Origin of the sequence: Micromonospora sp. NPDC047730 (assembly GCF_043204765.1) — a bacterium.
GTDB lineage: Bacteria > Actinomycetota > Actinomycetes > Mycobacteriales > Micromonosporaceae > Micromonospora.
In genome coordinates this window covers 56465-112849 of the sequence record NZ_JBIDCU010000017.1, presented here as the reverse complement: position 1 = coordinate 112849, position 56385 = coordinate 56465, and the positions used below count along the sequence as shown (strand labels likewise).

Sequence of the window (56385 nt, the reverse complement as noted above, 5' to 3'; positions counted from 1 at the left end):
TTCGGAAGCTAAGGGTGGTATGTCCGAATGTGGCGAAAAGCACCCGTAACGTGCGGCTGGGTCAGAGCGTTCCCGCGCTCGGGCTGTCGGACGGCTCCGGCGCCGCCGTGCCGAGCGGCTCGCCGTCCACCACGGGACCGGCGAGCTGCACGGTCGCCGGGGCCGGCCCGGGCGGCCCGGCCAGGGTGAGCGTGCCGAACGCCGTGCGCACCGCGGTGGGCGTGCCGTCGGGGCCGTAGCAGTAGATGCCCACGTCCAGCGGGGCGTTGATCGAGGCCGAGGTGGTCTCCACCGAGTAGCACGTACCCGACGCCCCGGGCAGGGGCTGGGCGGGTGACACGGCGAGCGGGGCCCGCCGGTCGGTCAGCACGTCCAGCCAGTCGGTGAACGGGTGCTGCACCCGGGGGTCCAGCCGGCGGGGCACCGCGTCGTCCCGGTCGCCGAGGCGTACGCAGCTCGCCGGCTCGGGCCGCGCGGCGGACGGCAGGGCGCACTGGAACAGCCCGTCGGCGGTGGCGGCGAGCGAGACGTCCGCGGTGCCGCCGAGCGCCCCGCCCGGGACGTCGACCCGCCAGGTGCCGTCGTTCGCGCTGGTTACCATGATCGTGCGGTCCGGGGCGTCCGGGCTGCGCAGCGTGTAGCCGGCGACCAGGTGCCGGTCCTGCGCCGCCGCGGCCAGCGCGGCCAGCGCGTCGCGCGCCGCGTCCATTCCCGCCGGGACGGGCGCCGACGTGGCGGGCGGTGGCGTGACCGGCTCGTCGGCGGTGCAGGCGACGAGGAGCGCCGGCAGGGCGAGCGCGAGCGGGCCGGCGAGGCGTCGGGCCGGCCGCGCCGGCGTGCGGAGGCCAGCGACGGGGGCGCGGGCCTCCTCGGCGGCGGCCTTCCCGGCCCGGGCGGACTGGCGATCGCGCCCGTGGGGGCCGGCCGGACTCAGGTGGGCGTGCACCGGGTCATTCTGCGGCCCGGGAACGCCGCGCGGGGACCCCTGCCGCCCCGTCCGCCCGGCGTGTCGCGCGCCACGCCCCCGCGTCGGCCGGGCCGGATCGTGGGATCACCTGACCCGACCGAGCCGGTCGACCGATACCCTGAAGGCGTCTGACACGCGCCGCCGGCCCCGACCGGCGGCGTCGGCACGCTCAGGGTCGTCGCTGGGAGGGAGTGCACCGTCGTGGCACTCGTGGTGCAGAAGTACGGCGGGTCCTCCGTCGCCAACGCCGAGCGGATCAAGCGCGTGGCCGAGCGCATCGTCGCCGCGCGCAAGGCCGGCGACGACGTCGTGGTGGTGGTCTCCGCCATGGGGGACACCACCGACGAGCTGCTCGACCTGGCCAACCAGGTCAGCCCGCTGCCGCCGGGCCGCGAGCTGGACATGCTGCTCACGGCCGGGGAGCGGATCTCCATGGCGCTGCTCGCCATGGCCATCCACAACCTGGGATACGAGGCCCGCTCGTTCACCGGTTCGCAGGCCGGCGTGATCACCACGTCGGTGCACGGCCGGGCACGGATCATCGACGTCACGCCGGGCCGGCTCAAGGGCGCGCTCGACGAGGGCGCGGTGGTGATCGTGGCCGGCTTCCAGGGCGTCTCCCAGGACACCAAGGACGTCACGACGCTGGGCCGGGGCGGTTCCGACACCACCGCCGTGGCGCTGGCCGCCGCCCTGCACGCGGACGTCTGCGAGATCTACACCGACGTCGACGGCATCTTCAGCGCCGACCCGCGGATCGTCCCCGACGCGCGGCACATCAAGCAGATCACCTACGAGGAGATGCTGGAGCTGGCCGCCTGCGGCGCCAAGGTCCTGCACCTGCGCAGCGTGGAGTACGCCCGCCGGGCGGGCTTGCCGATCCACGTCCGTTCGTCATACTCGACCAACACCGGCACGATGGTCACCGGATCGATGGAGGACCTTCCTGTGGAGCAAGCACTGATCACCGGGGTCGCCCACGACCGCAGCGAAGCCAAGATCACGATCGTGGGGGTGCCCGACGAGCCGGGCGCCGCCGCGCGGATCTTCGACACCGTGGCCGGCGCCGAGATCAACATCGACATGATCGTGCAGAACGTCTCCACCGAGGGCACCGGGCGCACGGACATCTCCTTCACCCTGCCCAAGACCGACGGCCCGACGGCCATGGCCGCGCTCAGCAAGATCCAGGAGTCGGTCAAGTTCAAGGGCCTGCTCTACGACGACCACGTCGGCAAGGTGTCGCTGATCGGGGCGGGCATGCGCTCGCACCCCGGCGTCGCGGCCGGCTTCTTCGCCGCCCTCGGCGCGGCCGGCGTGAACATCGAGATGATCTCCACCTCGGAGATCCGGGTCTCCGTGGTCTGCCGCGACACCGACCTGGACGCCGCCGTACGCGCCATCCACGAGGCGTTCGACCTCGGCGGCGACACCGAGGCCGTCGTCTACGCGGGGACGGGACGGTAGCCCCCGTGCCGTCGCTGCCCACCCTGGCCGTGGTCGGAGCGACCGGTGCCGTCGGCACCGTGATGTGCGAGCTGCTCACCGGGCGGAAGAACGTCTGGGGAGAGATCCGGCTGCTCGCCTCCGAGCGCTCGGCCGGGCGGCGGGTGCGCTGCCGGGGCGAGGAGCTGACCGTCCGGGCACTGACCCCGGAGGCGTTCGACGGCGTCGACGTGGCGATGTTCGACGTGCCGGACGACGTCTCCGCGCGGTGGGCCCCGGTCGCGGTGAGCCGGGGCGCCGTCGCGGTGGACAACTCCGGCGCCTTCCGGATGGACCGCGACGTCCCGCTGGTGGTGCCGGAGATCAACCCCGAGCAGGTGCGCAACCGGCCGAAGGGGATCATCGCCAACGCCAACTGCACCACCCTCGCGATGATCGTCGCGGTCGCCCCGCTGCACCGCGAGTACGGGCTACGCGAGCTGGTGCTCGCCTCCTACCAGGCGGTCTCCGGCGCCGGTCAGGCCGGCGTGGACACCCTGCACACCCAGCTCACCAAGATCGCCGGTGACCGGGCCCTCGGCTCGCGCCCCGGCGACGTACGCCAGGCGGTCGGCGACGAGTTGGGCCCGTTCCCGGCGCCGCTGGCGCTCAACGTGGTGCCCTGGGCGGGCTCGCTGGCCGAGGCGGGCTGGTCGTCCGAGGAGATGAAGCTGCGCAACGAGTCGCGCAAGATCCTCGGGCTGCCCGACCTCAAGGTCTCGGCCACCTGCGTACGGGTGCCGGTGGTGACCGGCCACTCCGTCGCGGTGCACGCGGTCTTCGCCACCGAGGTGGACGCCGAGGGCGCCCGCGAGGTGCTGCGCAACGCCCCCGGGGTGATCCTGGTCGACGACCCGGGCGACGGCGAGTTTCCGATGCCGATCGACGCGGTCGGCACCGACCCGTCCTGGGTGGGCCGGATCCGCCGCGCCGTCGACGACCCGCGCGCCCTCGACTTCTTCGTCACCGGCGACAACCTGCGCAAGGGCGCGGCCCTCAACACCGCCCAGATCGCCGAACTCCTCGCCAAGGAACTAACCCCCCGCTAACCCCCTGCCCCCCCTGGCCCCCTGACCCTCACCGCCCCCTCCCACCGCCGCTGACCCTCCGCGATCTTGCACTTTTGGCCCCGACAAAAGGGGTTAGAGGTGCATAACGACGGCACAAAGTGCGCGGGTGCGGGTGCGGGTGCGGGTGGGGATGTGGGCGGGTGGGTGGGGGTGGTGGGTTAGGCGGCGGCCAGGCGGACGCCGTCGCGGCCGTGCCGCTTCACCGCGTAGAGCGCCTGGTCGGCGCGGCGCAGGGTGAGTTCGGGGGGCTCGCCGGGGCGGGGCAGGGCCACCCCCACGCTGATCGTGCGGCCGATCTGCCGCGCCGCCTCGGTGAGACGCTCGGCGATCCGGACGGCCTCGTCGGGGCGGTTCACCTCGATCACCGCCACGAACTCGTCGCCGCCGATCCGGTACAGCTCGTCGCCGTGCCGCAGCGCCCCCTCCAGGGCCCGGGCCAGCCGGACCAGCACCCGGTCACCGGCCTGGTGGCCGTACGTGTCGTTGACGCTCTTGAAGCCGTCCACGTCGATGGCCAGCAGGGCCGTACGACCGGGGGTGGCCACGGCGATGCGTCGGCCGAACGGGCCGGTGTGGCGCAGCCCGGTCAGCGGGTCGGAGTTGGCCTGCTCGCGCAGCCGGGCGACGGTACGCAGCCGGTCCAGGCAGCTCCATGCCTGGCCGGCGAGCAGCTCCAGCAGGTTGACGGTGGTCGGGTCGGGGCGCAGCAGCCGCTCGTCGGCGACCAGCAGCACCCCGCCGTCGCCGGGTGGGCCGACCGGCACCGCGACCAGGGTGCGCACCCCGGCCCGGGACAGCGGCCGGTGGTCGGGGACCGGCGGGTGCCCCGCCTCGCCGAGCGTGTACCCCACTCCGTGGTGGTGGGCGCGGCTGATCATCCGGCCCAGCGCGGCGGGGCCCGCCTCGGTCAGCTCCGCCCGGATCCGGGACTCGAACTCGCCGGGGGTGGCCGTGGGCGCGCCCAGCCGGGGCCCCTCCGGCCCGGCGAGGACCAGCACGGCGGCGGAGAGGGTGGAGACGTCCCGGGCCGCGGCGATCGCGGCGGCGAACAGGTCCCACTCCGTCGACGCGGAGGTCAGCGCGGTGGCGTGCCGGAGCAGCTTCTCGCTGCGGCTCTCGGCGGGTGGCCCGCCGAGCGCCACGATCCGGGCGCCGAGCCGGGCGGCCAGCCGCTCGGCGGTCTCCCCCCACCGGGCCAGGTCGGCCGGCCCGCGCCACTGGAGGTCCAGCACGCCGATCGGCCGCCCCGCCGGGTCCAGCACCGGTACGCAGACCTCGGCGGTGACGTCGGGGTGTACCGGGATGTAGTCGGGGTCGTCGGCGACGTCGGGCACCACGGCGGTCTCGCCGGAGGCGTACACCCGTCCGACGATCCCGGTCTTCGGCGGCACGGTCGAGAAGACCTGCCAGGAGCCGGTCGCCGCGACGCAGCGGAGCCGGTCGTGCACCTGGAGCAGGACGGAGATGGTGGCCGGCGCGTACCGGGCGAGCGCGGTGACGGTCCACTGGCACGCCTCCAGGGCGGTCGACGCCATGGGGAGGCGGACCGTCACGTCACGGATGACTCGCTCGTGATCCACTGGGCACGTCGTTCCAGGTTGGGAGGGGTGCCGGCCGGCGGGCGGGCCCGCACCAAGGGTACTCAGCGAGGCGTCGTACCGCCCGGGAGCAAGATCGTCAACGGCCTTCGTACACATGTGCTATCCACAGGCTGTGGACACGGCCTGTGGGTTCGGGCGGGCCGCGCGGCGGGGCTCGCGGCGATAGCGTGAGGGTCCCGGTCGAGTGGAGGCACGGATGCTCATCGCCCAGCTCAGTGATCCGCACGTGACCACCGGAGTGCTCGCCGCCGAACCGGCCGTCGGCCTGCACCGTGCCCTCGGCCGGGTGTTGGCGCTGAACCCCCGGCCGGAGTGCGTGGTCATCACCGGCGACCTCGTCGACCACGGCCGCCCCGACGAGTACGCCGCGCTGCGCGAGATCATCGGCCGGTTCCCGCTGCCGGTGCACCTGGTCGCCGGCAACCACGACGACCGGGAGTCGCTCCTCGACACCTTCGGTGGCACGCCGTGGCTCGGCGGCGGTTTCTCGGCCTACTACCACGTCGACCACCCCGAGGCAACGATCGTGGTGCTGGATTCGCTGATGCCGGCCGGCGACGGCGCCGGCTGCCTCGGCGAGGACCAGCTCGGCTGGCTGGACGGGGTGCTGGCCGGCCGGCCGGAGGTGCCGGCCGTGGTCTGCCTGCACCACCCGCCGGCGCCGGTCGGCATCCCCGCCGCCGACGACATCCGGCTGACCGACGGGGACGCGCTGGCCGAGGTGATCGCCCGGCACCCGCACGTCGCCCGGGTGGTCGCCGGGCACGTCCACCGCCCGGTCACGGTGACCTTCGCCGGCACGGTGCTCACCACCGCGCCCAGCACCTGGCAGCAGAGCACGCTCACCATGAGCGCCGACGAGCAGATCGGCTGGGTCACCGAGCCGACCGGCTTCCTGCTGCACCGGGTCGCCCGGGGCGGCTGCGTCACCCACCTGGTGCAGGTCAGCCACGCCGCCGGCAAGACCTGCGGATTCTGACCCGGGGCGCTGACTGCCGGGCCGGACCGGGTGCCGGGCTGGCCGGCGCACCGTCTCTCCCTCGGGCCGGACAACTCGGCGGACCAGGGCCCTCGGGGCTGGTCAGGCCGCCGTCGGCGTGCGGGTGCCGTCGTCGCCGGACAGGGCCGCTTCGTCGGACGCCCGGCGGGGAGAGGCGCGGCGGAACCGGGCCCAACGGGCGCGGACCATCTCGTGGAGACGGTTGGACCACGCGCCGAGCAGCAGCAGGAGCATGGCCGCCCCGACGGCCCAGGCCAGCTTGTCGGCGGTCGTGCGGATGCCGGGGAGCGTGACCGCCAGGGCGAGGGCGGACACCCCCGGGAAGATCACCCCCATGGCGAGCGCCTGCGCCACGTGCCCGTCGTGCTTGCGTCGCCAGTAGAAGGCCTCCCAGCCGAAGAGGCTGGGCTCGCCGGTGTAGCGCGCGATGGCGGGGCGCAACACCTGCTCAAGGTAGTGACCGGCGATGCGGATGTCCCGGTACTGGGAGACGACGCTCAGCCCCAGGGCGGTGCTGAGCACCGGCAGGAGCAGGAACATCCGGAGGTCTGCCTTCTCCGAGAGGACGAAGCCGGCGACCGCCGCGACCGCGGTCAGGTTCGCCCCGACGAGCGCCTGGTTGTGGTTGGCCTTGCGCTCGATCGTCGTCCGGATCGCCGCCGCGTCCGCCAGGGCCGCCTCGAGGGCCCGGTTCTTCTGCTCCTCCGACACCCTGCCTCCTCCGGCGCTCACGCACTCCGGTGTATCAGCGGCCGTCAATAGCGGCCGGCATCCCGCTGCCGTCGGTGAGGCGGACGGGCGTCAGCGGAGAAGGACATCGCGCAGCACCGGGGCGAGCGCCTCGGCCGGCACCTCGTGGTAGCCGCCGTCGAGGCTGACGTGGCGGGCACCCGGAATCGCCTCGGCCGCCGCGCGGGCACCGTCGCGCAACCACTGCGGGCTGCCCGCGCTGTCCACCACCACGGTGGGGACGGTGATCGTGGCCAGGCGGTCGACCGGCGGCACGCCGCCGGCGCTGATCAGCGTGTCGTACGGGAGGGTGTGCGCCAGCGACTCCAGGTGGGGCCACACCGGCTCGCCGCGCATCCCGGCCACCGCCTCGGCGGGCAGCCCCACCGCGTGGAGCATGAACGCCTCGACCGCACCGGCCCGGTCGCCGGCGGCGATCAGCTCGGCCGTCCGGGCCGAGACGTCCGGCCGGGGGCCGGTCTGCGGGCCGACCTGGAACGGCGGCTCGAACAGGGCGAGCCCGCCGACCGGCAGCCCGTGCGCCGTGGCGAGCGCGGCGAGGATCGCGCCGGACGAGACGCCGTAGAGGTGCGCCGTGCCGCCGACCGCGGCGACCAGCGCCGCGATGTCCTCGATCTCCCGGTCGACCGCGTAGGGCGCGGTGTCGCCGCTGTCGCCCCGGCCGCGCCGGTCGTAGCCGACGACGGTGAAGTCCGGCGCGAGCGCCCCGGCCAGCGCCCGGGTGGTCGACCGGTCGTTGAAGGCACCGCCGACCAGGATGATCGGTGGCCCGTCGCCCGCGCGCTCGTACGCGATCCGGGTGCCGTCGGCCGACCGCACCGTCTCCACCGCCGGGCTCCCGCTCATCCGATCATCCTTCCTGTCGTACGCCGTCCGTCCGGTCCTTTCTAGACCAGCCCACCGACAACCGCGACGACCGGCCATCACCGGCCGGTCATGTCGGAAACGCCCGTCCAGACGTCCCCCGATCGGAGACGTATCCCCAGGTCTGCGGGGCCCGCCCCGGTCGACCGGCGGCGACCGGCGATGAGAGGCTGTCCCCGACGCGGCGGCGGTCCCCCACCGCCGCCACCGCGACCGAACGCCGCCGACGGCGCGGGCCCGACCGGCGTCACCATCGCCCGGGCGTCGCCCGCGCCGGCTTCTCACGAGGAGTTCCATGTCCATCCCCGGGATGCGTCGGGCCGCCATCGGCCTGACCGCGCTCGCCGTGACCGCGTTCGGCGCGGTCACGACCACCCCCGACCAGGCGGACGCCGGCCCGAAGCCGGTCGCCGTCAAGCTGCTCGCCCTCAACGACTTCCACGGCAACCTCGAACCGCCGACCGGCACCACCAACGGCACCATCGCCGGGCAGCCCGCCGGCGGGGCCGAATACCTCGCCACCCAGCTCGCCGAGCTGCGCAAGCGCGCCGTCGAGGAGGAGAACACCATCACCGTGGCGGCCGGCGACCTGATCGGCGCCTCCCCGCTGCTCTCCGCCGCGTTCCACGACGAGCCGACCATCGAGGCGCTGTCGCTGGCCGGGCTCGACTACGCCAGCGTCGGCAACCACGAGTTCGACGAGGGCGCCGACGAGCTGCTGCGCATCCAGAACGGCGGCTGCCACCCCGTCGACGGCTGCGCCGACGGCACCCCGTACGAGGGCGCCGGGTTCCAGTACCTGTCGGCCAACGCGTTCAGGACCGCCACCGGCCAGCCGCTGCTCGCCCCGTACGCCATCCACAAGGTGCAGGGCGTCAAGGTCGGCTTCATCGGCATGACGCTGGAGGGCACCCCGCAGATCGTCAGCCCGCAGGGCGTCGCCGGCCTGACCTTCGCCGACGAGGCGCAGACCGCCAACCGGTACGCCCGCGAGTTGCGTGCCAAGGGCGTCGAGACCATCGTCGTGCTGCTGCACGAGGGCGGCACCCAGGACGCCACCGGCGGCATCAACGACTGCAAGGGCATCTCCGGCCCCATCGTGGACATCGCCAACCGGATGGACCCGTCGATCGACGTCGTCGTCAGCGGCCACACCCACCAGGCGTACAACTGCGACATCAACGGCAAGCTGGTCACCAGCGCCAGCTCGTTCGGCCGCCTGGTCACCGACATCGACCTCGCCATCGACCGGCGCACCGGTGACGTCATCACCGCCAAGGCCGAGAACGTGGTGGTCAACCGGGACGTCGACAGGGACCCGGCGCAGACCGACCTGATCAACCGCTACAAGGCCGTGCTCGGCCCGGTGGCCGGCCGCGAGGTCGGCCAGACCACCACGGCGATCAAGAAGACCCAGGAGACCCTCTTCGGTACGACCCTGGGCGAGTCCCCGATGGGCAACCTGATCGCCGACGCGCAACTCGCCGCCACCGACGACGAGCAGGGCGCGGTCGCCGCCTTCATGAACCCCGGTGGTGTACGCGCCGACCTCGACGCCGGCCCGGTCACCTACGAGGAGGCCTTCACGGTGCAGCCGTTCGGCAACAACCTCGTGACGCTCGACCTCACCGGCGCGCAGCTCTACTGCATGCTGGAGCAGCAGTTCGTCACCGGCCGGACGCTCTACCCGTCGTCGACCGTCCGGTACGTCGTCGACCCGGCCGGCACCACCGGCACCGTGGCGGACCCGTGCGCGGGCACCCGGGTGGTCCGGGGCAGCCTCAGCTTCGGTGGCGTGGCGGTCGACGCCGGTGCCACCTACCGGGTCACGGTGAACAACTTCCTCTCCGGCGGCGGTGACGGCTTCAGCGTCCTCACCGGCGGCAAGAACGCGGCCACCGGGATGATCGACCTGGACGCGTTCGTGGCGTACCTGACCGCCGAGTCCCCGGTCTCGGCGCCGGCGCTGGACCGCATCCGCACCACCGCGGAGGTCCCCGCCGCCTGAGGCGACGTGCGCACCCGACGGGCCCCGGAGCACCTGCTCCGGGGCCCGTCTCCGCTGCGCCCCGTGGCGGTCAGACGTGGGCGGGGGCCGGCTCGGCGGCCGGCACGCGGCCGTCCTGGACCGCCGTGAGCAGCGGGCGCAGGGAGAGCGCGAGCAGCGAGGCCACCAGGCAGCCGCCGACCACCACCGCGACCCAGATCCGGCCGTCGGCCGCCCCGATCAGGGGACCCGCCGTCACCGGGCCGATCACCCCGCTGATGCCGAAGATCATCGAACTCATGGCGTTGTAACGCCCGCGCAGCTCGTCCGTGGCGAGCGCGTTGGTCAGCGCGGGCATCACCGGCGACAACAGCGTCTCGCCGAAGCCGAAGATGGCCGAGCAGGCCACCACGCCGAGGGCGGCGACCAGCGCGTTGCCCGGGCCGACCTGGCCGGCGGCGCCGAGGACCAGCCAGGCGGTCGCGAAGACGGCGCCCACCACGGCCAGCCCGCCCGTCCGGCTGCGCCCCTCCATCCGGCGGATGACCAACAGCTGGGCGAGCACGATCATCACCGTGTTGCCGGCCAACGCCCAGGCCACCACGCGCGGCGTCACCTCCACCACCCGCACGGCGTACGCGGCGAAGCCCACCTCGATCTGCGCGTACCCGCAGGTGGTCAGGACCAGGCCGAAGACGACCAGCCGGCGGAACGGCCGGTCCCGCAGCACGGTGAGGTAGCCGCCGGCCGACGGACGGTCCCCGGTCGGCCCGGCGGCGAGCCGGTGGCCCACCCGGGGCAGGCTCAGCAGGATCAGCGCGGGCATCAGGTAGCTGACCGCGTCGAGCACGTAGATTGCCTGGAAGGTGACCGGGCGGGCGGTGTCGACGATCGCGCCGGAGATCAGGCCGCCGATGCCGATGCCGAGGTTGAGCAGGGCGAAGTTCAGCCCGTAGACCCGCTGCCGCTCGTCGTCGTCCGTGAGCGAGGCGAGGATGGTGTTCTGCCCGGACCAGATGGCCGAGCTGCCGATCGCGATCAGCGTGATCACCACGAAGGCCGAGGCGGTCGAGTCGACCAGCGCCAGCGAGCCGGTGCCGACCGCCTCGACGAGCAGGCACGGTATGACGACTCGACGCGCGCCGAAGCGGTCGATGAGCGTGCCGCCGAGCGGTGACAGGGCCAGGGTGACGGCGCCGTACCAGCCGATCACCAGGCCGGCGCGGGCGTCGGTGAGGCCGCGGACGTCGGTCAGGTAGATGAACAGGAACGGCAGGGTGAGGCCGCGCCCGACCGCCGACAGCAGGGTGCCGACGAGGATCCGCCGGGCTTCCGGACGGCGGGGCAGGGCACGACTGAGCATGCCGCGATTCTGTGCGCCGGGTACGACGACGGGCGAGCCGTTTACGACCCGCCCCGCGCGGCCCGCCGCCGTCCGGTGACCAAGGACACGTCCGCGCCGACCGGCCCGCGCCGTGGTGCCGGGGCCGGCTCGCTGTCGGGCCCGTCTGCGATGCTGGCCGGGATGACCACGACCTGGCGACACCTGCCCGCACCGGCCCGCGAGATCGCCACCGCCGCCGCCGACGCGGTCGCCGCCGCGCGCGAACGCGACCCCGAGGCGTACGACGTCTCGGTGGCCCGGCTCGCCGCGGCCGAACGGTCCGGCCTGGTCCTCGGCGCGGTGGCCCGGCTGCTGCTGGAGGAGGGCCACCCGGACGGCCTGGACGGCGACGACGTGCGGCAGGTGCTCGAACGCTGCGTCCGGGGCGCGGCGCGGTGGCGGCCCGACGTCGACCCGCACGTGGTGCTCGTCCTGCTGGCGGGCGCCCTGGGCGTCTACGACCCGGACGGCGACGAGTCCCCGCCCGACCCGCCGGCCGTGGCGCGGCACGCGCCGCTGCTCGTGGCCGACCTGCTCGCCGCGACCGGCCGGCCGCTCGACGGCTACCTGACCGCCGCGTTCGCCGAGATCGCCCGCACCGAACGCCACGACTGAGCGCGTCCGAGTGCCGCCGAGGCGCCATCGCCCGAGCCGGATCGGGGCACTGTCGCCGAATGCACCAGAGGGCATGTCCGCTGAGCGGACATGCCCTCTGACCTCTGGTCGGGGTGGCCGGATTCGAACCGACGACCTCTTCGTCCCGAACTGCCGGCGGGCCGGTTGGATCTGGTGTCGTCCGAGGTCATCCGGCCTGCTGACGTGCCTCCCGGTCCGGTTCGGCTGGCACGGTTGCTGTACTTCGCTGCTGTACTGCTGGCGTCACACGAGGCGCTGGATACGGACCTTGGGTTGCTCGTTCCTGAGGTGGCCTTGCTTGTGCTGGCGGACCTGTTCGTCCCAGACCTCCTGGTCGTAGTCCGGGTCCGGCGGGATCCACTTGTGGGAGCCGTCGCTGTAGTGGAACTTCTCGTCGCCGGGCCGAAGGATGCTCATCGGGTCCACCCGAGGAATTCGGCGGTGCAGATGGCCGGCGGGGACGTGGGCCAGGTCCTGGGCGGCGTCGACGAGCTGGGCGGCCAGGTAGAGGGTCAGTGACACCGGGGCGCGGTCGTACTCCGCTCGCAGCTCCCGCCGCCGGGTCTGACAGGGCCAGTCGGCACCACACCCGCCGCACGTCCAAGCCGGTGTTACCGGGAGGTGCGTCGTCATCGCGGCGCATCCTGGCTCGGCCAGTGGCCGCGGTTGATCGGGATGGGATGACGGCTTCGGCACGGCAGGTCGCTTCCGCAGCGGCAGATGCGCCGCCAGTGCCGCCAGGACCAGACGGGCCGGTGTCGTCGGGCGACGGTGAGCGCTGCCGCCAAGACGTACTCGTCGTAGGACACGCGCCGCCGGCTGTTGTCCCGCCTCTGGTGGTAGCCGGTACCCCGCACGTCACCTGCGGTCGAACCAGTTGCATCGTTCGCTCTGGTCATCACGCCTCCCGCCGACGCTGGGGTCCCGTGGGCACCCGGTCAGCCGTGTCCGGAGACAGGGCACCCACGGCAGGACGACCCGGCCGCCAAGCTGGGTAGCCCCACGAGCAACTTAGGACGCAATGTGCGCAGGGTCAACAGCTACGACACATAGCGTTGTAAGTCGAGCCTTCGGTGTGGTCTGCTTGCACCAGCCGCCAAGCTGGGAGCACCACCTATGTCTGAAGCTGCCTACCTACAGGTCGCCCGGGATATCCGCGAGCAGGTCAGCTCCGGCCAGTTGAAGCCGGGTGACAAGCTGCCCTCGTTCGCCGCCCTCTGCGAGCACTACAAGGTCAGCAACACCGTCATCCGCGCCGCCATGCTCCTGCTCAAAGCCGAGGGCCTGATCGACGGCCGGCAGGGCAAGGGCGTCTACGTCGCCAACCCGCTTCCCCGGTAAGCCGGGGTCGCTCTCCGAGGCGCGACGCCTCGCTTACAAGCTCTGTGCATCGCGTCCGCAAACGTCCGGAGATAGCTGCACGCTCGGAGCTACGTCCGTGCCAGTGCTCGTCAGTGTGCTGCCGTCCAGCGCGGTTGCTGTCAGCGTTGCTGCCGACAGCCATTCCGCCGGCGACCCGGCCGACCCCCGCTGGCTGACGTCTCCATCGTCGGTTGGCATCGCACGAGCAAGCGGGCAAGATCGGCCCGTGGCTCACGAAGAAGGCTTTCTCCGCTGCGAGGTGGTCGCATGGGTCAGCCAGGATTTCCCGGGCTGGGTGCGCGTCCGCCTGGTCGACGCGGACGGCAATCCGTGGTTTTTCATCGACAAGGTCCCCGTCTTCACCGACGGTCAGTTAAGCGCCGACACTCCTCTGCCAGCACCAGTTCATGTGCGATGCGGCATCGTCGGACATGACGACGACCGCGCCCTAGTCATCTCCACCCAGCCGGATGGGGTCGAGGCAGAGGGCGGGCAGAGGCTGTTCCGGGTGCGCGAGGACCAACTGGACCGACACACGGTTTAGGAAGTGTGTAGCGCCTAACGGCACGTCCCCCCGCCCTACCAGGATGAACGCACGAAGACTCCGCAGCGATGCGCTTGATCATTCCGCACATGTTCCGGATCTTGCCGACCCTAGCCATCGGGGCCTACCCACGCGTACTCTTACCCTGCTGGTAGCTCAATGGACAGAGCGCCCCTTTCGCAAGGGGGAGGTTGCGGGTTCGATTCCTGCTCAGCCCACGAGGACCGGGTCCGGTAACGGGTCCGGTCCTTCTGTTGTTCATGATTCCGCCGCAAGTTCCGCGCTGGATGAACTGTTGAAGTCATGTCGCCGACGGCCGGCGGGGATGTCGTCGAAACACGTCGCCGTCTAGCACGAACCCGGCCGCAAGCAAGCGCGGGATCGCCTCCGGCATGGCATCCGGCGAGTACAGGGCTAGCCCCTGCTCGTCCGCCCAGTCACAAGCCTTTGCTAGGAGGGCAGTGCCGCGGCCCTGCCGCTCATAGCCGCTCCGAGTCACGAAGCGGGACAGCCGGCCGCCCTGAGGCGTCTTGAAGACGTCCAACGCCGCCTTGCCATCGGCGGTGCCAAACGCGGCCTGATCGTCGTCCTCGCGCATGAGAACCTCGTGAGCGGATTCGTTACGCATACCCACGACGCTAGCCCTGCGAGAGCAGAGCAGCCACGTCGGCTAGACTCGCCGCCCCTACGGGCCGGACGGGCAACCAGACTTGGCCGCTTCGTCCCAGAACATCGTGGGCGCGGGAACTACCCAGCCGGCCGCCGGTGCCTGCGGGGACGGTCCAGCAGCGTTCCCGGACGTCCGTGGTCGTGCCTGCCGGTTGGTACTCGTGTCCACACAGGCAGCACAGCCGACCTGCGCATTACGAGTCGGTACCCCGCCGCTGGCCCACCACCTGGTCCCCTCGACTGACGTGGTGTCCGGGTCCGCCGTCGTCCGCTGATGCTCGCCGGTTTGGCTGCTCGGTTGGCTGCTCGACCGGGATCCTGACGCCTCGCTTACAAGCTCTGTGCAGCACGTCCGTCCTTGTCCGGCGTCCCACCGTTGACCAGCTAGAGACGGCCTAGCCAACGCCTCATCCTGATGTAAACCGCCGCTCAGAGTTGACGCCGTGCTCCAGTGGGAAGGAACTGGTGGTCAGCCAACCAAGGTGGCTGCACGGCAACGCCTGCCAGCGTCGCTGTCAAGTCCTCGACCGAGGAGTGGTTCCGGACCTGGCTCGCATGAGGGATGATGGGGCCGTGGGGAAGCGTCTGACGGCAGTAGGAGGCGATGCGTTGGTTGGCTCGGCCTGTCCTCTAGGAAGCAACCACCCCGGAATTGCAGGTTGAGTGACATGTGGTTTCCGAACAACAAGTACACTAATCCGCCGGTCGTCGAAGCCGTCATAGATTTGAGGGTATCCAACTCGGGCGAGGTGCCTCAGGAGGCTTTAGCGACATTCGCCTCGGCGAATGAAGGATATCCGGAATGCGAGCCCTTGACGGAGGGGAATGCCGTCTTCGTGCTCGGCGACGAGCCATCGGTAAACATCGACGACAAGGCCACGGGATTTAACTTCCGGTCCACTTCCCGACATAGGCTCCTTACGGTCCTGCCCCATAGATTCTCCATCCATGAGTTCGCACCCTACGGTGGCTGGGATAACTTCTCCCAAGAAGCGCTGCGGCTTTGGCGTCGCTATGGGAAGCAGTTTCCCGGTAGGCCCCTTACACGGATAGCCGTCAGGTACATCAATAAGATCGAGATCGAGATTGATCGACCGATGCGCATGGAAGACTACTTCCACACGTATCCCGCAGTGTCAGACGACATCACTGAACCGATGAATAGCTTCTTCATGCGGGCCGGCTATACGTTCCCCGAGCAGCGGGTTGCAGGCAGCATAACGCAAGCGACGATCCAGGCCAGCAGGCCCGGAGTGGCTGCAATTCTGTTAGATATCGACGTCTGGCGCGATCATCAGTTTGACATTGGGGCAACCTCCGACGAGGAACTGCCAGAGGCGCTGGAGGAACTGAGGCGAGTAAAGAACTCCTTGTTCGAGGGTTGCATAACTAATAGGCTCAGGGAGATGATCAGCTAATGTCAACGCGGCTTCGTGAAAGTGCACTACCGACCGACGGCATGGTTACACGGTCCTCGTACGCAGAAGGTGGACCCAGCGCCGAGGTTCAAGGACAGTACTTGAGCGCTGTCCAGATGCTTCTGCCGTCGACGACTTGGCAGCGACAATACCTTCGTCCTGCCGCTCGTCCAATGACGGGTACGGTTGATGGCGCGCTTTCCGTCCTGCGAAAGGTTGACATCGTTTACGAGGGCGAGGCTGAGCAGCAACAGATGCGGCGCGGGGTGAGGTATGAGGAAAGCAGTGTCGAGGACTGGGACTAGTGGGCGCCTGCCGTGCAACGACACCATGATTGGCTGTGCCAGGGGGACATCTTCGCTCGTGTCCCAGTAGCGCGTCCGTTCGTCGACAGCAGCCGGTCTTGCGGTATTGGCGTTGACGGCCCGGGGCTTGTCCCTGCCCTCCTGATCACACATGGGTGCGAGATGGATAAGCGCACCCGCGCAGGCGTATCCAAGCTAAAGGTTCTGCATTTCCTCCCCCTGATCTCACTGGACGTGCAGGACCCGGGTCTGCAAGCCGCCCTCAAAAGAGAGGGAATGAACCCTGCGGCGGCGCTGTTCGTCGGCACAGTTCCTGGCATCGGAGAAAGCATGGTAAGCCTGGCGGAGGTGTGGGGTTTGCCCTCGTCATACCTCGGGACGGAACTCCGTGTACCTGACGATTCGACGGCGGGACCGAACGATATGTACCTCTATCCGACGCGGAACGATTCCCGCCTCGGCACCCTGACTAAAGATCGGCAAGACCTGCTCTGCACTAAACTGGCCGCCTTTTGGGCGCGAATCAGCACACCCTGACGCGATACGCACCATTCCGTCTGCCGTCGACCCGCCCTCTTGGGGAACGGGCCGCCGCCCGGCCCGCCACGTCAAGACGGCCTTGACGGCTCGTACGGACGCTGGCGGGTCGGGCGGTGGTCTGCTCGGCTTGATAGACGTACAGAAAGTCCCCTCCCACACCGGCCGGCAGTCGGCCTTCCCGCTTCGATGCTGTGGGGTCACGGTGGGTTGACGTGTCGGTACCCGGTGCTACTCTGGCCCTCGTCGAGCACGCCAGCGCGGCCTCACTGCCGGATCGCTGAACTCGACTTCGGAGTTGCCGAGCGGCCCTTCTGCCGCTGATGCGGGCCACGTCCCGCCGGCTCTCGATCGCACCGGCCACTGTGCCGGCCCCCGAGATCCGCTGAGCGGCCCAGCACGGCCTTCCCCGCCGTCCACGATGGCCCGGATTCGCACACCCCGACGGGTGGGGATCGCCTGCGGCAACCCACCGGAAGCCGACGACCAGGCACCCCACCCGTACCGGCATCACCCAAGGTTCAGCAACCGGAAGGATCTATCCAAGCGGCGGTTGGTCGCAATAGCCACGCTTCCGCCCTCCGGCGTCAGCCGCCCTCACCGACGGTGCCAGGAGACACCACGAACACCACCGACGGACACCGCTCCGACGACCGGTGGCAGTTCGTACCCGTCCCCTGCCACCGCCCCGAGGAGAGATCCGTGGCTGCCCCGCTCACCCTGCACCGCCCCGGCGCCGCCGACGGTCGAAACGCTCAAGCACCGTGCCGCTGCGCCGGACTTCTTCGGCTGGCTGGAGCACACCCGCGCCGCCGGTGGCTGCACCCGACCGATCCGCCTGGCCGGCACCCTCACCGCCGTTGAACCCGGCACCGGCCGGGTCGTGGAACAGCGGCACACCGACGAGTTGCCTGACCGGACGCTGTACAAGGCGTGCGGCAACCGCCGTGCCGCACAGTGCCCCGACTGCGCCTGGGTCTACGCGGGTGACGCTTTCCAGGTGGTCCGCTGCGGCCTGACCGGCGGCAAGTCCGTCCCCACCACCGTCGCCCGGCACCCGGTCGTCTTCGCCACCTTCACCGCACCATCCTTCGGGGCGGTCCACCACCGGCACATTCCCCGGCACACCTGCGCCGACCGTCGGCGCTGCGACTGCCGCCCGGCACCCTGCCACGCCCGCCGTACCGCCGGCTCCTGCCCGCACGGGCAGCCCTCGGCTTGCTTCGCCCGCCACGAAGCCGATGATCCACGGCTCGGTCGGCCGCTGTGTCTGGACTGCTACGACCACGATCACCAGGTCGTGTGGAACGCCTTCTCCGGCGAGTTGTGGCGGCGCACCAAGGCGACCACCTCGCCCGCCTCATCGACGCCTGCTGGCGACTCGGTCGCCCCACCCACACCCCGACCAGTAACACCGCCACTCCGACCGGCGGGCGTCAAGCCAGCCTTGACAGCAAACCGAACCCCTACGTCGGGCTGCGACGCTGGGCGCACGTGCTCGGCTACGGCGGCCACTTCCTCACCAAGGCCCGCCGCTACTCGATCACCTTCGGCCTGCTCCGCGACACCCGTGCCACCTACCGCCGCGCCGAAGACGACACCGCCGACACCATCACCGTCGGCGCCCTGACCTTCATCGGCTCCGGCTGGCTCACCGACGGGGACGCCCTACTCGCCAACACCGCCGCCGCCCAACACCGCGAACGCCAACGCGTCGGCCGGGAAGAACTCGCCCACGAGACGTGGTCGACGGTGGCGGCATGACCAAGAACCTCACCCCGCGCTGGTACTCGCCTGCCGAGGTCGCCGTCCTTCTCGGCTTCGGCCTGTCCAAGGTCAAGATGAAGATCGCCACCGGCGAGCTGCGCTCGATCAAGGACGGCAAGTACCGCCGCATCCTCCCCGAATGGGTCGACGACTACGTCCGCGACCAGGCCGAACGACAGGAGGCAGCCTGATGCCCGCCCGCGCACGCGCCAACGGCGAAGGCTCGATCTTTCCCTACCGCAACGGCTTCGCCGCGTACGTCTGGGTCACCAAGCCCGACGGCAAGCGCACCCGCAAGTACGTCTACGGACAGACCCGCGAGATCGTCCACGACAAGTGGATCAAGCTGCACCAGCAGGCCAAGGCCGGACCGGTCGCCACCCGGGTTCCGACCCTCGGTGACTATCTGACCTACTGGCACCGGGAGGTCGTGCGCCCCAACCTCGCGCCGCTGACCTGCGCCACGTACGAGACGATCCTCCGGCTGTACGTGATCCCCGGCCTCGGCGGGAAGCGGCTCGACCGGCTCCAGGTGCGTGACGTGCAGACGTGGATCAACGAGGTGGCCCGCACCTGCCAGTGCTGCGCGCAGGGCAAGGACGCCCGCCGCCCGGAACTCAGACGGCGCTGTTGCGCGCTCGGCCGGTGCTGCGCTGACACGCCGTCCGCCCGCACCGTCAAGGACATCCGAGGTGTGCGGCGCTCGGCGCTCAACCACGCCGCCACCGAGGAACTGGTCACCCGCAACGCCGCCGCGCTGGTCAAGCTCCCACCGGTCCGCCGCCGTAGGGGCAGGGCGTGGACCAGTGACGAGGCGCGTCGCTTCCTGGAGTCCGCGCGGGCCGACCGCGATCCGCTCTACGCCGCGTACGTGCTGATCCTGGTCCTCGGCCTGCGCAAGGGCGAGGTGCTCGGCCTCACCGAAGACGCCGTCGACCTGGCGGCCGGGGAGCTGTCGATCGGCTGGCAGTTGCAGCGGGTCGGCGGCCAACTGCTGCACCGCGAGACCAAGACGCAGACCTCGGACGCCACGCTCCCGCTGCCGGACATCTGCGCGACGGCACTCGACCTCCGCCACACGGCGAAGAAGAACGACCGCGATCAGGCGGGCATCTCCTGGCAGGGCTCCCGGCTGCTGTTCACCACCCGCTACGGAACGCCGGTCGAGCCGCGCAACTTCAACCGCTCCTGGGACGCCCGCTGTACGAATGCATCAGGGGCCACTCTCATCGATGGAGAGTGGCCCCTGACCTCGGTCGGGGTGGCCGGATTCGAACCGACGACCTCTTCGTCCCGAACGCGGCTGCGGTGCATCGCCTACTGTCATCGGTTGTCGTCCTGTACCTGTCAGCTCGGCTAAGACCCCGCCTGCTACCGCGAAGTGTCGCCCACGGGCGACGCGTTCGCTGCCTCCTTGCTGCTTGGAGAGTGGTCGAGGTGGTTCTCTGCTGTCGACCGCCAACGATCCACTGCGTTGCTTCGCCTCGTCTGAGTGAGGGCGGGGTCGCGGTCGGGGGCCTACCGCGGGCGCCGTTGACCGTCGCGGCCCCGTGCTGTCAGCGTTGCTGTCGTAGGCGCCTTAGGGCACACGCCGCCGTCCATGGCTTCTTCAAATGAAGATCACCCTCCGTGAGGCTACTGCTCCCCATGGCTTCGTCAGTCGGCAGCAATCGCCTGCATTCGCTGGCCTGCCTGCGAAGTGTAGCCGATCACGCACAGTAGGTTATTGCTCGAATTCGCATTGACGGCTAGTATCTTTCATGCCGGTCAACGTGGTTGGAGGTATATTTCAGTGGCTAATCGACGGAAAATCTCGCTGATCGCGGCATTATCGATGCTGTTTGTCGGGCTTGCCCCGCAGGCCGCGTCCGCAGCCGAAGGGGAGCGGAATTCCAAGGCATCGCCGGAACGTTCCGCAGCTATGGCTTGCGCCGTAATGCCTCGGGCGGGACAGGGATCGATAAATGTTCGCAGCGGGCCGTCCCTGGCCTATCCAATCGTGGGGCAGATGGCACAAGGGGACGCCTGGGAGGCGGCATGCAGTCCCGTCACGGGCGGCAGTTATAGCGCATGCGGCGGCAGTAGCTACTGGTGGATGCCGGTAGCTCGCGATTCCTGGAGCCTGACCCAATACGTCGCTGCGCAATGCGTAACCTTTGTCTAGAACTGCTATCTCTGTCGATCTGCAAACCGCAACGGCGCTGACGTGTTGAGTTGACACCCGCGCGACGGTAATCGCAAAGGTATCCCCTAACCGAATGGTAGCATCCAATGCTCCTATGGGTGTCAAGCTCCGTCGGAGTCTCGCTGACGGAGCTTGACCCCTGCGTCCCGAAAAAACCAGCACGGCTCACTGGCCTGCACTGACAGCAAGCGTGGCCTGCGGGAACAGTGCAGGTACGTCCTCGCTCGTCCGCCACCGTCCGCACCCGCCGTCACTCATCTAGTCACCCAGGCGAGGATTCGTCACCACCTGCGGAGATTGCAGATATCCCGAGCTGCCTGCCGGATGAGAGCTCCGACCTTCCGGGTGTCGACGTTGCCTCGCGAAGCGCCGGAATAGCGAGAAGTATCCCGCACCAAGAGAACCGCACCAATCCAGCCGACCATGATCCCCAGCACCATGGCGACAAAGAGGAGCATCACGAGCGGCACAAGAACGCGCTCTGCGACTCCGAGGCGAACTAGCAGCATCAACAAGGCCGTCACCGGGAAGAGCAAAGCAAGCCGCATACCCCTGACAAACGGGCGATACCTGTAGGACTCCACAACCATGGACATATCGGGACTATCCAACTGGCTCTCCGCTCCGGCCTCGGCGCTCGCCACACAATCGCACCCCGAGTCAACAGCTACGCCATCCCGTATGCCGCCGACCCGCCCTCCTGGGGAGCGGGCCACCGCCCGGCCCGCCACGTCAAGCGGACCTTGACGCAGGTTCGGACGCTGGCGGGTCGGGCGGTGGTCTGCTCGGCTTGCCCGGGTCGGTGGCAGGCGGGATGGCTCCCCCGCAACCACCCACGGACCGCGACCGGCCGGCGGAGCCCCGGCCATCCTGGAGCCGTTGTGCCCCCCGCCGGAGGCGCAGTAGCCGCAACCCCGCGACCGCCGCCAGCTCGCCGACGCGGCCAGCGAGCCCTCCCCTACGCCGCGCGGGCTGGTGGCCGCGCGGACGGCCGGCTGCCGGCCCACCACCTCGCCGGTCAACGGCCTGTCATTCGGGGGCGGCCCTCCGGGCTCCCAGCTCTCCGCGCCAGCCGCCGGGCATCCGGCGTGACGGCCGCAGAGCGACAGCGGCAGCGGCCGGCGCGCGCCCAGGCGGCAGCGCGTGCGGCCCGTTCAGGGCCGCCTTGAAGACGTACAGAAACTTTGAACCACATTGCCGGCAGCCGGGCCGGTCTCACCTCGGAGGCTGTGTGGCTGCGTCGCCGGTCTGCTTCCGCCACTGGCCGCTGTCGGCCTGGACGAGACGCCTCACCATCTGTCGGGCCTCGTCCTCGGTGTCGAACTCCCACCGGAGCACCTTGCCCGTCTCCGAGTCGCCGGCCCTGGCGACAACGTGCCACCGGACCTCCCGGGCGAGCCACACGTCACGCCGGGTCAGCCGCCCCCATGTCCCGTTCCACCAGCGTGCGACCAACTCCTTTGCCACGGCTTGATCGTACAGGCGTTCGAACATTGCGGTTCGTGGCGATAGAAGGCAGGCAGGGCTGCTGGGAGGCTTCTAGCGGTCCTCGTGATGCGAGAATGGAGCTGTGGGAACTGGCCCGGACACGACCGCGGAGTGGTGGACAACCTCCGACGTAGCTGCGTACCTCGGCGTCAAGGTTGCGACCGTGACGAACTACCGGAAGCGGGGCCAGATGCCGGAGCCGGACGCGACCGTCGGGCGTACGCACATGTGGCGCCCGAGCCGGGTGGTGTCTTGGCATGAGAGCCGGCCTCGCCCTGGCGTCGGTGGTCGTCCCAGTCGGGCTGTCTGGGGCGAGTGCGCCGGGCTGCGCTGGGACGCCGTCGACCTGGCCGCGAGCGTCCTCCGGGTGGTGCGGGTCGCGGAGGAGGTGTCCGGTCATGTGACGCTCAAGCCGTACCCGAAGTCACGAGCTGGCCGGCGAATCGTGCCGCTGCCCCCGTTCGTCGTCCAGGCGCTGACCGACCATCGGCAGTCCTTCGAGACGGGCACCGACGATCTGATCTTCGTCGCCCGGACCGGCGAACCGCTCAAGCGGGGCACCTTCCGGGCTCGGATCTGGAAGCCGTCCCTGCAACGAGCCGGCCTGCCACTCGGGCTCCGGTTCCACGACCTGCGGCACTCCTACGCGACGTGGCTCGTCTCCGACGGGGTACCGATCAACGACGTGGCCAAGGTGATGGGACACGAGCAGACGTCCACGACTCTGGACCGCTACACGCACTCGACCCGGGACCGGGATCGCAGGGTGCTCGCGTCGTTCGCTGCCTTCTCGCTGCCTCCGACGGAGCAATGATCGGCGGAGACAAATCAAGGCCCCTCCGTGGAGGGGCCTTGACCTGCTGTTACCTCTGGTCGGGGTGGCCGGATTCGAACCGACGACCTCTTCGTCCCGAACGAAGCGCGCTACCAAGCTGCGCCACACCCCGAGGCGTGCCGACAAATAGTAGCCCACCCGGTCCGGTGGTCAAACTCGGTACCCCCCGGTCGTCCGGGCGGCCCGCCCGGTCCCATGGACGGGGCAGCTCGACAGGGCGATCGGCAGCACTGTCCCGGCAGGCCGGGGGAACCGGCCCGGCCTGCCGGGGTACGGGTCAGCGGGGGATCAGGGTGAGCACGCTCACCTCCGGCGGGCAGGCGAACCGGACCGGCGCGGTCGGGTGGGTGCCGAGGCCGGCGGAGACGTGCAGCCAGGAGTCGGACCCGGGCCAGCGGTGCAGGCCGCGCGCCATGGAGCGGGGCAGGCCGCAGTTGGTGACCAGCGCCCCGACGCCCGGCACGCAGACCTGGCCGCCGTGGGTGTGCCCGGCGAGCAGCAGCCCGAAGCCGTCGGCGGCCATCCGGTCGAGCACGGCCGGCTCGGGGGAGTGGGTCAGCGCGATCGACAGGTCGGCCGCGGGCGACACCGGCCCGGCGACGGAGTCGTAGTCGTCCCGCTCGATGTGCGGGTCGTCGACCCCGAGCAGCTCGACCGCCCGGCCGCCGGCCTTGACGACGGTGCGGGCGTTGTTCAGGTCCGCCCAGCCGGCCCCGGTGAGGACGTCGCGCAGTTCCTCGTGCGGCAGCTCCGTGCCCTCGGTGTACTCGCGGTCGGGCAGGAAGTAGGTGAACGGGTTCTTCCAGACCGGCCCGGTGTAGTCGTTGGAGCCGAAGACGAAGGCCCCCGGGTAGTCGAGGAGCGGCTGGAGGGCGCGCAGCACGCCGGGCACGGCGCCGGGGTGCGCCATGTTGTCCCCGGTCACCAGGACCAGGTCGGGGTCGAGCGCGGCCAGCGACGCCACCCAGCGCTGCTTGCGCCCCTGATTGGGCATCATGTGCAGGTCGGACAGGTGCAGGACGCGCAGCGGCTCGGCGTCGGCCGGCAGCACCGGCACGTCGTACCGCCGCAGGGTGAACATGTTGCGCTCGACGAGCGACGCGTACGCCAGGGTCGCCGCGCCCAACGCGGCGGTCCCGGTCGCAAGCCGGAATAGTGTGCGCTTTCGCATGGCATTCAGGGTAGTTTCACCGTCCATGAGCACGCTGAAGGACCGTCTTACCGCCGACATGCGCGCCGCTCTCAAGGCGCGCGACGAGCTGACCACCTCCACCCTGCGGATGGCGCTCGCCGCCGTCGGCACCGCCGAGGTCGCCGGCAAGGCCAAGCGCGAGCTCACCGACGACGAGGTGCTCGCGGTGCTGACCAAGGAGGCGAAGAAGCGCCGGGAGGCCGCGACCGCCTTCGCCGACGCCGGCCGCACCGAGCAGGCCACGAAGGAGACCGCCGAGGGCGAGGTGCTGGAGCGCTACCTGCCGAAGCAGCTCTCCGAGGCCGAGCTGACCGAGCTGGTCGCGGGGGCGCTCGCCGCGGGTGGCTTCACCGGCAAGGCGCAGATGGGCCCGGCCATGAAGGCGGCCCAGGCTGCGGTGGCCGGCCGGGCCGAGGGCGGTCGGGTGGCCGCGGAGGTACGCCGGCAGCTCGGCCTCTGAGCCGCCGCGCGACCCGACCCGCGTACGCGAAACGGGCGGGCACCCCCGCGAGGGGTGCCCGCCCGTTCCCGTCGGTCCGGGCGGCTCAGCCGCCGTTGCGGCCCGGCGGACGGCCCGGGTTGGTCGGCTTGGTGCCGCTGCCCGGGGCGGTGCCCCCGCCGGCGCTGATCTGGATGGTCACCACGCCGCCCTTGATGGTCCGGCCGTCGGGGCTGGTGCCGGCCGCCTTGCCCGGGGCGCAGCTCGACGGGACCTTGATGTCGGAGACGACCGCGTCGAAGCCCTCCGCCTCGATCCGGGACTTCGCCTGCTCCACGTCCAGGCACTTCACGTCCGGGATGCGGCGCTGGTCGCCCTCGGAGATCTTCTGGCCCGGGGGCTCGAAGTTGATCCGCTTCTTGCCCTTCATGGCGTCGCGCAGCGTCTCGTAGACCGGCGGGTTGATGCCGTCGCGCTGGTTGTGCTTCATCTTGACGTTGGTCTGCGGCCAGTCCGGGTCGGCCATGATGCCGGCCACCGCGTACTGCCTGGTCATCGCGACCAGCGAGGCGGTCTTCTCCGAGTCGGTGGTGCCGGACTTGCCGGCCACCGGCGCGTCGACGATGCCCCTGACGTTCGCGGCCGTACGGCTGCCGCCGCACCTGCTGGTGGAGGAGTTGTCGCCGACCGGGCAGCGGGCCGCGTCGACGGCGGCGCGGGCCACCTCGGTGCTGACCCGCTTCTCGCAGCGCGGGTTGGCGATGTCGAGCTTCTTGCCCTCCGGGTCCTTGATCTCCTGCACCGGGATCGGCTCGCAGTACTTGCCGTCCGCGGCGAGGGTGGCGTAGGCGTTGGCCAGCTCCAGCGGGGTGGTCTGCGAGACGCCGAGGGTGAAGGCGCCCCACTGGTGCGCGTAGTCCTTCGTGCTGGCGAACTTCGCGTCCTCGCTCTGCCGGAACTGGATGCCGAGCCGCTTGGCCACGTCGACCACGTTCTCGGCGCCGACCTGCTGCTGCAACGGCACGAAGTACGTGTTGATCGACTGCGCGAAGGCGCTCCACATGTTCTGCACGCCGCCGGCCTTCTTGCCGGAGTTGGTCGGGCAGTAGAAGTGGGTGCCGGGGCACGCCGCCGAGCTGCTGCTGTCGATGATGTATTCCGACTTGAACTGCTGCGGAGCGTTGATCGTGTAGCCGAGCGGGATGCCCTTCTCCAGCGCGGCCACGATGGTGAAGATCTTGAAGGTCGAGCCGGCCTGGTAGCCCGTGATGCCGTCGCCGCCGGTGAGCAGCGGGTTCACCGTGTTCGGGTAGTTGCCGAGCTTGCCCTTCTTGCGCTGCTTCGGGTCGCTGTGCGGCTTGTTCGCCGGCTTCTTCGGGTCGTCGAGCTTGAAGGTGCGGTTGACCGCCAGCGCCCGGACCCGGCCGGTGCCCGGCTCGACCACCGCCACCATGGCGGCTTCCTTGCTCTTCTCCGGCTTGGCCTTGCGGACGGCCTTGTCGGCGCCCCGCTGGGCCTGCGGGTCGAGCGTCGTGACCACGGTGTAGCCGCCGCTCTTGAGCCGCCGCTCCCGGTCGTACGAGGTCGAGCCGAACGTCTCCTGCTGCATCCACCAGCGGTAGAAGTAGTCGCAGAAGAAGCCCCAGCCCTTCTCGTTGGTCGAGACGCAGCCGTTGGGCGCCCGCTTGCCGGTGACCTTGAGCTGGACGGCCTTCGCCGCGTCCGCCTCCTGCTGGGTGATGGCGCCGATCTCGACCATGTTGTCGATGACGTAGTTCCGCCGCTCGACCGCCGCCTTGTAGCCGCTCTTGGTGGTCGGGTCGTTGGTGCTCGGCGCCTTCACCATGCCGGCGAGCATGGCGGCTTCCTCGATCTTGAGCTTGCTCGGCGGCTTGTTGAAGTAGACCTGGCTGGCGGCGTAGACGCCGTACGCGCCGTTGCCGAAGGCGGCGATGTTCAGGTAGCGCTCCAGGATCTCGTCCTTGGAGAGCTCCTTGTCGATCTGGATGGCGTAGCGCATCTCGCGCAGCTTGCGGGCGCTGGTGTCCTCTGTGGCCGCGACCACGTCGGCCGGGTGGGTCGCCGAGTAGGCGATGGCCAGGCGGACGTACTGCATGGTCAGCGTCGAGGCGCCCTGCTGGCTGGACGCGCCGGACTGGTTGTTGACGAACGCCCGGGCGATGCCGTTGAGGTCCACGCCGTTGTGCTTGTAGAAGTCGTGGTCCTCGGCGGCGATGATCGCCTTCTGCATGATGGGCGCGATGTCGGCCAGCTTCACGTCGCGACGGTTCTCGTCGTACATGGTCGCCAGCGGGGTCTTGCCGTCGGAGGCGTACAGGTAGCTGATCTGCGGCGCGCGGGCCACGGTCAGCTCCTTGGGCAACGCGCCGAAGGTCTCGGCGCCGGCCTTGGCGGCCAGGCCGGACATCGCCACCGCGGGGAAGGCCGCCGCCGCGACCACCACGCCGGCCAGTAGGCCACATATGAGTAGCGATGCGGCGTTGGTCAGCACATTGTGGTCACGTTTCCGCATCCAGGTCACCTCGACAGGGTACGCGAGTAGGGAACGAGGGGCGCCGGGGCTTCTTTCCCCATTTCCTGCGCGCGCCGACCTCGTTGTGCTAAACGCACGACCCCCGGTGCGTGGTTGCGTGAATCCGGCGTCGAGTCTCCCTCCTTCCCGAGGGGGCCCGCAGCGTTTTCACGGACTCCGGCGGGGTAACCGGCGGTCGCGAAGCCCGGGAAGCCGGGAGTGTCCGGAATGATGGATTTAGCCGACAACGTTGCGTAATCAGGCGACTACAGAGCATGATGGGGGCGGCGACCGAGCCACATGTCGTCCGTGCGGCCTTGGGGAAGGCGCGCCGGGCGATCGGGGGGAATTGCCGGCTGGTCCGCGACGGGGTCGGTAGGTACTGCAAGGGGGGACGAGTACACATGGGCATGATCACTGACTGGCCGTCGCTGGCGGCGTGTCAGAACGGGGACCCGGACGCGTTGTTCGTACAGGGCGCCGAACAGAACGTGGCCAAGCGGATCTGCCGGAGCTGCCCAGTCCGGTACGAGTGCCTGGCCGACGCGCTGGACAACCGGATCGAGTTCGGCGTGTGGGGTGGCATGACCGAGCGCGAACGCCGCGCGCTGCTGCGCCGTCACCCCCAGGTGACGAGCTGGCGCAAGATGTTCGAGGCCGCGATGAAGAAGAACGCCAAGGACAAGGCCGGCAAGGACAAGATCCTCGTCACCGCCGCCGGCTGATCGCCGTCACGGCCGGCTGATCGCCGCGCCGATCGTCCGCAGCCCGTCGACGTCGTGCACGTCGGCGGGCTGCGCCGTCACGGACACCGCCGGCACCGCCGGGAACGCCTCCGTGAACCGGGCCGCCACCTGCCGCTCGCGTACCGCCTGCTGGGCCAGGGCCGCGTGGGCCCGCAGCACGTCGACGGTGCCCTCGTGCCCGCCCAGGTCGGCCAGGCGCTCCGCGGCGGCCAGGCTCTCCGCGGCGCCCAGGCCGGGCACCGCCGGCCGGTGCACCCGGTTGAGCACCAGACCCGCCAGCGGCATCCGCTCCTCGCGCAGCCGGCCCGCGAAGTAGGCGGCCTCCCGGACCGCGTCCGGCTCTGGCGCCGCGACCAGCAGGAACGCCGTCTCCCGCGCCTGGAGGATGCGGTACGTCTGCTCGGCGCGCTGCCGGAACCCGCCGAACATCGAGTCGAGCGCGGCGACGAAGCCGGAGAGGTCGGTCAGCAACTGGGCGCCGAGCACCTTCTGCACGACCTTGGAGAACATCCCGAACGAGGCGGTCACCAGGCTGAACATGCTCCGCCCGCCGGTGCGCGCCGGGGCGAGCAGCAGCCGCAGCATCCGCCCGTCGAGGAAGCGGGACAGCCGGGCCGGGGCGTCCAGGAAGTCCAGCGCCGAGCGGGACGGCGGGGTGTCCACCACGATCAGGTCCCACTCGCCCCGGGCGTGTAACTGGCCCAGCTTCTCCATCGCCATGTATTCCTGGGTGCCGGCGAAGGTCGAGCTCATCGCCTGGTAGAAGGGGTTGGCGAAGATCTCCGCCGCCTTCGCCTGATCGGTGTGCTGGAGCACCACGTCGTCGAAGGTGCGCTTCATGTCCAGCATCATGGCGTGCAGCTCGCCGCCGCTGGCCTCGACGTCGATCCCCTTGACCTGGCGGGGGGTGTTGTCCAGCTCGGTCAGCCCGAGCGACTGGGCCAGCCGGCGGGCCGGGTCGATGGTGAGCACCACCGTCCGCCGGCCGTGCTGCTCCGCGGCCCGCAGCGCGAGCGCGGCGGCCGTGGTCGTCTTCCCCACCCCGCCCGCCCCGCAGCAGACCACGATCCGCACGCCGGGATCGGCGAGGATCTGGTCGACGTCCAGCTGCGGCGCCGCGTCTTCGGAAGGCACCAATCGAGCGTATCGGGCCGGGTCGGTCGCCGCGCCCGTGCCGGTGGCAGGTGTGAGTCAATCCGCCCGGAGGAGGGCGTCGGCCAGCTGGTCCAGCCCGGCGCGGTCCACCCCGTCGGGCAGCAGCGGCAGCTCGGTCAGCGGCAGCCCCAGCTCCACCAGGTCGGCCCGCAGCGAATCCTCCAGCTCGCGGCGGATCGCCTGGTCGCGTGCCTCCACGGCGAGCCCGGCGACGGTGTCCCGGTCCGCCGGCAGCCCGGCGGCGCGCAGCCCCCGCTCCAGCTCGGCCGGGCCCACCGCGCGACCCGCGGGCAGCGGCGGCCGGACGCCGTTGACGATCACCCGGCCCACCGGGAAGCCGAACGAGGTCAGCTCGGCGATCGCGTCGACCGTCTCCTGGACCGGCATCTCCTCCAGCAGGGTCACCACGTGCACGGCGGTGATCGGGGAACGCAGCAGCGCCGCGACCCCCTCGCTCTGGGTCTTGATCGGGCCGACCTTGGCCAGCCGGGCCGTCTCGGCGGTGACGTTCAGGAAGCGGCCGATCCGCCCGGTCGGCGGGGCGTCCAGCACCACCGCGTCGTACGCGCGCCGCTGGTCGACGGTGCGGGTGGTCGCCTCCTTCACCTTGCCGGTGAGCAGGACGTCCCGCAGGCCCGGGGCGATGGTGGTGGCGAAGTCGATCGCCCCGAGCTTGCGCAGCGCCCGGCCCGCCGCGCCGAGCTTGTAGAACATGTCCAGGTACTCGAGGAGGGCCTCCTCGGCGTCCACCGCCAGGGCCCGCACCTCGCCGCCGCCCGGCGCGTCGGTCAGGTGCCGCTCCTCGTAGGGCAGCGGGTCGGTGCCGAAGAGCTGGGCGATGCCCTGCCGCCCCTCGACCTCCACCAGCAGCGTGCGCCGGCCACCGGCGGCCAGGGCCAGGGCCAGGGCGGCCGCGACGCTGGTCTTGCCGGTGCCGCCCTTGCCGGTCACGACGTGGAGTCGGGCCGGCCACTGGGTGCCGGCCGGATCGGCCGGCCGCTCTGCTGCTCGCACCCGTCGAGCCTATCCAGCGGCCGGGCTCAGGCGACCTCGCAGACCCACCAACCCGTCTTCTTCACCACGGTGAACCGCAGGTCCTGGTCGGCGACCTTCTCGTCGGCGGTGGTCATGGTGACCTTGGTGGTGACCGTGGCGCGGTCGCCGGTCTGGTCGTCCACCTTCGGGCTGCTCCACCGGAACCGCAGGTTCTGGTGGGCCGAGACGTACTTCTCGACCTCGGCGACCTTGGCGGCGATCTTCTCCTCGTCCCGGGACGAGGAGCAGACCAGGGCGGCCGCCCTGCCCGCGTCGCGGTCCTTGTAGACGGCGGTGAGGAACTGCTCCACGGCGACCGCCGGCTCCTTGGCGCCCTCGCCGCTCTCGGCGTTGCGCAGCGTCAGGAAGGTGACGACGCCGCCGCCGGCGCAGAGCAGCAGGATCACGGCCAGGGCGATGGCGGCGATCAGCACGCCGCGCTTCTTCTTCGTCGGTGCGGCGGGCGGCTGGTACGGCGGGTATCCGGCCGGGGGCGGCGGGACCGGCGGGTACCCGGCCGGGGGCGGCGGGACCGACGGGTTCGGGGCTGCTGCCGGCGTGGGCGGCACGGCGGCGCCGGGAGCGGCCGGGACGTCCGGCTGGCCGGCCGGCGATCCGGTGGGGCCGCCGCTGGGTGGTTGGGTCATCTCTTCCCCCGGGGTGCGACGTCGTCGCCTGCCCCGGCGACGAGTGTGATCGAGCTGGCGGCGAGCCGGCGAGCGCCCGTCCGACGGGAAGGGTAGCGGTCGGTCGGCCGGTTTCGTGGGGCGGCAGGTGGGGGCTCGTTCCTGACCAGGGATGTGTCGCATATGTGACTCGGCGTGACCGGGCGTGCGCGTCCTGTTGGCGGGACTCTTCCTCCGGTCCTACGTTCTCACCGGCGCGGGGGAAAGGCCGGGCACCGGGGCCCGGCCCGCAAGGCGATGACGTGACCAGGTACGACGTCCGGAGGCAAGGCATGCGCGACGTGGACAAGATCCCCCGAGCACAGTTCCCGGCGGGTGACCGGGCCTGGCGGACCGGGGCCGGTTCCTCCGGCGAGACCGAGGGCGTGGCCGGCGGCCTGCCGATCAACGAGCGGTCGTACCGGCGGTTCGCCCCGCCCGTCGAGGCGGTACGCACGGCCGGCCGGCCCGGCGGGCGCGGCCGGGACGAGGAGGAGCCCGGGTACGTCATCCACCTGCCGATCCGGGTCGCCGACCTGGCGGCGGCCACCGCGCTGGCCGGCACCGTCGCCACGTCACTGAGCTTCCTGCCGGAACTGGACGCGGGCGAGACGACCGTGTCCACCGCGGACGACCAGAACAACCGGCACCGGGTCTTCTGCGACCTGCTGCTGCCGGACCGGTCCCGCTGCCCGCAGCCGTACGAGCACAGTGGCCCCTGCGGGGAAGTGCCCACCGCCCCGGAGCAGCGTCCCGCGCCCCGACCGTCCGCCGGACCGTAGGCTGTGCGTCGAAGAGTCGTACTCCATCAGAGGGAGCCCTCCACCGATGCAGAAGTGGGAATACGCCACGGTCCCGCTGCTGGTCCACGCGACCAAGCAGATCCTCGACAACTGGGGTGAGGACGGGTGGGAACTCGTCTCCGTGGTTCCCGGCCCGAACCCGGAGCAGCTCGTCGCCTACCTGAAGCGGCCGAAGGCATGAGCGAGCGGAGCGAGCGAATCATCGGGATCAGCGTGTCGGTGCCTCGGGGCGCCGCCGAGCGGAGCGAGGTGGCGGCATGAGCAACGGTCCGCACGGGAAGCTCGCCGAGCTCGGGCACACGCTGCCCGAGGTGGTCCCGCCCGTGGCCAGCTACGTGCCGGCCGTGCAGTCCGGGCAGCACGTCTACGTCTCCGGGCAGCTGCCGATGGCGGAGGGGAAGCTGCTCGCCACCGGCAAGGTCGGCGCCGGCGTCTCCGCCGAGCAGGCGAAGGACCTGGCCGAGCGGTGCGCGCTCAACGCGCTGGCCGCGATCGACTCGCTGGTCGGCCTGGAGAACGTCGTCAAGGTCGTCAAGGTGACCGGCTTCGTCGCCGCCGCCCCCGGCTTCACCGCCGTTCCCGGCGTGATCAATGGTGCCTCCGACCTGTTCGGCGCGGTATTCGGTGAGGCCGGCCGCCACGCCCGCGCCGCCGTCGGCGTCGCCGAACTCCCCCTCGACGCCCCGGTCGAGGTCGAGGTCATCGTCGAGGTCGCCTGACCCGCGCCCGCCCCGCGATCTTGCACTGACCGCCCCGGCAAAAGCCGTGAAGTGGGACGTATCCCGGGCGGAAACTGCAAGATCGCGGGGAGTGGCGGCGGGGGCCGTACGATCGCAGCCATGACCGGGCACTTCACCGCGCCGGCAGCGGCGCTCGCCGACCAGCTGCCGGGTTGGGTGACGCTGCTGCGTGCCCCGAACCCGGGGCCGATGACGCTCGACGGCACCAACACCTGGCTGCTGCGCGCCCCCGGCCAGGAGCACGCCGTCGTCGTCGACCCGGGCCCGGCCGACGAGGAGCACCTGGCCGCGATCGCCGCGCGGGGGCCGATCGGGTTGGTGCTGATCACCCACGGCCACCCGGACCACACCGAGGGCTCGCCCCGCCTGCGCGACCTGCTCGACGGGGTGCCCGTGCGCGCGGCCGACCCGGCGCACACCCTCGGCGGGGAGCCGCTGACCACGCCCGGCGACGGCCTCGGCGGCCCCGGCCTGGACATCCGGCTCGTGCCGACCCCCGGCCACACCGGCGACTCGGTCTGCTTCGTCGTCGCGCACGGCGACGAGCGGGTCGTGCTCACCGGTGACACCATCCTGGGCCGGGGCACCACCGTGGTCGCCCACCCCGACGGGCACCTCGGGGACTACCTGGCCAGCCTGGAGTTGCTCTCGACGTACCGGGGGATCCCGGCGCTGCCGGGGCACGGCCCGGCGCTGGCCGACTGCGCCGCCGCCGCGGAGTTCTACCTCGCCCACCGCCGGGCCCGGCTCGACCAGGTCCGGGCGGCGGTCGCCGAGGGGGCCACCACCGCCGCGGAGGTGGTCGCGAAGGTCTACGCGGACGTCGACCGGTCGCTGTGGTGGGCGGCCGAGTGGTCGGTGCGGGCCCAACTGGAACACCTCGGGCGGGAATCCGGCGCGGGCGCCGCGGGGTTGGAGCAAGCGTGACCTGCCCGGTGTGCGGAACCGTAGCCGTCCCCGGCGCCCGGTTCTGCCACAACTGCGGGGCCGCCCTGCCGGCCGCCGCGACGCTGCCGGCCGCCGAGCGCCGCGTGGTCACCGTGCTCTTCGGCGACCTGTCGGACTTCACCTCCTGGTCCGAGGACCTCGACCCGGAACGGGTCGGCGCGGTCACCGACCGGGTGCTCGCCGCCCTGGCCGGCGCGGTCAAGACCTTCGGCGGGCACGTCGACAAGCTCACCGGCGACGGGATCATGGCGGTCTTCGGCGCGCCGGTGGCGCACGAGGACGACGCCGAGCGGGCGGTCCGCGCCGCGCTGTCCATGCAGCGGGCGGTCCGCCGGGTGCTCGACGACGAGCGGGGCGGCGGCGCGCCGCTCGGCCTGCGGGTCGGGCTGAACACCGGCGACGTGATCGCCGGCATCCAGGCCGCGATCGAGTACACGGTCATCGGCGACACCGTGAACACCGCCGCCCGGCTGGCCGACGCCGCCGCCGTCGGCGCGGTCTACGCCGGGGCCCGCACCTCCGCGGCCACCCGGCACGTCGCCTCCTGGCGCGCGCTGCGACCGCTGCGGCTCAAGGGCAAGCGCGAGCCGGTCGAGGCGTACGAGCTGCTGGGCCTCCTGGACGCGCCGGGCACCCGGTCCGGCCTCGGTGACGAGGCCCCGTTCGTCGGCCGGGAGACCGAGATCGGCCGGGTCGCCGGCCGGCTGGCCGAGGTGATCGACCGCGGCGAGCCCCGGGTGCTCCTGATGACCGCCGAGGCGGGGCTCGGCAAGTCCCGGTTCGCCGCCGAGGTGGAACGCCTCGCCGCCGGCTACGACGTGGGCGCCGGCCGGTACGCCGCGCACACCGGCGCCCGGGTGCTGTCGGTGCGCTGCGCCGCGTTCGGTGAGCGGCGCCGGCTCGCGCCCCTGGCCGACCTGGTCCGGGCGGCGGTCGGCCTGCCCAACGACGCCGCCACCGCGCTGACCCGCCCGGCCGTCGAGGAGCGGCTGCGCCGGCTCAACCAGCGCCTCGGCCGTGCGGGTGGCGACCCGGCCCCGGTCGCCACCGACCAGTTGATGGCCCTGCTCGGCTACGCCGAACTGCCCGGCGGCGGCCCGGCCGACCAGGGCGAGTGGACCAACCCCCAGCAGCCCGCCGACGCCGACGCCGTGCCGAACGCCGTCGCGGACCTGCTCAGCGCCCTCGCCGCGGAGGCGCCCCTGGTGGTCGTCGTCGACGACCTGCACGACGCGACCGCGGAGACCATCCGGGCGCTCGGGCTCGCCCTGTCCCGGCTCGCCGGCCCGGCGCTGGTGCTGCTGCTCGGCCGGCCCGAGCTGGTACGCACCGCCGGCGCGCTGACCCGGGTGTCGGAGGCCGAGGTGCACGCGCTGCCGCCGCTGCGCGGCGCCGACGCGGCCCGGCTGCTCACCAGCTATCTCGGCGGGGGCAGGCTGCCGCAGGCCGACACCGACCGGCTGCTCGCCACCGCCCAGGGCAACCCGTTCTACCTGGCCGAGCTGGTCACCCTGCTGATGGAGCGGGGCGCCCTGACCGCCGTCGCCGACCGGAACGCCCCGAGCCCGGGGGCCTGGCGGCTGGTGCCCGGCTCGCTCGGCAGCCGCCTGCTCTCCCGCGACCTGGCCGCGGTGCTCGCCGCGCGTATCGACGCGCTGCCCGTCGACGCCCGCTCGGTGCTGCGGGACGCGGCCGTGGTCGGCGACACCGTGCCGGCCGGGGCGCTGGAGGCGCTGCGCGAGCAGCGGGCCGGCCGGGACGGCCGCCCGGCGGCGGTGGTCGCCGTCGAGCTGGAGCGGGCCGTCGAGGAGCTGCTGCAACGCCGGATGCTGCACCGCACCCGCACCGGGTACGCCTTCGCCACCCCGCTGATGCGGGAGGCCGCGTACGCCGGGGTGAGCAAGGCCGAGCTGGCCGAGCGGCACGCGGCGCTGGCCCGCTGGGCCGCGACCGACCCGCCGGCAGGGGCGGGCGCGCCGGGCGGCTTCACCGGGGCGGCCCGGGACGTCTTCGTGGCCCAGCACGTGGAGCGGGCCGCCGCGCTGGCCGACGCGGTCGGGCTGCGGCCGGACGCCCCGGCGCGGACCGTCGTCCCGCTGGGCGTCGCCGCGCTCGGCGGGGCCGCCCGCCGGTCGCTGCAGGCGGGCGAGCCCGCGCTCGCCGTGGAGTACGCCGAACGCGCCGCCGAGCTGGCCCGCGACGGGGTGCCGGCGGCCGACCGGGTGGTGCACGCCCGGGCGCTGCTCCAGATCGGCCGGCCCGCCGACGCGCTCGCCTCCGCCGAGAAGATCGCGGCCAACGCCGGCGACGAGTCGGCCGTCCGGGCCAGCGCGCTGCTGCTCGCCGGGCAGGCCCACCAGACCATGGGCGACCAGGCGCGGTCGGCGGCCTGCTGGCAGGAGGCGTTGCAGGTGGCCACCGACGGCGGCCTGCCGACCCTGCGTGCCTCGGCGATGCGCCGCCTCGGCATGGCCGACTTCATCGCCGGGCGGCTGGGGCAGGCGAGCAGCCGGCTCGCCGCCTCGTACCAGGTGAGCCGCCAGGCGCAGGACCGCCGGGGGCAGGCGTGGTCGTTGCAGAACCTGGCCTGGGTCACCACCACCCGGGGCGACTTCGCCGGGACCGACGCGGTGCTCGGCCGGGCCGCCCGCCTCTTCGCCGAGCTGAAGGACCCGTACGGGCGGGCGTGGCTGCGGGGTACCACCGCGTTCGCCCGGCTGCTGGCGGGCCGGCTGCGGGAGGCGTGCCGGATGGCGCGGGTCTTCCTGCCGTTCGGCGAGCGGGTCGGCGAGGCGTGGGCGGTGGGCACGCTGCGGGCGGTGGAGGCGTACGCGACCGCCGAGCTGGGCGAGCTGGGCGAGGCGGACCGGGGGGCCCGCCGCGCGTACCGGGAGTTCGCCGCCGCCTCCGACGACTGGGGGCAGGGCTTCGCGCTGGTCGTCCGGGGGGTGGTGGCGCGCGGGCTGGGCGAGCCGGAACACGCCGCCGACCTGCTCACCGACGCGCTGCGGTACGCCCATCGGACGTCGCACCCGCTGCTCACCGGCATGGCCGGCACGCTGCGGGGGTTCGTGGCGCTGGACATGGGCGACTACGACACGGCCGAACGCGCCGCCCGCTCGGTGCTGACCGCCGTCGAGCCGCACAACCCGCAGGCGCCCGCCCAGGTGGCGCCCCGGGTGCTGCTGGCCACCGCCCGGCTGGCCGCGGGCGACTCCGCCACCGCGGTCGGGCTGCTCGCCCCGGTCGCCACCGTCGCCGCGACCGTGCCCTCGCTGCTCTTCTCCCGCCGCCAGACGATGGCCCGGTACGCCGCCGCGCTGCTCGCCCACGGCCAGCGCGAGCAGGCGCTGGACTGGGCCCGGCGGGCGGTCGCCGCCCCGGCGGAGGACGTGCGCAGCCAGGTGGTCGGCGCGATGGTGCTCGCCGAGGCGCTGGCCGCGTGCGGCCGGCCGGCGGAGGCGCTGGCCGCCGCCGAGGAGGCGGTGCGCCTGGCGTACGGGACCGAGCAGCGCAGCGAGCGCGCCGCCGCCGACGCCCTCCGCGCCCGCCTCGCCACCGGCTGACCCCTGGCCGGCTCGGCGGGGCCCCGGCCCGGGCAGGTCTGGCGGTTCCGGTGATGTGGCATGTCGGGGGTGGCCGCTAGCGTGTCAGGCCGGAGGGGCGGTCCGATGTCGACCGCGCCGGGTCTGGGAGGGGCCGGGATGAGGTTGCCGCGTTCGGCCGCGGGATGGACGATCGCGGTCTTCGGCGTGCTGGCCCTGCTCATGGGCGTGGTCGGGCTGCTCTGGCCCGAGGCGCTGCTGCGCCTGCTCGGCTTCGAGGTGCCGGCGACCCGCGCCGCCGGTGACCACACCGGCACCTTCCTCCTGGCGTCCTCGATGGCCTCGTTCAACATGGGGGTCTACTACCTGCTCGCCACCGCGACCGAGTGGCGCCCGTTCTACCGCTTCACGGTGGTGTTCCGGCTGGTCACGTTCACCGTGTTCGCCATCGCGGTGCTGGCGGACATCGCGCCCGGCCGGTTCTTCGGGGTGGCCGCCTGGGAGGGCCTCGGCGCGGTGGCGACCGCCGCCGGGCTCTGGTGGGACGCACGGCGCGCGGGCCCGGTGGCCGGCGGGGGTGGGAGCCGTCTTTCCGCTGGTGCCGCCCCGGCCCCCGACGCGGTGCACTGAGCAGCCCGTCCGGTTGGGTATTTTCTAGAACTGTGACCGCGACCCCGCCCGGTGCCCTGCCGTTGCCCATTGTGCCCGGTCTGACTGATTTGAGGGTATTCGCCCGGGGAGGCTACGCGACCATCTACAAGGCGACCCAGATCTCGGTGGGGCGCGAGGTCGCGGTCAAGGTGGAGAATCGCACCCTGGACAGCGAACGGGACCAGGCCCGGTTCCTGCGCGAGGCGCGGGCCGCCGGGCGGATGTCGTCCCACCCGCACGTGGTGGACCTCTTCGACGTCGGGGTCACGGTCGACCAGCACCCCTACCTAATCATGGAGCTCTGCGACGGCTCGTACGCGGAGCGGATGCGGACGTCGCCGCTCGGGCCGGCCGAGGCCCGCGACCTCGGCGTCAAGATCGCCGACGCGGTCGCCCACTCGCACGCGGCCGGCGTGCTGCACCGCGACGTCAAGCCGGCGAACATCCTCTACTCGCACTTCAACTCGGCGGTGCTGGCCGACTTCGGGCTGGCCGTGGTGGCCGAGATGCGTGACGCCTCGGTCGCCCTGGAGGTGCTCACCCCGGCGTACGCGCCGCCGGAGATGTTCAACCACGCGCCGCCGTCTCCCGCCGTCGACGTCTACGCCCTCTGCGCGACCCTCTACGCGGTCATGCACGGGCGCCCACCGCGCTGGCAGTCCGAGCGCAATCCCAGCCTGGTGACGGTGCTGGAGATGTTCCACCAGCCGGTTCCCGGCCTGCCCGGCGTGCCGGACGAGCTGATCGACGTGCTCCGGGTCGGCATGTCCAACGACCCGGGGGAGCGCCCGTCGGCCGTCGAGCTGCGCGACCTGCTGGTCGGCCTGCCGCTCGACCCGGCCGGCCCGCCGGTCGGCGGCGCGCCGGCGCCGGGCTCCCCGGTCAGCGGCGGTCCCGCCGCCTCCGGCCCGTACACCGCCGGCCGCACGACCCGGCCCGCGCCCCGGCCGCCGGTGGAGGACATGCACCCGACGGTGCCCACCTCCGACCGGCGGCGTCGGCGGCGCTGGTTCCTCGGCGGCGCCGGGATGGTCGCGCTGGCCGCCTCGGCCAGCGCCGGCGCCTGGCTCGCCGGCCCGGCGGCCACCCCGGCCCCGTCCCCGACGGCTGACGTGGCCGCGACGAGCGGGGTGCTGCCCGCCTGCGCCGCGGCCACCGGGTTGCCCGACGGGGCGGGCTGCGCCGACGAGCTGGAGTGCTTCGGGCCGATGGAGGTGCGCGGCGCGCGGGCCAGGGCGGCCCGGGTGTCCTGCGACGGCGACCACACCTGGGAGAGCTACGCCGAGGGCAGGCTCCCCGACACCCTGGTCGGCGCGGACCACACCCGGGTCAGCGAGGCCCCGGCGGTGCGCCGGGTCTGCAACGAGACCACCTTCCGGCTCACCAGCGGGATGGGCCACGCCGACGGCTGGAACCTGGAGGTGCTGCCCCCGACGGTCGACGCCGACCGGACGTACCGCTGCCTGGCCGGGCGCGGGCTGGACGCGCTCGCGTCACCCACCCTCACCGGTCGCTGAGCCGCGCCCTCGGTGGCGCTCCCGCATCGCGCGGACCGCCTCCCGGCCGTCCAGCGTCTCCAGCGTGTCGGCGTCGATGCCGTACAGGCCGCCCGCCGGCTGCCCGGGGACGGTCGGCGTGACCGCCGGTCGCCGCCCGCCCTCCTGGCGGGCCGCCGCCACCGACACCGCCGCGATCATCACCATCAGGACGCAGAGCAGCGCCAGGGCCACTCCGAGGAGATCCTGACGACCACGCACGACCAGCGCCGCCAGCAGCGAGACCGCAGCCAGCGCCGCGACGACCGCCTTCGTCCGCGCGTCGGGTCTGGGAAACCTCACCCGTCCAGCATGTCCACCCGGGGGCCGCTGTCAACCGGAGACGCCACCGCCGGTGCGATGATCTCCGGTGCAGGTCGTTTCCCGGAGAGAGGAGCGCCGGTGTCCCGGTTCTGCCGAATCGTCGCCGCCGTGCTGGTGTCGGGCGCGCTGGCCGCCTGCGGGCCCGACCGTCCACCCGAGACGGTGACCGGGCCGACGCCGACCGCCGGGGGCACCACCACGCCCGAGGCGTCGTCCCCGGGCGGCGGTGGGTTCGCCAGCGTGGACCAGGCGGTGGCCCGCCACCTCTCGGCCGCCTCCGGGGCCCGCTACGTGGGGCAGTGCGCGCAGGCGAAACCCGACCCGGATGCGGTCTGTGCGATCAAGGTGGCCACTGTGGACGGTGGCGACGTCTACGGCGTGGGAGCCCCGTCCAGCGAGGTCGTCGGCTTCCTGCTGCTCCGTGAGGGGCCCGACGGCTGGCGGGTGGTGGACGACCACGTGCCGGGCGAGCCGGACGCGTCCACGCCCGCCTGGATGGCCGGCATCGACTAGCCGGACCTGCCGGGCGGCTGGGCCCGGTGCGGTCGGGCCCGCCGGTGCGGTCGAGCCCGCCGGTGCGGTTGGGCCCGGTCCGTGGGAGTTGTGGCCGTCCGCCGGGTCGGGCGAGAACAGCGTCGGTCGTCGGGAACTCGTTACACCGGTTCGACGGATTGTCGGATATGCGGCCCCTCTTCGGGCGGTATTCATCGCCCGCGATCCCTAGAGTGCGAAGGGTCGGGCCTCGCCCCGACCCGTCCTGTCGTCCACCGGAAGGGTCCACATGCCACGACGAACCCGGTCCCTCGCCGCCGCCGGTATCGCCGGCGTCATCCTCGCCGGATCGGCGGTCGCGCCCGCCGCCGCCGCACCGTCCCCGACCGGCTGGGGTCGCCCGGCCACCACCGACCGGACCAGCCCCGAGGAGGCACGCCGGGTCGACCGGGTGCCCACGCCCGACCTGGACTGGTACGCCTGCTACGACTACGCCGAGTGCGCCACCGTCCGGCTCCCGTTGGACTACGACAGGCCGAACGGCCCGACGACCGAGATCGCCGTGCTGCGGGTGAAGGCCCGCGACCAGCAGCGCAGGATCGGCAGCCTCTTCCTGAACCCGGGCGGGCCCGGCGGCTCCGGCACCGACGTCGCGCTCGCCGCGCCGTACTTCCTCGGTGACGAGGTGCTCGACCGGTTCGACATCGTCGGCGTGGATCCGCGCGGCGTCGGCGCGAGCGAGCAGGTCAGGTGCTTCCCGTCGGTCAAGGAGCAGACCCGGGCCTACGCCGGGCTCAACGTGGCGTTCCCGTTGACGCGGGCCGAGGAGAAGGCGTACGTCGCGTCGTCGAAGGCCGTCGGGAAGGGCTGCTCCAGCACGGGCCGGCCGCTCACCGGCGCGATGTCGACCGCCGAGGTCGCCCGGGACATGGACGTGCTGCGCCGCGCCGTCGGTGACCCGAAGCTGACCTACCTCGGCTTCAGCTACGGCAGCGCGCTCGGCCAGTACTACGCCAACATGTTCCCGGACCGGGTCCGTGCCCTGGCCATCGACGGGGTGCTCGACGCGGACGCCTGGGTCGGCCGGGGCAGGGCGCGCACGCTGTCGCAGGAGGACCGGCTGCGCAGCGCGCAGGGCGCGTACAAGGCGCTGCGGGAGATCCTCGTGCGCTGCGACAGGGCCGGCGCGGAGGTCTGCCCGCTGGCCCAGGGCGACCCCCTCGCGTCGTTCGAGCTGGTGGCGCAGCGGCTGCGGGCCAAGCCGCTGGTGATCGAGGATCCCGACCTGGGCCTCGTCCGCGTCAGCTACGCCGACTTCGTCTCCGCCACCCTGGGCGCGCTCTACAGCCCCGCCGGCTACGACCAGGTCGTCGGCCTCACCGCCGAGCTGCTGGTGCTCACCGACCCGGCGTCGGGCGCGACCGCCCGCCAGCAGGCGCGCGCCGACGTGGTCCGGCGCGCCGCCACGGCCCGCGAGCAGGCCCGCCGGTACGACTTCCCGTACGACAACGGGCTGGAGACGTTCCTCGGGGTGGACTGCACCGACGCCTACCACCCGGCGGACGCCGCCTCGTTCCCGGCGCTGGCGGCGAAGGCCGACAGGCGGGACCCGTACTTCGGGCGGCTGTGGACCTGGGGCAGCTCGCCCTGCGCCCGGCAGACGTGGACGGTGCGGGACGAGGACGCCTACCTGGGCCCGTTCAACCGGCGCACCGCCGCGCCGGTGCTGGTGGTCGGCAACTACTGGGATCCGTCGACCAACTACCGGGGCGCGGTCGGCGCGGCCAGGCTGTTGCCGAACAGCCGCCTGCTGAGCAGCGACAGCTGGGGGCACACCGCGTACGGGACCTCGGCCTGCGTGACCGGCGCGGTGGACGCCTACCTGGTCCGGGGCACGCTGCCGGCGAAGGGCACGGTCTGCACGGGCGACGTCCAGCCGTTCGCCGAGCCGCCCCAGAACCCGGGGGCGACGCGGCGGGCGGAGTCGTCGAAGAGTGCCCTCGCGGCCGCGGGCGTGCCGGGCCGGGGCGAGCCGAAGCGGCTCCCGCCGGTGGTCGCGCCGCTGCCGGCGGTCGGTTCGCTGACCATCCGCTGAGGACCCGGGGTACGGCGGGCGATCGGGCGCCCGCCGTACCCCGGCCCCACCGTCAGTACGACTTGTCCTGGCCGAGGACGTGCTGGGCGACGAAGTTGAGGATCATCTCCCGGCTGACCGGGGCGATTCGGCCGGCCCGCACCGCGCCGAGCAGCGTCGCCACCCCGTACTCGGTGGTCATGCCGGCCCCGCCGTGCACCTGGACGGCGGTGTCGACGGCCAGCGCCGCCGCCTCCCCGGCCGCGTACTTGGCCATGTTGCCGGCCACCCCGGCCTCCAGGTCCCGGCCGGCGTCGTAGAGGGTGGCCGCCTTGTAGATCATCAGCCGGGCCAGCTCGACCTGCACGGCCGCGTGCGCCAACGGGTGCGCGACGCCCTGGTGCGAGCCGATGCTCCGGCCGCCCCAGACCTTGCGGGCGGCGGTGTACTCCGAGGCCCGCTCGATGGCGTACCGGCCGGTGCCGGCGCCCATCGCGGCGACCGTGATCCGCTCCGGGTTGAGCCCGGCGAACAACGCCGGCAGGCCGGCGTCCAGGGACTCGCCGACCAGCGCGTCGGCGGGCACCCGCACGTCGTCGAGGTAGAGCAGGAACTGGTTCTCCGGGGACACGATCTCCATGTCCAGCTTGGACCGGGTCAGCCCCGGCGCGTCGGTGGGCACCATGAACAGCGCCGGTTTCAGTTTCTGCGGAGCCGCGTCCCCTGCGCCGGCTTGGCCGTCTTCGACAGCGACCCGCGCCACCACCAGCACGTACGACGCCTCGTCGACGCCGGAGACGTAGCACTTGCGGCCGGAGACCAACCAGTCGTCGCCGTCGCGGCGGGCCACCGTGCCCAGCCGGTGGAAGTTCGACCCGGCCTCCGGCTCGGTGATCGCGAAGACCACCTTCAGCGAGCCGTCGGCGAAGCCGGGCAGGTAGCGCCTGCGCTGCTCCTCGGTGCCGTGCCTGGCGATCACCGTGGCGGCGATGGCGGGGGAGACCACGAGCAGCAGCAGCGGGCAGCCGGCCGCCGCCAGCTCCTCGCAGACGATGGCCAGCTCGGTGATCCCGCCCCCGCCGCCGCCGTACCCGGTGGGCACGTTGACCCCCAGGTAGCCCAGCCGGCCGGCCTCGTCCCACAGCTCGGTGGTGTGCTGGCCGGCCTTGGCCCGGGTGACGAAGTAGTCGTGGCCGTACCGCCGGCCCAGCGCGCGGACCGCGTCGCGGAGCTGCTCCTGCTCGGGGGTGAGGTCGAAGTTCATCGCAGGGCCCTCCAGGATCACTCGGGGTCGACCACGGCCAGCACGGTGCCCGTGTCGACCTGCCCGCCGGCGGGCACCGGCAGCTCGGCGACCACACCGTCGGTCGGGGCGAGCACGGGATGTTCGAGCTTCATCGCCTCCAGAGTCAGCAGCAGGTCGCCGGCCGCCACCCGCTGGCCGACCTCGGCGTGCACCCGGGTCACCGCGCCGGGCAGCGGCGCGACCAGCGACCCGGCCGCCAGCTCCGTGGTGGGCTCCGGGAAGCGCGGCAGCTCGGCCAGGCCCGCCGCCCCGTCCGGGCCGTCCACGAAGACCGCCGACCCGGCCCGGCGTACGCGGTAGGCCCGCCGCACGCCGTCGGCGCCGAGCACCACCCGGTCGGGGGCGGCCTCGACCAGGCTCACCACCGGCGTCGGCCCGTCTGCCGGGGCCGACCCGTTCGACGCCGGCCCGCCTGACGGGGCCGCTCCGTCCGGGGTCGGCCCACCGGCGCGGGCGGTGGAGCCGGTGCCCGGCGACACCGACCACTCGGCGAGGCCGCCCGAGCGGTCCAGGCGGTAGCGGACCTCGATCTCGCCGTCGGGGCCGGTGAAGCGGGTGAACTGCGGGAACGCCGGCACGTTGCGCCAGCCCGAGGGGAGCCCGGCCAGCACCGGAGCCGAGGCGCAGCGGGCGGCGGCCGAGGCGAGGGCCGCCGCCAGCGCGACCAGGGGGAGCTGATCGGCGGGCAGCAGCGGGGCGAAGACCTCGGGGTGCCGGTCCAGGAAACCGGTGTCGACGTCGACGGCGGCGAACTCCCGGCTGCGCAGGACACGGACCAGCAGGTCCCGGTTGGTGACCACCCCGTGCAACTCGGCGCGGGCCAGCGCGCCGGCCAGCGCCCGGGCCGCCTCGGCGCGGGTGGGCGCCCAGGCGATCACCTTGGCGAGCATCGAGTCGTAGTGGACGCCCACCACGGAGCCGTCGACCACGCCCGAGTCCAGCCGCAGGCCCGGCCCGGCCAGCGGCCCGAACTCGGCCGCCACGCCGGGCAGGGCGAGCCGGTGCAGGGTGCCGGTCGCCGGCCGGTACCCCTGTGCGGGGTCCTCGGCGCAGAGGCGTACCTCGATCGCGTGGCCCTGTGCCGGCGGGGTCGCCGCCACCGGCAGCGGCTCGCCCTCGGCGACGAGCAGTTGCAGCCGGACCAGGTCCAGGCCGGTGGTCAGCTCGGTGACCGGGTGCTCGACCTGGAGGCGGGTGTTCATCTCCAGGAAGTAGATCTCCCCGTCGGGCGCGAGCAGGAACTCGACCGTGCCGGCGCCGACGTAGTCGACCGCCCGGCCGGCGGCCGTCGCCGCCTCGTGCAGCCGCTGCCGCACCTCGGCGGGAACGACTCCGGGGGCCTCCTCGACGATCTTCTGGTGGCGGCGTTGGATCGAGCAGTCCCGCACGCCGAGGGCGACCACCGTTCCGTGCGTGTCGCCGAAGATCTGCACCTCGACGTGCCGGCCCCGCTCGACGTACCGCTCGACGAAGACCGTGCCGTCGCCGAACGCCGCCGCCGCCTCGCGGCGCGCGGAGGCGACGGCCTCGGCCAGCGCGGCGGGGTCGCGGACGACGCGCATGCCGCGCCCGCCGCCGCCGGCCGACGCCTTGACCAGCACCGGGAAGTCCGCGATCTCGTCGGCGTCGGTCCAGGTCGGCAGCATCGGCACGCCCGCCTCGGCGAGCAGGGCCTTGGCCGCCACCTTGTCGCCCATGGCGGCGATTGCCTTGGCCGGCGGGCCGACCCAGGTCAGCCCCGCGTCGGTCACCGCCGTGGCGAACCCGGCACTCTCGGCGAGAAAGCCGTAGCCGGGGTGGACCGTGTCCGCACCGGCCTTCCGGGCCGCGTCGAGGATCAGGTCCGTCCGCAGGTACGTCTCGGCGGGCGTGTTCCCGGGCAGCCGGACGGCGTGGTCGGCCTCGGCGACGAACGGCGCGTCGGCGTCGGCGTCGGAGTGCACGGCCACCGTCCCGATGCCGAGCGCCCGGCAGGTGGCGAAGACCCGGCGGGCGATCTCGCCCCGGTTGGCCACGAGGAGTCGGGTGATCATGAGCGCGCTCCCTACATCCGGAAGACGCCGAAGCCGTCGGCGCCCCGCACCGGTGCGTTGTGGATCGCCGACAGGCAGAGCCCGAGGACGGTACGGGTGTCCCGGGGGTCGATAACCCCGTCGTCGTAGAGCCGGCCGGAGAGGAAGAGCGCGCCGGACTGGGACTCGATCTGCTGCTCGACCATCATCCGCATCGCGGCGTCGGACTCCTCGTCGTAGTCCCGGCCCCGGGCGGCGGCGGCCTGCCGGGCCACGATGGACAGCACGCCGGCGAGCTGCGCCGGCCCCATCACGGCCGACCTGGCGTTCGGCCAGGTGAACAGGAACCGTGGCTCGTACGCCCGGCCGCACATGCCGTAGTTGCCGGCGCCGTAGGAGGCGCCGAGGTTCACCGTCAGGTGCGGCACGGTCGAGTTCGACACCGCGTTGATCATGAGGGCGCCGTGCTTGATGATGCCGCGCTGCTCGTACTCGGTGCCCACCATGTAGCCGGTGGTGTTCTGGAGGAAGACCAGCGGGGTGTCGGCGGCGTTGGCGAGCTGGATGAACTGCGCCGCCTTCTGCGCCTCCTCGCTGAACAGCACGCCCCGCGCGTTGGCCAGCACCCCGACCGGCCACCCGTGCAGCTCGCCCCAGCCCGTGACCAGGGCGGTGCCGTAGTTGGGTTTGAACTCGTCGAAGGCGCTGTCGTCGAGCACCCGGGCCAGCACCTCGCGCGGGTCGAACGGCACCTTCAGGTCGGCGCTGGCGATGCCGAGCAGCTCCTCCGGGTCGTACCTCGGGGGCGGCGGGAACGGGTTTCGCGGCGGTGGCCCCTGCTTGCGCCAGTTGAGCCGGCGTACGCACTGCCGGGCCAGCCGGATGCCGTCCCGCTCGTCGGCGGCGAGGAAGTCGGCCAGGCCGGACGTGGTGGCGTGCATGGCCGCCCCGCCGAGGGACTCGTCGTCGGTGACCTCGCCGGTGGCCATCTTCACCAGCGGCGGCCCGGCCAGGTAGACCTGCGACCGGTCCCGGATCATGATCACGTGGTCGGACATCCCCGGCACGTACGCGCCCCCGGCGGTGGCGTTGCCGAAGACCACGCTGACCGTGGGGATCTTCGCCGCCGAGAGCCGGGTCAGGTCGCGGAACACCCGGCCGCCCGGGATGAAGATCTCCGCCTGGGTGGGCAGGTCGGCGCCGGCCGACTCGACCAGGTTCACCATCGGCAGCCGGTTGGCCAGGGCGATCTCGCCGGCCCGGCGGGTCTTCGCGAGGGACCACGGGTTCACCGCGCCGCCGCGTACCGTCGGGTCGTTCGCGACGACGAGGCACTCGACGCCCTCGACCACCCCGATGCCGGTCACCACGCTCGCCCCGACGGGGAAGTCGGTGCCGTACGCCGCCACCGGGGACAGCTCCAGGAACGGGCTGTCCCGGTCGAGCAGCAGCTCGATCCGTTCCCGGGGCAGCAGCTTGCCCCGCCGGTGGTGGCGGGTCACGTACTTCTCCCCGCCGCCGGCCCGGGCCTGGTCGAGGGCGGCCTCCAGCTCGGCGAGGCGCTCCAGCAGGGCCTCCCGGTTGGCCCGGTAGTCGCGTGAGGACGGGTCGACCGCGCTCCGCAGCGTCGTCACAGAGCCTCCCTCACAGGCCCATGCCCTTCGCGATGATCTCGTTCATGATCTCGGTGGTGCCGCCGCCGATGCCGAGGATCCGCGAGTCCCGGTAGTGCCGCTCCACCTCGGCGTCGCGCAGGTAGCCGTAGCCGCCGTGCAGTTGGAGCGCCTGGTCGACCACCTCGGCGCAGGCCGCCACGGCGATGTTCTTCGCCATCGCCACCTCGGTCACCACCGGCTCGCCGGCCGCCACCCGCGCCGCCACCTGGTGCACGTACGCCCGCGCCGCCTCGCTGCGGGTGTGCATCTCGGCCAGCCGGTGCCGGACGAGCTGCCGGCTCGCCAGGGGACGGCCGAACGTGGACCGGTCCCGGCACCAGCGGGCGGCCAGCTCGACGCAGCGCTGCGCGGTCGCGTACGCCTGGGTCGCCAGCGACAGCCGCTCGCTGGCGAAGTTCTGCATGATCGCCAGGAAGGCGGTGTCCTCGGGGCCGATCCGGTTGGCGACCGGCACCCGCACGTCCACGAAGGACAACTCGGCCGTGTCCGAGCAGTGCCAGCCCAGCTTCTCCAGCCGCCGGCCCACGGTGAAGCCCGGGGTGCCCTTCTCGATCACCAGCAGGCTGAGCGACCCGGATCCGGGGAAGTCGGTGCAGACGGCGGTGGTCACGAAGTCGGAGCGGACCCCGCTGGTGATGTAGGTCTTCGACCCGTTGACCACGTAGTGGTCGCCGTCCCGCCGTGCGCAGGTGCGGACGGCCGCCACGTCCGAGCCGCCGTCCGGCTCGGTGATCGCCAGCGCGCCGATCATCGTCCCGGCCAGCGTCGGCCGGACGTACCGGTCGATCAGCTCGCCGTCACCGGAGGCCACCATGTGCGGCAGCGCGATGCCGTGGGTGAACAGCGCGGCGATCAGCCCGGACGAGCCGCCGGAGCGGATCACCTCCTCGGTGACGATGATCGAGTCGAGCAGGTCGCCGCCGCTGCCGCCGACCGCCTCCGGGAAACCGACGCCGAGCAGGCCGATCTTCGCGGCCGTCTCGTGCAGCGAGCGGGGCACCTCGCCGGCCCGCTCCCAGTCGTCGAGGTGCGGCAGCACCTCCCGCGTGACGAAGGCCCTGGTCAGCTCCCGGAGCTGCCGCCGTTCCGGGGTGTCGACGATGGTCACGGCTCCTCCTGGGTGGTGGTCGTGCCGGCCGCCCCGGGCGCGAGGTCCGCCGGCAGGTCGACGACCCGGGAGCGGATCAGCTCGCCGAGCGCCTTGGCCTGCGGGTCGAACCGGGTGGAGGCGGTCACCCCCTGCCCGAGCAGCCCCCGGACGACGAAGTTGACCGCCCGCAGGTTCGGCAGCTCGTACCGCTCCACGGCCAGCGGGGCGGTCTCCGGCAGCAGCTCGCGCAGGCGGGCCTCGGTGAGCCAGCCGCGCAGCCACGACCACGTCGCGTCGGTGCGGGCCCAGACGCCGAGGTTGGCGTTGCCGCCCTTGTCGCCGGAGCGGGCCCCGACCAACTCGCCGAGCGGCGCGCGCCGGGCCGGTCGGTCGGCGGGCGCGACGGGCCGCCCCGGGCCGGCCCCGCGTCGGTCACCGGCCGCTGCCGGGTCGGCCGACAGGGGCGGGGGTGAGGTGCGGCTGGGTCGTTCCGGGTCGACGGCGGGCAGGCCGGCGTTCATGTGGTCGGCGACGGGCGCCGGCCCGTCGGGCGCGCCGACGGTGCGGGGCGGCGGCGGGACGGGCAGCCGCTCCCCGGAGGGCAGCACCGCGACGTGCGGCACCGCGTCCTGCGGCACGGTGTCGGCGGTGAACACCCCGTAGGGCGTCGCGTCGCCGGGCAGCGTCGTCAGCGTGCAGCCCGGGTAGGAGGCCAGGGCCAGTTCCACCGCGGCCGCCGAGAAGGCCCGCCCGGCCCGCGCCCTGTCGCCGTCCCGCAGGTGTACGTGCAGCAGCGCGCTGGCCGCCTCGGTGTCGGTGGCGTCGGGGTGGTCGGTGCGGGCCAGGGTGAACTGCAGCCCCTCCGTGCCGACCGCCTCCTCGATCTGGCCCCGGACCAGGGCCGCCTTGGCGGGGATGTCGAGCCCGCAGAGGACGAAGGTCATCGAGTTGCGGAAGCCGCCGAGGTTGTTGACGCCCACCTTCAGGGTGTCCGGCGGCGGGGCGCCCCGGACGCCGCTCACCCGCACCCGGTCCGGCCCGGCGGCGCTCAGCTCGACCGTGTCGAGCCGGGCCACGACGTCCGGCCCGAGGTAGGCCGGCCCGCCGACCTCGTACAGCAGTTGGGCGGTGACGGTCTCCACGGTGACGGCGCCGCCGGTGCCGGGGTGCTTGGTGATCACGCAGGAGCCGTCCGGGTGCAGCTCCGCGATCGGGAAGCCGGGGCGGTGCCCGCCGTCGGGCAGCTCGGTGAAGAAGCTGAAGTTCCCCCCGGTCACCTGCGCCCCGCACTCGACGAGGTGGCCGGCGACGGTCGCCCCGGCCAGCGCGTCCAGGTCGTCGCGCCCCCAGCCGAACCGGGCGATGGCCGGCCCGACCACCAGGGACGCGTCGGTGACCCGGCCCGTGACCACCACGTCGGCCCCGCCGTCCAGGCAGGTGGCGATGCCGTACGCCCCGAGGTAGGCGTTGGCCGTCAGCGCGTCCGGGCGCGGGAGGGCGTCGCCCTCGACGTGGCCGACGCGCACGGTCAGGCCGAGCCGGTCGGCGAGCGATCCGATCGCGGCGGCCAGGCCGGCCGGGTTCAGCCCGCCGGCGTTGGTGACGATCCGCACGCCCCGGTCCAGGGCGGTGCCGAGGCACCCCTCGAGTTGGCGGAGGAAGGTCTTCGCGTAGCCGAGGGACGGGTCGCGCAGCCGGTCGCGGCCGAGGATCAGCATGGTCAGTTCGGCCAGGTAGTCGCCGGTCAGCACGTCGAGTTCGCCGCCGTCGAGCATCTCCCGCCACGCGCTGAACCGGTCCCCGTAGAAGCCGGAGGCGTTGCCGACGCGTAGCACTCCGCTCATGCCGGCACCACCGCCGTGCCCGTGCCGGCCGCCGCGCCCGCGTCGGTGCCCGTCGCGCCGGCTCCCTCGGCCTGTGGCGGGCGGCCGGGGCCGGGCGGGCCGGCGAAGGCCTGCGCGACGTCCAGCCACTCGTCGGCGACCGGGCCGGTCGCCGCCAGGGCCAGGTCGGCGCGGTGCCGGCGCTGGGTGACCAGCAGGCAGAAGTCGAGCGCCGGGCCGGTTACCCGGTCGGCGGCCCCGGCCGGCCCGTACGTCCAGGTGCCGCCGTCGGGCGCGGTCAGCTCGATCCGCACCGGCGCTGCCGGCACCGGCCGGCCGTGGGCGGCGAAGCTGTGGCCGAGGGTGCGGAAGCCGAGGTGCGCGACGTGCCGCAGCCGGGCCGTGGCGGGGCGGACGACGCCGAGCGCGTCCGCCACGTCAGCACCGTGCGCCCACGTCTCCATGATCCGGGCGGTGGCCATCGAGGCGGGCGACATCCGGGTGCCGAACCAGGGCAGCCTCCCGCCCGCCGGCATCCCGGCCAGTGCGGCGGCGAGCGCGGCCCGGCCGGCACGCCAGCGGGGCAGCAGCTCGGTCGGCGGGGCGAGGAACTCCTCCGCGCCGGCATCGACGAGCCGCGCCGGGTCGGGAGCGGCGGCCACGGACGCGAAGAACACCTCGGGGTCGGTGGCGGCGAGCAGCGCCACCTGGTCGGTCCAGGCGAGGTGGGCGATCTGATGGCCGATGCTCCAGCCGGGTGCCGGGGTGGGCCGCGCCCAGTCGCCTGGTGACAGGCCGTCCACCAGGCCGTCCAGCTGCTCGGCCTCGTCGGCCAGCTCCGCGAGCAGGTCCTTCAGGTCGACCATGGTGCCTCCGGTGCGGGACGGGCCGGTCAGGGCGGCGGTCAGGGCGTGAGCAGGGCGGCGAGCTGGCGCTTCCAGGTGTGCAACAGGGCGGTGCGGCGGGACGAGTCGTCGCTGAGCAGGTTGGCCACGCCCAGCCCGCGGAGCAGGTCCAGGGTCGCCTGCACCGCCTCCCGTACGCCCGGGCGGCGCTCGTCCACGTCGAGCAGCGCGACGGTGAGTCGGTGCATCTCGCGGCCGACCCGGGCCTCCAGCGGCAGCAGGGCCTCGCGCAGCTCCCGGTCGGTGCGCGCGGCGACCCACAGTTCGAGGGCGGCGACGAAGAGCGGGCCGGTGAAGGCCGCCCCGAGCAGGTCGATCACCCGGTCGAGGCGCTGTGGGCCGGGCGGCAGCGCCTCGGCTTCGCTGCGTAGCTCCTCGGCCCGGCGTTCGGTGAGGTGCGCGACGGCGGCGGTGACCAGCGCGGCCTTGGTGGGGTAGTGGTGGAGCTGGGCGCCGCGCGAGACGCCGGCGCGGGCCGCCACGACGGTGGTGGTGGTGCCGGCCCAGCCGTGCTCAACCAGGCACTCGACGGTCGCCTCCAGCAGCCGGGCCTGGGTGGCGCGGCTGCGCTCCTGTTGAGGGACGCGGGTCGATGCGGCGGGCACGGGGACAGCGTGCCGCCACCGAAACAAACAGTCAAGACTGACTTTTTCTGTGCGGCTGGCGGCTGGCGGCCGGTGGCCGGTGGCTGGCGGCCGGTGGCGGGCCGGTACTCGCCGGCCCGCCGGCTGGGACCGCCGCCAGGGTCTGGCCTGTCCGGCAGCTCTCGGAGCCGGGCCGACCCTGACGAGGACCAGTCCTCCGGACGCTGTCGAGCTGCCCCCACGGATGGGGCACGGTTCGCTGCCGCTGCTGTCAGCCCGCCGGCCCGCTGCCGCTGCTGTCGGCCTGTTGGACCGCTGGCCGTAGGCCCGCTGCCCTGCTGCCCGCTGGCCCGCTGGCCCGCTGGCCCGCTGTGCCGTTGGTCGCATGGATGGGGCAACTCGACAGGGAGCGACGAGGAATCCCGCAGGTCTGCGCCCGAACGTCGCGGCGCCGGGTAACTGGTTCAAGGGCAACCTGGCCGACGGCGTGCCCCTGCCGGCCCGTCGGCCATGCGGCGGGTCGACGGGCCGGACTGCTCAGCGGCCGTCGCGGGGGGCGAACACCGCGAGCGCGTCGGCGTCGCTGTGTCGGGAGCGCAGGTACTCGTCCGCCCACTCGGCGGCGTCGGGGAAGCCCGACTCGGCGGCCACCCGGGCACAGGCGGCGTCCACGTCGAAACGGGTGCGGCGCAGGTGCACCCCGGGCCCGAGCAGTGCCCAGAAGGCGCCGGGGCCGCCGTAGGGCATCCCGATGCTGCCCGGGTTGACGATCAGCCGCCGGTCGGCCAGCCGGGTGAACGGCATGTGGGTGTGTCCGCAGACCACCGTCCCCACCTCGGTCGGCACCCCGGCGAGCACCTCCGCCCAGCGCTCCATCCGGGAGTCGACGAGCACGACCTCCTCGTCGTCGCGGGGCGTGGCGTGGCAGAAGAGCACCGGACCCAGGCCGGCGACCTCCAGGGTCACCGTCAGCGGCAACGCCGCCAGCCGGGCGAGGTGGTCGGCGCGGAGCTGCTCGGCGGCCCAGTTCGAGACGTCGATCGGCGACTTGCGGCCCGCGCGCGCCTCGACCAGCTCGCGGTCGGCGTTGCCGCGCACCCAGCAGACCCGGTCGCCGAGGCCGGCGAGCAGGTCGAGCACCTCGACCGGCTGTGGTCCGGCGGCGATGTCGCCGGTGAGCACGATCAGGTCGGCGGCGGCGACGTCCGGCTCGGCCAGCACGGCCTCCAGCGCGGGCAGCACCCCGTGGATGTCGGAGAGGACGGCGACGCGGTCCAGCATCGCTCCACCATGCCCACCGACCCGGCCGGAGTCCAGCGATTCTGCCCGCGGCAGACCGGCAGACCGGCAGACCGGCAGTCGGGGGCTCCGGTGGCCGCGGACCCCCGAACGCGAACCGGCCCGGCCGCGGGCCGGACCGGTGGTGCCGAGACGGCCGGGGTGGACCCCGGCCGCGGCGGCGTCAGACGCGGGCGCGGCGGGCCAGGCGCTCCGGGTCGAGGATGATGATGCTCTTGCCGTCCAGGCGCAGCCACCCGCGCGAGGCGAAGTCGGCCAGCGCCTTGTTGACGGTCTCCCGGGAGGCGCCGACGAGCTGGGCGATCTCCTCCTGGGTGAGGTCGTGGGTCACCCGGAGCACGCCGCCGTCGCGGGTGCCGAAGCGGCCGGCCATCTGGAGCAGGTTCTTGGCGACGCGACCGGGCACGTCGGTGAAGATCAGGTCGGCCAGCGAGTCGTTCGTCCGCCGCAGCCGGCGGGCGAGCACGCGGAGCAGCTGCTCGGCGATCTCCGGCCGGTTGTTCAGCCACGGGCGCAGGGCCTGCTTGCGCAGCCGCACCAACCGGGTGTCGGTGACCGCGGTGGCCGTCGCCGTACGCGGGCCGGGGTCGAAGAGCGACAGCTCGCCCACCATGTCCGACGGGCCCATCACGGCGATCAGGTTCTGCCGGCCGTCGGCCGCCCGGCGACCCACCTTGATCTTGCCGGACAGCAGGATGTAGAGACTGTCGCCGGGCTCGCCCTCGTTGAAGACGATCTCGCCCTTGCGGACCTCGAGCGTCTCCATCTCCTTGGCGAGCGCCTCGGCAGCCTCCGGGTCGACGCCCTGGAAGATCCCGCTGCGGGCCAGTACCTCGTCCATCGCGCACCTCCACCTGCGCGTGCCGTCCGTCGGCCGGGTCCGCCGTCCGCTGATCCCTCGCGCGTGGCCAGTCTAGGCGCACGTGAGCTGGAATCAGAGGTGCACCCCTGGAATCTTGATCGTTGGGCGTAACCCGCCCGACGTGATCAAGCAGTAAGATCGCGCGCCGTCCGGGCGCCGGCGGGCCGGCGGGTGCCGGGTCGTAGGGTCACCGCGTGCTGAGCGAACCCGTGCTGACCGCCCGTCGGGAGGACGGTCGGGACGTCCCGCTGCTGGTCTGGCGCGCCGACCGCCCGCTGCGCGCGGTGAGTTCCGCGCCGCTGGGCGGCGGGATCGGCGTCCGGCGCTGGGTCGTCAACGCGACCGTACCCATGTCGTACGACCGGGACGACCCGGCCGACCACCTGGCCGGACTGGCCGGCGGGCTCGACCTCGACGGACCCGGGGTGGGCCTGCTGACCGGGGTGGACGTCGCCGAGGTGGTCGCCCGGACGGACACCGGGGTGCGGGTCTGGGCCACCGTCGGCCTGGGCACCCCGGTCTGGGCGGCCGAGCCCGCCCCGGCGGCGCCCGGCCAGCGGGTCGGCACGGTCAACATCGTGGTGTACGTCCCGGCCCGGCTCGGCGACGCCGCCCTGGTCAACGCGGTGGCGACCGCCACCGAGGCGAAGGCGCAGGCGATCGCGGAACTGGGCGTGCCCGGCACCGGCACCCCCACCGACGCCGTCACCGTGCTCTGCCCGCTCGACGGCCCGGAGTCGGCGTACGGCGGACCGCGCTCCACCTGGGGTGCCCCGCTGGCCCGGGCCGTGCACGCCGCCGTGACGGCCGGCGGGGCGGGCACCGTGGTCCCGTGGTCCGATCGGCCGACTGGCTGAACATCCGTCCGATCGGGTCTCGTCCCGGCGTTGCATACCCGATAGGGTCGCGCTCGATGTACTCTGCCGCCTCCCCTCCGCCCCGCCGGGTCGCGCCCGCCCTGGGCGCGCTGCTCACCGTCCTGCTCGCCGCCGGCTGCGGCCAGCCCGGGTCCGGGGGCGACCCCGTCTGGCAGCCCGGCCGGGGTGCCGGCGGCACCGGCGCCCCGGTCCGCTCCAGCCAGCCCGCACAGCCCGCAGAGCAGGCGATCTCGCTCTCCGCGACCGGCGACATCATCATGGGCAACGCGCCGAACCGGCTGCCCGCCAACGGTGGCAAGGGCTTCTTCGACTCCGTCGAGAAGGCGCTCGCCGCCGACCTGGTGATGGGCAACCTGGAGGAGCCGCTCACCGTCGACACCGGCACCGGCAAGTGCGGCCCGAACTCGACCCGCTGCTTCCAGTTCCGCGCCCCGCCGGACTACGCGGCGCACCTGCGCGACGCCGGCTTCGACCTGCTCAACCAGGCCAACAACCACGGCTACGACTTCGGCCCGAAGGGCTACGAGAACACCCAGAAGGCGCTGGAGAAGCACGACCTCGCGCACACCGGGGCGCCCGACCAGATCACCGTGGTCGACGTCAAGGGGGTCAAGGTCGCGGTCGCCGGCTTCTCGTCGTACGTCTGGTCCAACAGCCTCGTCGACATCGCCGAGGCGAAGCGGGTGATCGCCAAGGCGGCCGGTCAGGCCGACGTGGTCGTGGTGCAGGTGCACATGGGCGGCGAGGGGGCCGACAAGACCCGGGTGCGGCCGGGCACCGAGATGTTCCTCGGCGAGAACCGGGGCGACCCCGTCAAGTTCTCCAAGGCGATGATCGACGCCGGGGCGGACCTGATCGTCGGGCACGGCCCGCACGTGCTGCGCGGCATGGAGTTCTACAAGGGCCGGCTGATCGCGTACAGCCTGGGCAACTTCGCCGGCGGGGGCAACTCGCTGAGCAACGCCGGCCGGCTCGGCTGGGGCGGGGTGCTCAAGGTGTCGCTGAAGCCGGACGGCAGCTGGGCCGGGGGGTCGTTCGTCTCGACGTACATGAACTCCGCCGGCAAGCCGACGATGGACGGCGACGACCGCGGCCTGGGCCTCGTGAAGCAGCTCACCCGCAGCGACTTCCCGGAGACCGGCGCCCGGTTCGACGACTCCGGGGCGATCAGCCCGCCGCAGGGCGGCTGACCGGGGCGGGGCGGCGCGTGGCCCCGGCGTCCGGTCACACCGGCGACGTAGGCTGGCCGGCGTGACCACCAGCTCCTCCGGCTCCACCGAGACCGACCTCGGGCGTACGCGCCGCGCCCGGCGGATCGGCCGGGCGCTGACCGAGACCCACCCCGACGCGCACTGTGAACTCGACCACTCCAGCCCCCTGGAGTTGGCCGTCGCGACGATCCTCTCCGCGCAGTGCACGGACAAGAAGGTCAACGAGGTCACCCCGAAGCTCTTCGCCCGTTACCCGACCGCCGCCGACTACGCCGGGGCGGACCGGACGGAGATGGAGGAGCTGATCCGGCCCACCGGCTTCTACCGCAACAAGACGGACTCCCTGATCAAGCTCGGTCAGGCCCTCGTCGAGCGGTACGACGGCCGGGTCCCCGGCAAGCTCGTCGACCTGGTGACGCTGCCCGGCATCGGCCGCAAGACCGCCAACGTCATCCTCGGCAACGCCTTCGGTGTGCCCGGGATCACCGTCGACACCCACTTCGGGCGGCTGGTGCAGCGCTGGCGGCTGACCGCCGAGACCGACCCGGTGAAGATCGAGCACGCGATCGGGGCGCTCTTCCCCCGGCGGGACTGGACGATGCTGTCGCACCGGGTGATCTTCCACGGCCGGCGGGTCTGCCACGCCCGCAAGCCGGCCTGCGGCGCGTGCACGCTGGCGAAGCTCTGCCCGTCGTACGGCACCGGGCCGACCGAGCCGGCGGCGGCCGCGCGGCTGCTCAAGGGCCCCCGCGCCCGGGACCTGGCGGTGGCCGCCGGGGTCGACCCGGAGCTGGTGCCCGTCCAGGCCGTCGTGGCGGAGGCACCGTGAGTGCGAGGAGTGAGCCGGTGTTGCGAGCCCCGCAGTCGCGAACCACGGTGAACCGATGAGCGCGAGGAGTGAGCCGGTGTTGCGAGCCCCGCAGTCGCGAACCAGGGTGAACCGATGAACCGCCGACTCGCCGCCCTGCTCGTACCCGTGCTGCTGGCCGTGGGCGGGTGCACCGCCGG

At 72.9% G+C, this 56385-nt stretch carries 51 protein-coding genes, 2 tRNA genes and 1 pseudogene (1 of these 54 running past the window's edge); 29 read left to right on the top strand and 25 right to left on the bottom strand.

All coding sequences use genetic code 11. From position 1 onward, the window contains the following. Positions 1-61: 61 nt before the first annotated feature. A complete protein-coding gene (locus ACGF5G_RS29030) occupies positions 62-946 on the bottom strand; it encodes a hypothetical protein (protein WP_393268492.1) in 885 nt (294 codons plus the stop codon). Positions 947-1168: 222 nt separating this feature from the next. Here ACGF5G_RS29030 and ACGF5G_RS29025 point away from each other — a divergent pair, with 222 nt between their 5' ends. Both ACGF5G_RS29025 and ACGF5G_RS29020 read left to right on the top strand, forming a co-directional pair. Next, on the top strand, positions 1169-2434 hold the full coding sequence (locus ACGF5G_RS29025) for an aspartate kinase (protein ID WP_357696047.1): 1266 nt from the start codon (positions 1169-1171) through the stop codon (positions 2432-2434). Positions 2435-2439: 5 nt separating this feature from the next. After that, positions 2440-3501, top strand: coding sequence for an aspartate-semialdehyde dehydrogenase (locus ACGF5G_RS29020; RefSeq protein WP_393268490.1), 1062 nt, complete (start codon positions 2440-2442; stop codon positions 3499-3501). Between the two features lie 179 nt (positions 3502-3680). Here the strand turns inward: ACGF5G_RS29020 and ACGF5G_RS29015 are convergent, their stop codons facing one another. Continuing rightward, positions 3681-5102, bottom strand: coding sequence for a diguanylate cyclase (locus ACGF5G_RS29015; RefSeq protein ID WP_393268487.1), 1422 nt, complete (start codon positions 5100-5102; stop codon positions 3681-3683). Between the two features lie 217 nt (positions 5103-5319). On the opposite strand from ACGF5G_RS29015, the gene ACGF5G_RS29010 reads away from it, so the two are divergent. Further along, positions 5320-6102 carry a phosphodiesterase gene (locus ACGF5G_RS29010; protein WP_393268484.1) on the top strand — a complete coding sequence of 261 codons (783 nt, stop codon included), beginning with the start codon at positions 5320-5322 and terminating at the stop codon, positions 6100-6102. A gap of 102 nt (positions 6103-6204) precedes the next feature. Here the strand turns inward: ACGF5G_RS29010 and ACGF5G_RS29005 are convergent, their stop codons facing one another. After that, positions 6205-6834, bottom strand: a complete 630-nt coding sequence (locus ACGF5G_RS29005; protein ID WP_393268481.1) for a hypothetical protein — start codon at positions 6832-6834, stop codon at positions 6205-6207. 90 nt (positions 6835-6924) lie between these two features. After that, complete coding sequence (locus tag ACGF5G_RS29000) at positions 6925-7719, bottom strand: alpha/beta fold hydrolase (RefSeq protein ID WP_393268479.1); 795 nt, start codon at positions 7717-7719, stop codon at positions 6925-6927. Positions 7720-8032: 313 nt separating this feature from the next. Here ACGF5G_RS29000 and ACGF5G_RS28995 point away from each other — a divergent pair, with 313 nt between their 5' ends. After that, positions 8033-9745 (top strand): bifunctional metallophosphatase/5'-nucleotidase, encoded by a 1713-nt coding sequence (locus tag ACGF5G_RS28995; RefSeq protein WP_393268477.1) that lies wholly within the window; start codon positions 8033-8035, stop codon positions 9743-9745. A 70-nt stretch (positions 9746-9815) separates the two neighbouring features. Here the strand turns inward: ACGF5G_RS28995 and ACGF5G_RS28990 are convergent, their stop codons facing one another. Next, on the bottom strand, positions 9816-11087 hold the full coding sequence (locus ACGF5G_RS28990; RefSeq protein WP_393268474.1) for an MFS transporter: 1272 nt from the start codon (positions 11085-11087) through the stop codon (positions 9816-9818). A gap of 162 nt (positions 11088-11249) precedes the next feature. Between ACGF5G_RS28990 and ACGF5G_RS28985 the strand changes: the two genes are divergently transcribed. Continuing rightward, a complete protein-coding gene (locus ACGF5G_RS28985) occupies positions 11250-11723 on the top strand; it encodes a hypothetical protein (protein ID WP_393268473.1) in 474 nt (157 codons plus the stop codon). Between the two features lie 264 nt (positions 11724-11987). Here the strand turns inward: ACGF5G_RS28985 and ACGF5G_RS28980 are convergent, their stop codons facing one another. Further along, positions 11988-12266: a hypothetical protein gene (locus tag ACGF5G_RS28980; RefSeq protein ID WP_393268595.1), complete on the bottom strand. Its 279-nt coding sequence runs from the start codon at positions 12264-12266 to the stop codon at positions 11988-11990. Positions 12267-12860: 594 nt separating this feature from the next. Here ACGF5G_RS28980 and ACGF5G_RS28975 point away from each other — a divergent pair. The 3 genes from ACGF5G_RS28975 (at position 12861) to ACGF5G_RS28965 (ending at position 13868) form a co-directional block, all read left to right on the top strand. Then, entirely contained in the window at positions 12861-13085 is a 225-nt protein-coding gene (locus ACGF5G_RS28975; RefSeq protein ID WP_091269831.1) for a winged helix-turn-helix domain-containing protein, read from the top strand. Positions 13086-13332: 247 nt separating this feature from the next. Further along, positions 13333-13650, top strand: a complete 318-nt coding sequence (locus ACGF5G_RS28970; protein ID WP_393268471.1) for a hypothetical protein — start codon at positions 13333-13335, stop codon at positions 13648-13650. A 147-nt stretch (positions 13651-13797) separates the two neighbouring features. After that, positions 13798-13868 (top strand) — tRNA-Ala (locus tag ACGF5G_RS28965). Positions 13869-13951: 83 nt separating this feature from the next. On the opposite strand, the gene ACGF5G_RS28960 is transcribed toward ACGF5G_RS28965, so the two are convergent. Continuing rightward, positions 13952-14278, bottom strand: coding sequence for a GNAT family N-acetyltransferase (locus ACGF5G_RS28960; protein ID WP_393268470.1), 327 nt, complete (start codon positions 14276-14278; stop codon positions 13952-13954). Positions 14279-14987: 709 nt separating this feature from the next. Here ACGF5G_RS28960 and ACGF5G_RS28955 point away from each other — a divergent pair. The 5 genes and pseudogenes from ACGF5G_RS28955 to xerC all read left to right on the top strand — a co-directional run bounded on the left by ACGF5G_RS28955 (position 14988) and on the right by xerC (position 19706). Then, positions 14988-15737 carry a TIGR04255 family protein gene (locus tag ACGF5G_RS28955; RefSeq protein ID WP_393268467.1) on the top strand — a complete coding sequence of 250 codons (750 nt, stop codon included), beginning with the start codon at positions 14988-14990 and terminating at the stop codon, positions 15735-15737. 467 nt (positions 15738-16204) lie between these two features. Then, positions 16205-16579 carry a hypothetical protein gene (locus ACGF5G_RS28950; RefSeq protein ID WP_393268466.1) on the top strand — a complete coding sequence of 125 codons (375 nt, stop codon included), beginning with the start codon at positions 16205-16207 and terminating at the stop codon, positions 16577-16579. A gap of 702 nt (positions 16580-17281) precedes the next feature. Next, positions 17282-18343, top strand: a pseudogene (locus ACGF5G_RS28945) (replication initiator). Further along, positions 18340-18537: an excisionase family DNA-binding protein gene (locus ACGF5G_RS28940; protein WP_393268463.1), complete on the top strand. Its 198-nt coding sequence runs from the start codon at positions 18340-18342 to the stop codon at positions 18535-18537. Before ACGF5G_RS28945 ends, ACGF5G_RS28940 begins: the two are co-directional and overlap by 4 nt. Continuing rightward, positions 18537-19706, top strand: coding sequence for a tyrosine recombinase XerC (xerC, locus tag ACGF5G_RS28935; protein ID WP_393268461.1), 1170 nt, complete (start codon positions 18537-18539; stop codon positions 19704-19706). Before ACGF5G_RS28940 ends, xerC begins: the two co-directional genes overlap by 1 nt. A 1106-nt stretch (positions 19707-20812) precedes the next feature. Here the strand turns inward: xerC and ACGF5G_RS28930 are convergent. Both ACGF5G_RS28930 and ACGF5G_RS28925 read right to left on the bottom strand, forming a co-directional pair. Continuing rightward, entirely contained in the window at positions 20813-21175 is a 363-nt protein-coding gene (locus ACGF5G_RS28930; protein WP_393268460.1) for a hypothetical protein, read from the bottom strand. A gap of 571 nt (positions 21176-21746) precedes the next feature. Continuing rightward, entirely contained in the window at positions 21747-21998 is a 252-nt protein-coding gene (locus ACGF5G_RS28925) for a hypothetical protein (RefSeq protein WP_393268457.1), read from the bottom strand. A gap of 184 nt (positions 21999-22182) precedes the next feature. Between ACGF5G_RS28925 and ACGF5G_RS28920 the strand changes: the two genes are divergently transcribed. Next, the gene (locus ACGF5G_RS28920) at positions 22183-22833 is read left to right on the top strand and encodes a tyrosine-type recombinase/integrase (RefSeq protein WP_393268454.1); all 651 of its coding nucleotides are present in this window, start codon (positions 22183-22185) and stop codon (positions 22831-22833) included. 56 nt (positions 22834-22889) lie between these two features. Here ACGF5G_RS28920 and ACGF5G_RS28915 read toward each other — a convergent pair. Both ACGF5G_RS28915 and ACGF5G_RS28910 read right to left on the bottom strand, forming a co-directional pair. Further along, a tRNA-Pro gene (locus tag ACGF5G_RS28915) sits at positions 22890-22966 on the bottom strand. Positions 22967-23131: 165 nt separating this feature from the next. Beyond that, on the bottom strand, positions 23132-24025 hold the full coding sequence (locus tag ACGF5G_RS28910) for a metallophosphoesterase (protein WP_393268452.1): 894 nt from the start codon (positions 24023-24025) through the stop codon (positions 23132-23134). 25 nt (positions 24026-24050) lie between these two features. Here ACGF5G_RS28910 and ACGF5G_RS28905 point away from each other — a divergent pair, with 25 nt between their 5' ends. After that, the gene (locus ACGF5G_RS28905) at positions 24051-24506 is read left to right on the top strand and encodes a GatB/YqeY domain-containing protein (RefSeq protein ID WP_357696069.1); all 456 of its coding nucleotides are present in this window, start codon (positions 24051-24053) and stop codon (positions 24504-24506) included. Positions 24507-24591: 85 nt separating this feature from the next. On the opposite strand, the gene ACGF5G_RS28900 is transcribed toward ACGF5G_RS28905, so the two are convergent. Then, positions 24592-27018 (bottom strand): penicillin-binding protein, encoded by a 2427-nt coding sequence (locus ACGF5G_RS28900; RefSeq protein WP_393268449.1) that lies wholly within the window; start codon positions 27016-27018, stop codon positions 24592-24594. Between the two features lie 404 nt (positions 27019-27422). Between ACGF5G_RS28900 and ACGF5G_RS28895 the strand changes: the two genes are divergently transcribed. After that, entirely contained in the window at positions 27423-27743 is a 321-nt protein-coding gene (locus ACGF5G_RS28895; protein WP_319460489.1) for a WhiB family transcriptional regulator, read from the top strand. Between the two features lie 6 nt (positions 27744-27749). Here ACGF5G_RS28895 and ACGF5G_RS28890 read toward each other — a convergent pair whose 3' ends face one another. Genes ACGF5G_RS28890 through ACGF5G_RS28880 form a run of 3 tightly spaced genes read right to left on the bottom strand, consistent with a single transcriptional unit; the run spans position 27750 to position 30601 of the window. Further along, complete coding sequence (locus ACGF5G_RS28890; RefSeq protein ID WP_350679355.1) at positions 27750-28901, bottom strand: ArsA-related P-loop ATPase; 1152 nt, start codon at positions 28899-28901, stop codon at positions 27750-27752. A gap of 54 nt (positions 28902-28955) precedes the next feature. Then, positions 28956-29933 (bottom strand): ArsA-related P-loop ATPase, encoded by a 978-nt coding sequence (locus tag ACGF5G_RS28885; protein ID WP_393268446.1) that lies wholly within the window; start codon positions 29931-29933, stop codon positions 28956-28958. A 26-nt stretch (positions 29934-29959) separates the two neighbouring features. Continuing rightward, positions 29960-30601 carry a hypothetical protein gene (locus tag ACGF5G_RS28880; protein WP_393268443.1) on the bottom strand — a complete coding sequence of 214 codons (642 nt, stop codon included), beginning with the start codon at positions 30599-30601 and terminating at the stop codon, positions 29960-29962. Between the two features lie 311 nt (positions 30602-30912). Here ACGF5G_RS28880 and ACGF5G_RS28875 point away from each other — a divergent pair, with 311 nt between their 5' ends. From ACGF5G_RS28875 to ACGF5G_RS28845, 7 genes are all read left to right on the top strand, one after another. Further along, positions 30913-31401: a hypothetical protein gene (locus ACGF5G_RS28875; protein ID WP_393268584.1), complete on the top strand. Its 489-nt coding sequence runs from the start codon at positions 30913-30915 to the stop codon at positions 31399-31401. A 46-nt stretch (positions 31402-31447) separates the two neighbouring features. Further along, on the top strand, positions 31448-31603 hold the full coding sequence (locus ACGF5G_RS28870; RefSeq protein WP_013736319.1) for a DUF4177 domain-containing protein: 156 nt from the start codon (positions 31448-31450) through the stop codon (positions 31601-31603). Between the two features lie 76 nt (positions 31604-31679). After that, positions 31680-32141: a RidA family protein gene (locus ACGF5G_RS28865; RefSeq protein WP_393268440.1), complete on the top strand. Its 462-nt coding sequence runs from the start codon at positions 31680-31682 to the stop codon at positions 32139-32141. Between the two features lie 120 nt (positions 32142-32261). Continuing rightward, a complete protein-coding gene (locus ACGF5G_RS28860; RefSeq protein ID WP_357696081.1) occupies positions 32262-33089 on the top strand; it encodes an MBL fold metallo-hydrolase in 828 nt (275 codons plus the stop codon). After that, positions 33086-36676, top strand: a complete 3591-nt coding sequence (locus ACGF5G_RS28855) for an adenylate/guanylate cyclase domain-containing protein (protein WP_393268436.1) — start codon at positions 33086-33088, stop codon at positions 36674-36676. Before ACGF5G_RS28860 ends, ACGF5G_RS28855 begins: the two co-directional genes overlap by 4 nt. A 138-nt stretch (positions 36677-36814) precedes the next feature. After that, a complete protein-coding gene (locus ACGF5G_RS28850; protein ID WP_393268434.1) occupies positions 36815-37285 on the top strand; it encodes a hypothetical protein in 471 nt (156 codons plus the stop codon). A 32-nt stretch (positions 37286-37317) separates the two neighbouring features. Then, positions 37318-38823 carry a protein kinase gene (locus tag ACGF5G_RS28845; RefSeq protein WP_393268433.1) on the top strand — a complete coding sequence of 502 codons (1506 nt, stop codon included), beginning with the start codon at positions 37318-37320 and terminating at the stop codon, positions 38821-38823. Here the strand turns inward: ACGF5G_RS28845 and ACGF5G_RS28840 are convergent. Beyond that, a complete protein-coding gene (locus tag ACGF5G_RS28840; RefSeq protein WP_393268431.1) occupies positions 38800-39144 on the bottom strand; it encodes a hypothetical protein in 345 nt (114 codons plus the stop codon). The two genes, ACGF5G_RS28845 and ACGF5G_RS28840, sit on opposite strands and share 24 nt — an antisense overlap. Positions 39145-39243: 99 nt before the next feature. Between ACGF5G_RS28840 and ACGF5G_RS28835 the strand changes: the two genes are divergently transcribed. Further along, the gene (locus ACGF5G_RS28835) at positions 39244-39678 is read left to right on the top strand and encodes a hypothetical protein (protein WP_393268430.1); all 435 of its coding nucleotides are present in this window, start codon (positions 39244-39246) and stop codon (positions 39676-39678) included. Positions 39679-39946: 268 nt separating this feature from the next. Continuing rightward, the gene (locus ACGF5G_RS28830) at positions 39947-41752 is read left to right on the top strand and encodes an alpha/beta hydrolase (RefSeq protein WP_393268428.1); all 1806 of its coding nucleotides are present in this window, start codon (positions 39947-39949) and stop codon (positions 41750-41752) included. A 52-nt stretch (positions 41753-41804) separates the two neighbouring features. On the opposite strand, the gene ACGF5G_RS28825 is transcribed toward ACGF5G_RS28830, so the two are convergent. The 9 genes from ACGF5G_RS28825 to ACGF5G_RS28785 all read right to left on the bottom strand — a co-directional run bounded on the left by ACGF5G_RS28825 (position 41805) and on the right by ACGF5G_RS28785 (position 53267). Then, complete coding sequence (locus tag ACGF5G_RS28825; protein WP_393268427.1) at positions 41805-42995, bottom strand: acyl-CoA dehydrogenase family protein; 1191 nt, start codon at positions 42993-42995, stop codon at positions 41805-41807. A gap of 17 nt (positions 42996-43012) precedes the next feature. Beyond that, entirely contained in the window at positions 43013-45070 is a 2058-nt protein-coding gene (locus ACGF5G_RS28820; protein ID WP_393268425.1) for an acetyl/propionyl/methylcrotonyl-CoA carboxylase subunit alpha, read from the bottom strand. 11 nt (positions 45071-45081) lie between these two features. Continuing rightward, entirely contained in the window at positions 45082-46683 is a 1602-nt protein-coding gene (locus tag ACGF5G_RS28815) for an acyl-CoA carboxylase subunit beta (protein WP_393268423.1), read from the bottom strand. A gap of 10 nt (positions 46684-46693) precedes the next feature. Beyond that, the gene (locus ACGF5G_RS28810; protein WP_393268421.1) at positions 46694-47833 is read right to left on the bottom strand and encodes an acyl-CoA dehydrogenase family protein; all 1140 of its coding nucleotides are present in this window, start codon (positions 47831-47833) and stop codon (positions 46694-46696) included. Beyond that, on the bottom strand, positions 47830-49659 hold the full coding sequence (locus ACGF5G_RS28805) for an acyclic terpene utilization AtuA family protein (RefSeq protein ID WP_393268419.1): 1830 nt from the start codon (positions 49657-49659) through the stop codon (positions 47830-47832). The genes ACGF5G_RS28810 and ACGF5G_RS28805 overlap by 4 nt, the downstream gene beginning before the upstream one ends. Continuing rightward, a complete protein-coding gene (locus tag ACGF5G_RS28800; RefSeq protein ID WP_393268418.1) occupies positions 49656-50504 on the bottom strand; it encodes a TIGR03084 family metal-binding protein in 849 nt (282 codons plus the stop codon). Before ACGF5G_RS28800 ends, ACGF5G_RS28805 begins: the two co-directional genes overlap by 4 nt. Positions 50505-50542: 38 nt before the next feature. Continuing rightward, positions 50543-51148 carry a TetR/AcrR family transcriptional regulator gene (locus ACGF5G_RS28795; RefSeq protein WP_393268417.1) on the bottom strand — a complete coding sequence of 202 codons (606 nt, stop codon included), beginning with the start codon at positions 51146-51148 and terminating at the stop codon, positions 50543-50545. A gap of 516 nt (positions 51149-51664) precedes the next feature. Then, positions 51665-52408 (bottom strand): metallophosphoesterase family protein, encoded by a 744-nt coding sequence (locus ACGF5G_RS28790; protein WP_393268416.1) that lies wholly within the window; start codon positions 52406-52408, stop codon positions 51665-51667. A gap of 181 nt (positions 52409-52589) precedes the next feature. Further along, entirely contained in the window at positions 52590-53267 is a 678-nt protein-coding gene (locus ACGF5G_RS28785; protein WP_089003062.1) for a Crp/Fnr family transcriptional regulator, read from the bottom strand. Positions 53268-53482: 215 nt separating this feature from the next. On the opposite strand from ACGF5G_RS28785, the gene ACGF5G_RS28780 reads away from it, so the two are divergent. The 4 genes from ACGF5G_RS28780 to ACGF5G_RS28765 all read left to right on the top strand — a co-directional run. After that, positions 53483-54145 (top strand): adenosylcobinamide amidohydrolase, encoded by a 663-nt coding sequence (locus tag ACGF5G_RS28780; protein WP_393268415.1) that lies wholly within the window; start codon positions 53483-53485, stop codon positions 54143-54145. Positions 54146-54201: 56 nt separating this feature from the next. Further along, complete coding sequence (locus tag ACGF5G_RS28775; RefSeq protein WP_393268412.1) at positions 54202-55356, top strand: CapA family protein; 1155 nt, start codon at positions 54202-54204, stop codon at positions 55354-55356. Positions 55357-55417: 61 nt separating this feature from the next. Then, a complete protein-coding gene (gene nth / locus ACGF5G_RS28770) occupies positions 55418-56206 on the top strand; it encodes an endonuclease III (protein WP_393268410.1) in 789 nt (262 codons plus the stop codon). Between the two features lie 114 nt (positions 56207-56320). After that, positions 56321-56385, top strand: the start of a protein-coding gene (locus ACGF5G_RS28765) for a TlpA family protein disulfide reductase (RefSeq protein WP_393268407.1). 562 nt of this gene lie beyond the right edge of the window; only the first 65 of its 627 coding nucleotides appear in the window; the start codon lies at positions 56321-56323; the stop codon falls past the right edge of the window.

Bases quoted from the DNA above. Each gene is read 5' to 3' on its own strand.
- ACGF5G_RS28955 (WP_393268467.1), top strand. From the start codon at position 14,988: ATGTGGTTTCCGAACAACAAGTACACTAATCCGCCGGTCGTCGAAGCC.
- ACGF5G_RS28880 (WP_393268443.1), bottom strand. From the start codon at position 30,601: ATGACCCAACCACCCAGCGGCGGCCCCACCGGATCGCCGGCCGGCCAG.
- ACGF5G_RS28985 (WP_393268473.1), top strand. From the start codon at position 11,250: ATGACCACGACCTGGCGACACCTGCCCGCACCGGCCCGCGAGATCGCC.
- ACGF5G_RS28975 (WP_091269831.1), top strand. From the start codon at position 12,861: ATGTCTGAAGCTGCCTACCTACAGGTCGCCCGGGATATCCGCGAGCAG.
- ACGF5G_RS29010 (WP_393268484.1), top strand. From the start codon at position 5,320: ATGCTCATCGCCCAGCTCAGTGATCCGCACGTGACCACCGGAGTGCTC.
- ACGF5G_RS28800 (WP_393268418.1), bottom strand. From the start codon at position 50,504: ATGGTCGACCTGAAGGACCTGCTCGCGGAGCTGGCCGACGAGGCCGAG.
- ACGF5G_RS28820 (WP_393268425.1), bottom strand. From the start codon at position 45,070: ATGATCACCCGACTCCTCGTGGCCAACCGGGGCGAGATCGCCCGCCGG.
- ACGF5G_RS28910 (WP_393268452.1), bottom strand. From the start codon at position 24,025: ATGCGAAAGCGCACACTATTCCGGCTTGCGACCGGGACCGCCGCGTTG.
- ACGF5G_RS28905 (WP_357696069.1), top strand. From the start codon at position 24,051: ATGAGCACGCTGAAGGACCGTCTTACCGCCGACATGCGCGCCGCTCTC.
- ACGF5G_RS28805 (WP_393268419.1), bottom strand. From the start codon at position 49,659: ATGAGCGGAGTGCTACGCGTCGGCAACGCCTCCGGCTTCTACGGGGAC.
- ACGF5G_RS28875 (WP_393268584.1), top strand. From the start codon at position 30,913: ATGCGCGACGTGGACAAGATCCCCCGAGCACAGTTCCCGGCGGGTGAC.
- ACGF5G_RS28860 (WP_357696081.1), top strand. From the start codon at position 32,262: ATGACCGGGCACTTCACCGCGCCGGCAGCGGCGCTCGCCGACCAGCTG.
- ACGF5G_RS28830 (WP_393268428.1), top strand. From the start codon at position 39,947: ATGCCACGACGAACCCGGTCCCTCGCCGCCGCCGGTATCGCCGGCGTC.
- ACGF5G_RS28900 (WP_393268449.1), bottom strand. From the start codon at position 27,018: ATGCGGAAACGTGACCACAATGTGCTGACCAACGCCGCATCGCTACTC.
- ACGF5G_RS28775 (WP_393268412.1), top strand. From the start codon at position 54,202: ATGTACTCTGCCGCCTCCCCTCCGCCCCGCCGGGTCGCGCCCGCCCTG.
- ACGF5G_RS28790 (WP_393268416.1), bottom strand. From the start codon at position 52,408: ATGCTGGACCGCGTCGCCGTCCTCTCCGACATCCACGGGGTGCTGCCC.
- ACGF5G_RS28895 (WP_319460489.1), top strand. From the start codon at position 27,423: ATGGGCATGATCACTGACTGGCCGTCGCTGGCGGCGTGTCAGAACGGG.
- ACGF5G_RS28850 (WP_393268434.1), top strand. From the start codon at position 36,815: ATGAGGTTGCCGCGTTCGGCCGCGGGATGGACGATCGCGGTCTTCGGC.
- ACGF5G_RS28785 (WP_089003062.1), bottom strand. From the start codon at position 53,267: ATGGACGAGGTACTGGCCCGCAGCGGGATCTTCCAGGGCGTCGACCCG.
- ACGF5G_RS28870 (WP_013736319.1), top strand. From the start codon at position 31,448: ATGCAGAAGTGGGAATACGCCACGGTCCCGCTGCTGGTCCACGCGACC.
- xerC (WP_393268461.1), top strand. From the start codon at position 18,537: ATGCCCGCCCGCGCACGCGCCAACGGCGAAGGCTCGATCTTTCCCTAC.
- ACGF5G_RS28990 (WP_393268474.1), bottom strand. From the start codon at position 11,087: ATGCTCAGTCGTGCCCTGCCCCGCCGTCCGGAAGCCCGGCGGATCCTC.
- ACGF5G_RS28950 (WP_393268466.1), top strand. From the start codon at position 16,205: ATGGATAAGCGCACCCGCGCAGGCGTATCCAAGCTAAAGGTTCTGCAT.
- ACGF5G_RS28940 (WP_393268463.1), top strand. From the start codon at position 18,340: ATGACCAAGAACCTCACCCCGCGCTGGTACTCGCCTGCCGAGGTCGCC.
- ACGF5G_RS28865 (WP_393268440.1), top strand. From the start codon at position 31,680: ATGAGCAACGGTCCGCACGGGAAGCTCGCCGAGCTCGGGCACACGCTG.
- ACGF5G_RS28995 (WP_393268477.1), top strand. From the start codon at position 8,033: ATGTCCATCCCCGGGATGCGTCGGGCCGCCATCGGCCTGACCGCGCTC.
- ACGF5G_RS28960 (WP_393268470.1), bottom strand. From the start codon at position 14,278: ATGCGTAACGAATCCGCTCACGAGGTTCTCATGCGCGAGGACGACGAT.
- ACGF5G_RS29000 (WP_393268479.1), bottom strand. From the start codon at position 7,719: ATGAGCGGGAGCCCGGCGGTGGAGACGGTGCGGTCGGCCGACGGCACC.
- ACGF5G_RS28825 (WP_393268427.1), bottom strand. From the start codon at position 42,995: ATGAACTTCGACCTCACCCCCGAGCAGGAGCAGCTCCGCGACGCGGTC.